Here is a 57,671-nt window from a genome sequence, read left to right as displayed (position 1 = left end):
TCAGTGCTCCGTATTTCTGGACATAACCGATCGCAGCTGTTGAAGCTGGCCGATACGATTTTGAATGAATGGAAGCAATACAGCGATCCGGATCATGATATATTGGCTCACACGGAAAGAGATGGAGTTCGTACACCGCATAATACGATTACCCCTATTGCTCGTAACAATGCAAACGGGGAATACGAGCTGGATCTTGTGCTTCGTAATAACCGGACCAGCATGGAGCATCCGGACGGCATTTTCCATCCTCACCAGCCGCTCCACCATATTAAAAAGGAAAATATAGGTCTCATTGAAGTAATGGGTCTGGCTGTGCTTCCAGGACGACTCAAGGACGAGATGGAGCTTTTGGCCCAGGTGCTTACGGGCTCTCTTCCTTTTGATGCAAGCATACAAGAGCATTCCGATCATCCGCTTCATAAGCATTGCAATTGGATTAGTGAATTGATTGCTGAGCACGGAACGGAACTGTCTATGCAAGCAGCGGAAGAGCTGCTTCGTCAAGCTATCGGGCAAAAATTCGGTAATGTACTCCAGGATGCCGGGGTATTCAAAAGAACCGAAGCAGGTCTGGCTGGCTTTAAAGCATTCATTCGATCGTTCGGATTTCAATAGACCTCATGTCATGTTTAAAGGCCCTTCCTTCAGAGGATGGGCCTTTTTTCCTGCTTTTTCTAGGGGTATGATAACTTTTGTACGGAAAATAGGAAAAAACTCTCACATATCAACCATCTTTGTGTTATAGTAATTAACATAATAATAACACTCGTTTTAGAGATGGGGGAGTACATATGTTTGATTGGTTAGGGTTCAGAAAGGGGCTTCCTCTCTGGTGGTCTTACCGATTAAATCAAGGGTCGAAGGCGGATGTGGAAGACATTTTCGAAGGCATAGCCAGCACTCGCATGGAGCTGCTAAGAAGCTGGACAAACGAGTATTGGTCCCATCTGGACCGGCTGTTGGCGCAGATTGTATCGGAGAAAACCTTACATGACGAATCACAGGACAGACGGACTGCGGCGATGGACAAGCTGTTTGCGTCGGTTCGTAATCGGGCGTCCGATTTTTCAGAGATCTATTTGCTAAACGAACAGTCTGTAGTAATATTCTCCTCCTACCCGAAACATATTGGAGCAAGCTATAGGGGGCAAGGGCTGTTGTCCAAAGGACTTGAATATACTAACAGAGGAAATAAATGCTTGTTCGGCCCCTATGCAGATCCGATGACGCTGGAAATCGGCCCAACGACCTCCGCTTTTCATGATAAAATGACACTTCTCTATATAGCTCCCATCATAATGGATGGCCGTTGGGCGGGGGCGCTGTGCGGTAGAGTTCCGAATGATGTGATCGGTGACTTGATTCAGCGAGAATCAGGGCACGTATATCCGGATTCCGGTGATAATTATATTTTTATGGCGCGAGCGGGGTTAAACACTCAGATTGCTCCTGGTACGGCTTTATCGCGCAGCCGCTTTGAGGACCGCACATTTACCCATGGGGAGAATCTTAAAGATGGCGTCACCACGGATTGGGGTGTTGTTTCAGTACAGGAGCATACAGAGCTAGAGCTGATGTTTACCGATCCGGCGACAGGCAGGCTCCATCCAGGCGTCGCCAATACGATTGCGAATGGAAGCAACCTGTTTGTCGGTTTTCCAGGCTATTCAGATTATCGCCATATTCCTGTCATCGGAAAAGGAGTTACATTCCAGCTGCCGCATTGCCCAGATGTATGGGGAATGATGTGTGAAGGGGACTTGGAGGAGGTATATCGGGTTCGCGGGATCGGTTGGAAGCTTACGAAGCTTCAACTGCCGATGATTGGTGTTTTTGCAGTGGTGAGCGCTCTGCTCGTTTATTTCACATTAAGCAGCAGCTCCATTTCACCGATCATGACTGCGGTTGGAATAGCAGTACTTAATCTCTTATATGGCGGCATCATTGCCTGGATAGTACATAAGCGGGGCTCCAAGCCGGTCGTTGATAGCCTTCATACCATCAATCGATTCATCCGGATTAATGCCGAGGGTAAAGGAGATCTGACACAGCGGTTGGATTATGCACGGTTCGATAAGGATGAGACGCGCGAGCTGGCCAAATGGATCAATAACATGATCGATTCGCTGGAAGGAATTATGCTGCAGGTGAAGCAGGCGGCGACGGATGTGCTCTCAAGCCAGCAGCTGCTGAATGAATCGACGGTCAGTACGGCGGGCTCCACGGAACGGATGAGCGGCAAAATCCACGATATGATCCGAAGTATTCGCAGTCAGCTGAAAGATATCGATGTTGCCAAGGATGCAGTAGGGGATATGCAGGGGACGCTGAGGGTGCTTGAGGATAAGGCCTCGGAGCAGATTGCGGTAGCTCAAACGGAAGTGGAGCGTATTGGGGATAAAATGCGCCAAATATCCGACAAGGTAGCCGAGACGAATCAAACGATTCTTACCTTCATGGAAACGACACAGCAGATTAAGAATGTTCTGCAGGTCATTGAGGAAATATCCAATCAGACCAATTTGCTGTCCTTGAATGCTTCTATAGAAGCGGCAAGAGTGGGAGAGCATGGCAAAGGATTTGCTGTCGTTGCAGGAGAGATTCGCAAGCTGGCCGATTTAACCCGCAAATCGACGGAGGAAATACATGAGACGGTACAGTTGATTTATAAAAATGCCAAAGAAGCTTTTTCCTCAATGGAAGAAGGGAATCAGGTCGTTGCCGAGGGGACTCAGCTGGCTGCTGCGGCGTCAGAGTTGTTAAGTGGAGCCGGAATGGATTCCAAAAAAACGCAGGTCATTAACGAAGTAGTAGGATTGATGGAGAAGATCGCGGATGTCAGCAAAGAGAATCGGCAAATCTCGACTGAGGTCGAAGGTAAGGTGCATGAGCTGATGACCGACATCGTTAACGTCCAGCATACATCCCATCATGTGGAGGCAATCACTGATTTCCTTCAACAACTGGTGAACCAATTCCGGTTAACGGAAACGCGTAGAAGATGATGGACGAACCAAACCTTTGAACATGAATGAGAGTCATCCCAGCCAATCCAAAAACATGAAGAGAAGCTGCACATTCCTGACAAGGATAGTGCAGCTTCTTTTTTATTTGAGCTTATTGCTGATTAGGGGCAGCTCCCCACTTTTCCGCGAAGATCAACGGCTCCAGTGAACGCCGTTTCTCCCAATTTGTCGATTCCAGAATCGGCATGGAAGGGTAATTGTCGGTATAACCGATCGATAAGAGAGCGATTGGATCGATATGAGGCGGGATATCCAAAATATCTCGAACATCGTTCTTCTTATAAAAGCTGACCCATCCCATAGCAAGTCCCTCTGTACAGGCTGCGAGCCACATGTTCTGAATGGCACAAGCAGTCGACATAATATCTGTCTCCGGAATCGAGTTGCGTCCGAGAACGTGGGAGCCGCCCCTCGTAGGATCGCAGGTGACGCAGACCGTCAGGGGAGCCTGCTCGAGTCCTTCGATTTTGAGCGACATGAACTTCGTTTCCTTTTCGCCTTCATAATGGATGGCGAGAGCTCGCCGCTCTTTATCCGCGGCCCAGGCGAGACGTTTTTTCACTTCGTCGGATTGAATGATAATAAAATTCCAAGGCTGGCTGAAGCCGACAGACGGTCCGTGATGTGCCGCATCCAGCAGCTTCATGATGGTGTCCTGAGGAATGGGATCCGGTCGAAATGTTCTAATATCCCTGCGGGTATATATCGCTTTATAGACGGCAGCCTTTTCTTCTTCACGAAAATTCATGCACCTAACATCTCCTTCTATTGTTCTATTAAGTAGCTTATCATATATATCCATCATCCACGAAATGGATGCTGCTATGACCAACAATACAAAAAGACGACCCGTGTTTCAATCTGCTAGATGGAAGCAGATCGGAACGCTGGCCGCCTTGGTTCATTCATGTATTGCAATTACAGCTTTACATGGATAAGTTACATTGTATCCATTCCATTCAGGACTAGATCTCAGTTGGATCCGATTTGCGTTTCAGCTCAACTTGAATCGTGTCCTGTCCGTGCGTAATTTCGTTAACCTCAATCCCTCTTTTTCTTAAGGATGAAGTAATTAAGGCTTCATCCTGTTCGGGGAAAATATACGCCGGCTGGTTATCGGTATGATACAAGAGCTGTTCTGCGACTTGAAGCAGCTTTTCCATCGAAAACGGTTTGCGCAAAAACTTCTCAATATCCTTCTCATGATAATTCAGCGGCGGTTCTAACGCAGTCGATACGATGACAGGAGTTCGGTAGAAGGTCGGATGGTCGTACAGCTCGGCCATGAAATCCCACCCGTTCTTACTGCCCTCCAAATGAATGTCGACGATGCAAAGCCGCGGTGGAGATTTCTTAACACGAGCAAGTGCTGCCATGCCTTCTTCTGCAGAACGCAGATGAACGGTAGGAATATCCAGCTTGCCGAGAGCCACTTGAATCAGCTTAGCCAAATTGTCGTCATCCTCCAGCACGATAATGCTGCCATCCACATTAGGGAATGTGTAGCTTTCCAGCTGTACTGTAAAGGTCGTACCTTCGCCCATAACTGAATCAAACGTAATGACCCCATGGTGCGCATCGACGATTTCCTTTACGATGGCAAGGCCTAGGCCTGTGCCCCCGATTTGGCGACGGTCGGAATTATCGACACGATAAAACTTGGTGAACATCTTGCTCTTAGCCTCTTCCGGTATGCCAAGCCCATAGTCGGAAACATGCAGCTTGACTTGTCTGTCTTGTGATTCAATGAGAATGTTCACTTTATCCGCTTGCGGCGAATATTTGATCGCATTGCTGATCAAGTTATGTGCCACTTGCTTGAGCCGATCGGAGTCCGCACGAACCCATACCTCGGGATTATCCGCCTCGATCTGAATATCATGGCTGAGCTTTTCCTTCCATTGCTCGGCCACTTCATGGATTACGCTGATGAGCTCTACCGGAGCGAAATGATATACTTGCTTGCCGGATTCCATCCGTTGCAAGTCTAGAAAGTCGTTAATCAACGTAGATAAACGGTGAGCTTCTTTATAAATCGTCTGCATATATTTTTGCTGCTTATCCTGCGTTAGCTGACGGTGGAGCAAAATTTCGATAAATCCAAGGACGCTGGCCAGTGGAGTGCGAAGCTCATGGGACACGATACTGATGAATTCATTTTTCATCTCATCGACCTTTTCCTCTTCGGTCCGATCGCGAAATACGAATAAGTAGCCTCGTTCATACTTGTTTTTCTTATCCCCAACCTTGGTAGCATACAGCTCCATGTAACGCTGTTGATCATCCTCGTCCATAAAGGCGAACCGTTCGGTCAGCCTATCCAGTGAACCGTTCAACAGGCCTTCCATGGCAAGACGGACAGGTGAAAAGGAAGGAATGACCTTCTCGATATTGCGTGCGAGCTCGGTCCAATTCTCTCCGCTATGCTCAGCTACCGTAAAGTAGCTCTTCATACGATGATTGGCAAAGAGCAGTTTACCGGATGCGTCGCACAGCATCATTCCTTCATTTGTAGACTCCAGAATGTTCTCGATTAAGTCGCGCTGCTCCTCAATTAATGCTTTCTCATGCTGTAACTGCTCGTTTAGCTGCTCCAAGTTCTGCGACTGAGCATGACGATCCTCGTTCATCTGCTGAGCCAGGAAGGCCAGCCCGAACTGCCGCATCAAGCCTTTGCCCGCTCGGTCCTGCTGTTCAGTTCGCGATGATAAATAGCTGGTGAGCAGTAGAAATCCGATCACTTCCTGCTTGTCGTCGAACAAAGGATGGTACTGATCTATAGCATGGGTCATGCTGTGATGGATCCCGGACTCTTCTGCGGATAGCTCTCGCTTACAATCTATTTGCACTTTCTCCGTGAAGACACGTCGAGCGGGTCCGAAAAGCTCGTGCTCTATTCGTGAAGGGAGCTTCGACGGATAGCCTATCGCAAATAGAATGTCGTAAGCGGTCTGCTGCCCGGACAGAGCTTCGACTCCACGGGCTTGCGATTTCATAACAAGCAGTGCTGCATCCATTTGCAGTGAGCTCAACAGCGCAGGAATGGATGACTCCAGAAATTGGTTCATATTCAATGAGCCAGACAGCTTCTCTTGGTAGGAGCTGATGGTTTCGAGCTCCTGCTCTCTCTGGGACAGCTTCTCGAGCGTCTGTTCCTGCTCTTCCTGCTGGGCAATGATTTCCTCGTTTTGCGCTTCCAAGCTTTCCGCCATATAACGATAGGTTTCTTCGCTTCTTCGCAGTGCGGCTTCCGCCCGGTTGGCCCGATTGAAAATAAAGGCGGAGAAGGCGCCAATCACGACGGCTACGGCACCTCCGGTAGCGATAATGATACGGGCGATATGCCCGGCTTTTTCTGCATCATTGTAGGCATCGGTTCCAATGGTATCAATATCGGTCCGAATTTTCAGATGTAGTTGGCGGAAGCGGTCCATCAGCATTTTTCCATTGATCAGACGGGCGCGTGCTTCATCCAGCTTTCCGGCCCGGACCAGCTCTACTTGCGAGTTGTAATGCTCCTGCAGCTTTTGAATTTGCGGAAGTATGTCGCCTTCCATCAAGCTTTTCAAATTCGGGTATTTTTTCTGATACACAGCCATAAGCTCCAAGTCCTTGGCGAGCTGGGCCTTACCTTGCTCGTAGGGATCCAAATATTTCTCATCGCTAGTCACTTCAAAGCCGCGTACACCGGTCTCTTGATTGACTACATCACCTAAAATATTTTCGGCTAATGCGGATAAGGGAATCGCTTCTTGCACAACGCTATTGAGCTCAGCCTCCATATTCGTCGAGGCGATATAGCTTGATACACTGACAAGAGCGAGCAGGGCGATGATCAGTACAACATAGAGCAATGAGACATTAGAACGGGTTACATTCATGCAAAAACCACCTTAACGGATAATAGGATGAATCAAATCCTGCTTATTTGATGCGATCCAAGCATATATGAACTCTATAGTTGGCATATTCGAGCAGCTGATCCAGGAATTCGTTAAGCTCACTATGCGAGGCTACGAGCAATCGAAGAGAATAGCAGCCTTCTCCGCTTATGCGGTAAGCTTCCTTAACATGAGGATGGTCCCGGACGAAGCTTTGGAATTGAGAGTGGGAGCTGGTCATTTTCATAAAAACGATGATTTGTGCCATGACTGTTAAGCCGAGCTTTTCCTGATTCAACGTAACATGGACCCCTTGAATTATACCGGCATCCTCCAGTTTGCGGATACGGAAGCCAACCGCTTGCCCGGTAAGATGAACGCGCTCGCCGATCTCTTTATGCGGCATGCGGGCATCTGTCAGCAAGCATTCTAATATTTTCAAATCTGTAGCATCCAGCATGGGCATTCATCCTTTCCTGTGTGTATCCGGTATATTTTTTCATGATGAAAATAGATGAGGTGCTTCCCTTTCATCAAGCTCTTCAGCTATCGACGCAAACGATGCATACTAAGCATAGAGGCCAGAAGGGCAATCAGGCCCTATGGTTTAGACACTATTTTAGACTTTGCATAGGAGGAATATAGTATGAAGGTTCAGCTTCTTCGCCACGCAACACTGTTAATAGACATCCAAGGGATCCGGTTTTTGGTCGATCCTATGCTTTGCGATCAAGGCACGTTCCCTCCTGTTATGAATTCGACAAATAATCGACAAAATCCTTTAGTTTCCATTACCGTTTCACCGCAATTATTGCAAACGGTACAAGCCGTGTTAGTTACTCATACCCATTTCGATCATTGGGATGAAGAGGCTATGCGTCTTTTGGATCACCACCTACCGATTTTCTGCCAGCCGTCGGACATAGACAAAATAAAACAGGTTGGATTCACGGATGTTAGGCCTGTGGAGAGTGAGCTAGAGTGGAATGGGATCCGCTTGTCGAGAACGGGAGGGCAGCATGGGACCGGAGAAATCGGAGAGAGGATGGGGAAGGTATCGGGCTTTGTGCTGCAAGCACAGGATGAACCTGTGGTGTATATAGCTGGTGATACCATCTATGTTCCGGAGGTGGAGGATGCATTAGACCGGTATCGCCCTGATGTAACTATTGTTAACGGAGGTGCCGCTCAATTTGCTCAAGGGGATCCGATCACAATGACTAAGGAGGATATCTCCCGCGTCTGCCGTTATGCGCCGGAAACTTGTGTGGTAGCCGTTCATTTGGAGTCGATCAACCACTGTCTGGAGACACGGGAACAGCTTAGAGGTCATTTGCAGTCGGAGCAATTGCAGCATCAAGTCAAGGTGCCTGAGGATGGCGAATGGATCGACTTTGGCTCGAAGGAGTCATAATAACGGCAGCTCTCCTTCAGAAAAATGACAAGTTTCGCAGTAAACAATTGCCAGCGTGTCTATTTGTAACTTACAATAGCGTTAGGATGATATGTTAGCATTAATATCATAGAACTAACACATGAGAGTTACTGGAGGGCGCAATGGGATGTTGAACGAAATACAGGATCTACAGCTCCGATCCTTTTTTCAACCGATTTTATCGCTGCAAACGCAAAAAATTATCGCTTATGAAGCGTTGGGGAGAACGGTGGAAGGAGATCAGGTGAGGAGCTTAGGGCCTTTTTTTCAAAATAAGGAAATAAGCGATGAGCAGCACCTGTATGTAGACCGTATTTTACGCGAGCAAGCTATTGCCGCTATAGCCCAGTCGGATTCCAGCGCGATGCTATTTTTGAATTTAAAGCCCTCGTGGATTTACCGTGTGTATAAAGAGAAGGGCGTACTGCCTACACTGCAATTTATCCAGAAGCATGGTCTCGATCCCGGACGGGTCGTTATTGAGGTGACTGAGGAGGAATTTCATGGGAGGCTGGACGAATTATCGGCGATCATCAACGTTTACCGCGAGCATGGCTGCCTCATAGCTATCGACGATATTGGGAGCGGGTACAGCAATTATGACCGAATTGCTTCGATCCAGCCGCATATATTAAAAATTGATCTGAAGCTATTGAAAAAGAGTGCCATGCATGACGGCTATAAAGCGCTGCTCAATTCCTTCTCCATTCTGTCGTCTCAGATGGGTTCCTCGCTGTTGATCGAAGGTGTCGAAACCAAGCAGGACTTGTATCATTCATTGAAGACGGGAGCAAGGTATGTCCAGGGATTTTTGTTCTCTGAGGCCAAAGCAGAGCTCCAGAATGAACGCGCCTTTGAACCGTTTTTAAAAGAAGAAATCAGGCTGTACACCGAGCAGGAAATGGCACGTTACCGCGCATTGTTCTCCGTTCAGGATAGTCTAGACGAGCTTATAGCATCGGATGTTCATATAGCGAGCGCTTCGGATGCGGATAGGATGATTGAGAGTCTATTTCAAAGTGTAGGTAATAATGTTGTGCGTATTTATATGTGCCGAGAAGATGGCAGCCAGGTTTCTTCCAACTATACGAGGAATAACGAGGGTGAATGGAAAAAGGACGCCCAATACCAAGGTTCTAATTGGATATGGCGTCCTTATTTCATCCCGAATATGATGCGTTTGAACAATCATCGGCAGGGGATGCTTTCGAGCGAGTACACCGACCTCGATACGTCCCGGCTCATGCAGACGTATTCATGCCCTGTCGGCGATGCTCATTATTTATTTTTGGATGTTCAAGTGTAATTGCCCCGAATGGGGCAGCTAGAGCTCAACCCATTCGTTTCGCAAGGCGAACAACTCCTTCAAATCATCGGTGGACATCTCTGTAATCCACTGCTCGCCATTGCCGACAATTTGTTGGCTTAAGCCCTGTTTCTTCTCAATCATCTCATCGATGCGTTCCTCGAGCGTACCCAGTGTGACGAACTTATGCACCTGTACATGACGGGTTTGCCCGATTCGAAAAGCACGGTCAGTCGCTTGATTCTCCACTGCAGGATTCCACCAGCGGTCAAAATGAAACACATGATTGGCCGCAGTCAGATTAAGCCCCGTTCCGCCAGCTTTGAGTGATAGCAGGAAAATGCCCGGCTGCCGGTCGCCTTGTATCGAGTCGTCCTGGAATTCAGTGATCATGCGATCACGGGACGCCTTCGGCGTACCTCCATGAAGAAACAGAACCTGAGAGTCAAGCTCCTGCTCCAAGATACGCTGCAGCAGATGACCTGTTTCCACGAACTGGGTGAAAATGAGGCATTTGTCCCCTTCCTGACGAAGCTCATGGACCATTTCAAGCAGCCGTTCGACTTTATTGGAACGCTCCTGCCAAGGTGCGCCTGCCGGTTCCTTCAGCATGAGTGAAGGATGATTGCAGATTTGCTTCAGCTTGGTCAGAGCGGCCAGAATCAAGCCCCGCCGCTCCATAGCGCTCAGGCTGTCCAGCCGTTCAAACATATCCTTAATGTAATTTTCGTATAAAATGCCTTGCTCTGCCGTCAACGAGACGAACGTTTTGTACTCGTACTTATCCGGCAAGTCGAGCTGAATAGCCGGGTCCTTCTTGACTCTACGCAGCAAGAAAGGGCGGATCAACCGCTGTACCTTGGACACGAGCTCAGGATCGTTCGTCCGCTCAATGGCTCCTACATAGCGATGTGTAAACTCTCTCAGTGTACCGAGGTAGCCCGGATTGAGGAAGTCAAAGATCGACCACAGCTCGGTTAGTCGGTTCTCTATAGGCGTTCCTGTCATAGCGATGCGATGGCGGCTCTTCAGGCTGCGGATCGAGGTCGCTTGCTTCGTATAGGCATTTTTAATATTTTGAGCCTCATCGAGGCAAACCGAGCTCCATTCGAGCTGGGATAGCTCGATTTCATCCAGATGAGACAATGTATAAGTCGTCAGTACCAAGTCGTATCCTTCACAAGCTTGCTTGAATCCATCACCTTTGGCTCGGTTCGGGCCGTAATGCAGATGAATTTTGAGCTCGGGAGCAAACCGCTCGAGCTCCTTTTGCCAGTTGCCGAGCACGGAGGTCGGACAAATGAGGAGCGAAGGGCTCGATTCGGTTCCTTGCTCCGCATGAAGGGCCGCTTCTTGATCTCGTAAATGGAGAAGATACGTAATCATTTGAATGGTTTTGCCGAGACCCATGTCATCGGCCAAGCAGCCTCCAAGACCGGCACGGCGCAGGAACAAGAGCCATGAGATCCCTTCGACCTGGTAGGGCCGCAGCGTCCCGCGGAACGATGCGGGAGGCTCAATCAGCGGCGGCCGCTTGACATGGTTGAGCAGATCCACCATTTCTTGCAGCTGCTCATTGAGCTCCACTTCCATCTGAAGGGAGCGCTGAAAGCCGAATTCTTCCTCTCCATCGGAGGAGCCGAGCAAATGCAGCTCCAGTACATCGCGGAAAGAAAGTCCCTGCTTTTTCTGCACCTGTTTCATGACCTGTTGGAGCTGTAGAAGCTGAGCCGGATCCAATTGAATCCATTGGCCGCGGATTTGGACGAGCTTGCGATTCTCCTCGAGGAGTGCGCGGAATTCCTCTTCTGTCAGCTCGATATCGCCTAGGGCGATCTTCCAGTCGAACTGCATCAACTGCTCGAGACCGAACATCGACTGCGGTCCGGAGCCGACCGATGACTTGATCTTCGCCTTGAGGCGCGGGCGCCAGCGTCGAATGCGCTCCCACCAGGCGGGCAGGAAGACCGAGTAGCCCGCCTCCATCAGGCGCAGGCTGCCCTCGGTCAGCAGCTGCCAAGCCTCATCCTGCGTGAGCTCGCTGCGCAGCGTGCCGGGCTCATCGCTGTTCTCGAGCCATGGCAGGATACGCTGCCACTTGGCGAGATCGCGCGCCGCGCGCTGCAGCTCCGGCTGCCATGCAGCTGGGAGCTCCGCCAGCGCGGCTGGCTCTGGCCCGGGCGCCTGCGCATCTGCATCGCCCGAGCTGGCCGCAGCCAGCACTCGGGCATCCACCTCGCGCAGCAGCGTCTTGTCGGCGCGGTCCTGCAGCACGACGCGCAGAGGCCAGCTGCCGCTGTTCTTGTGCTGCGGCGGCTCGCTTAGCTGCAGGCACGTCCGGAACGGCGTGCCGTCGGTCTGCCAGCCGATGGAGACGAGCCAATCCTCCTCGTCCATCCAAAGGTCGGCCGGCAGCTTGCCGCGCTGAAGCAAAGGATACGTTGCTTCCAGCTGCCGAATGCTTTGGCGCAGCAGGCTGTCTTCCTCTCCCCATTCGGGGATGAGGCGGTCCATCCACTGCTGCGCCAAAGGCGAGAACCCCTCAGCTGCCACGGAATCCGGCAGCTGCAGCTTCCAGCCGAGCTCGCCCGCCTTCCACTTCGCGAAGTCGGGCATGCAGCGTCCCTGCACGAGCGCCTCCTTCACGTGAGGCGCCAGCTGCATCAGCTCGCGCAGCTCGCTGCTCCAGTCCAGCTTCAGATGCTGGACTGCGCTTGGGCTGCATAAGTAGTCCAGCGCCTCCAGCGCGGACAACTGCAGCCCCTCTACCTCCATCGATTCTGTAACATCGATGAACGTGCCGTAAAAAGAGGGCTGATGCCAAGCGAACAGCAGCCCCTTCAAATCATAGGCATCACTCACGCCGCCGTTATACCGGGAGCCCCACCAAAAGAAGCAGCCCGGAGCTATCCATCTGGCATGAACCGTAATTGCAGACGAGTCGATCATGGAATCCACTTCCCTTTCCGAAGCTCCTCTTGAAATGCCCTCAGGCGGGAATATCGTGTAGCCAGCCGATAAATATATTCCTCCCACGTGTTAGGCTTATCGAGCTTTTTATAGTAGGCATGCAGCTTTTTGAGCATCTTCACGGCCATGGAATAGGCGTTCCGGTTCTTCTCTGCAATGCTTCGCTCCACTGCTTGATGATAGAGCGGAAGCAGGAGGGAAGGATCGTGACTTTCCACCGTCTTCAAATCCAGTGCATACAGATTGAGCGGCGAGACGCGATTGGCGATCTGCAGGTCTACCCAAGCCTTGAACCTATGGGCTTTGAGCAAGTAAGCTGTATAAAAATAATATGTGCGCGGCAGCAGGGCAATCATCACGTCTACCCATTCGCCGTCATCAGGCTGTCGGCTGACCGCTTCCATCCAGTACGTGCAAAATGTCCGCAGCTCTTCCTGCTGCGCCCTTTGCATGGAGGGGAGCAGCCACCGCAGCCAGGACAGCATTCGTTCCCACTGCTGGTTCTCATAACAGTGGTGCAAATAGAGGAAATAGTCGCGAGCCTCTCGCTTGGTCAACTCCTCCAACTGCTTGCGGGCTTGCTCGTCCTTGCCTTCCATCACGTCAAAATGAGCCGTCGCCACCAATATGGCGTCCCTGCGGCGAGGCTGGAGCCCTACCTTGGAAGCGAGCAGCTTCAGACGTTTCTTTTCCTTGGCTATTCGCTCCGGTTCTTCCGTCAACCGCCACCAGATGCTGCGGTAGCCTAGCAGCCAATCAAGCGGAGTGTCCTTGCCGCTTAATGCCGCTTCGCCCAGTAGGGTCAGCGTTTCATTCAATGCAGCGACATGCCGTTTGACCAGTGACTGAATGTCCAGCTCAGGAAGCAGCTTCGTAAGCTGATCCATGCATTGCTTGGCTACCGTTTTGCAGCCCGTCTCAATATAGTGAGACATATAGGAGGTTTTGGTATCGGAATAAAACTGCTCAATCTTGCGCATGACGAACAGCAGCACATGCAATTCATAAAGCGTACGAAGTGAGGGCTCCCACGCCTCCGCTATAGGCTTGAGCGAATCTTGAGCCGTCGAATAAAACTGCTCGATCGAATGCTGTTGGGATAGAGAATAGCCGTAAAATTGCTGGTCAAAAAAACGATGCCAATAATCCGGCAGCTGATCGGCTTGAGGCGCCTCCAAGCGCTCCTGTTTTTTCTCCATTTTCGTACTAGTAACCGTTCGCGTCTGCTGTTGGCGATTTTTGACCCGAATGGCCTGCTTAAGGTGCTGCAGCAGCAGTTCCGGGCGTGCGAACGGTGCATATAATGTGAAAATAACAGAAGCCATATGCTTGCAGTAGCCGTCATAGGGACAACTACACTCGCTTTTCTCGAAGCGATCCAGATCGAGGATGACCTCATAGGCATGATTACCGCGAACGAGAGCGCGGATTTCTACACCATGTACCAGCTCTACCTCGGATACGCGGCGTTTATGGAAATACTCCCATCCTTGTTCAAGGACAGTGAGATCGAAATCATGCTGCATCCGTTCGATCAAAAAGTTCATTCGGTTTTTCGGGAGTTGCAGCTTCAACATAGGAAACGTTCCGCCTCCGAACTAGTTTGTATCCTTACAGTGTAACAGATTTTGGATACAAATGCTTTATTTCCGTGCGGTTGCATGAGAAGGATTTTTCAGGTTAAAATGCTTAGTAAGCATTTTCATTCCATTTTTATCCGGAAGGACTGACGTTACATGGGAATTAAATTCGCCCGTGAATATAATGACATTATTGACGACTTTACCCAAGCTTTACACAGTATCGACGAATGTTATGCTTTTTTGGAGATGACACCGGACGACTGGAACGAGTTGGACAGCGAGGAGCAGCAGGAATGTATGAAAACGTTGGCTGACGATCTGTTCTATGGTTTAGGTACGGAGCCTAAAATGCGTGTAGGCAGCTGTATGGTCAACCACGACAGAGAAAAGCATGTCATTGTCATTTACCATGAAGGCAAGCTGATCAGCGTGGTCTATTTGGTCTAATGGATCTGCTTCTTTACGGTCAAGTGACAAGGGAGGGGAGTGTCCCTTATGAATTGGGTTAAGATGACAGAGGAGGAAATCGCTGTTAAGCTGGAACAGGCGGTTGGCTGGAGCAGGGAAGATGGCAAATGGATCGTCAAAACGTTCCGTTTTGCGGCTTATATGGATGGAATTCAATTCGTGCAGGAAATCGCTCGCATATCGGAGCAGGAATTGAATCATCATCCGCTGATTGCCATCGACTACAAGCTCGTTAGGCTGCGCCTGACCTCCTGGCGAGCAGGAGGCTTGACAGACCTGGATTTTGAGGCAGCCTCCCGTTATGATGCTGTTTTTGACCGGAATCAGGATTTATAGTAAAACTGCGGGACTTTTCCAGACCATACAGTGGAACATTTCCATACCGGTGGGAGTCATCCGCTCGTAGGTGTCGGTTTGGACAAACCCGGCTTTTTCATACACGCGGTAAGCGCGTATATTCCATATGAGCACCTCCAAATCAATTTCGTTGGAAGGTGCTTTTCGTTTGGCCTCAGCCACAATCGCTCGAACGAAATCAACCCCGTATCCTTGTCCGCAGAAATCTGGGCGCATCCCGAGTCCAAGGCGTGTGACTCCGACTAAGGGAAATAGTTGAGCAAACCCTGCGAGCAAACCGTCCGAATCGATGACTGCGCGGTACTGCTCCTCCCGGAGTGTAGCATCAGCGAACTCTTCTTGTTCCGCCACCATCTGCTCCCAAGGCCGCCAGTTATAGATATCATAAGGCACAGGGTAGTTCCAGGTACATATTTCCCGACAATGCTCTTCTGTTAAGGGAATGATACGAAAATTGGATGCCGTGTGCAAGGCGCACTCAACTCCTTTTCCAATAATTTTCCATACTCCATTGTACAGAGTAGGGACTCTTTTGTCGACCTGCTGTGATTTTGATTATTTCCACATTTTGTTCATCTGCCATTCCGTTGTATACTAGAAGAAAACATTTATCTTCAGCAAAGGAAGTGAACTTTCGATGCAGCATATTGTAACTCAGGAATGGTTATTTGAGCACGGAACCGATGAACATATCGTTATTGTAGACTGCCGATTCTTATTGGGCATGGGCAACTCCGATGCTGGTCGCAAAGCTTATGAGCAGGATCATATTCCAGGCGCCGTTTATATCGATTTGGAGAAGGATATGTCCGCAACAATTACCGAGCATGGCGGACGTCACCCGCTGCCGGATATGGAGCGTTTTGCCCAAGTAGTTGGAGCAACCGGTATCAGCAAGGAATCAACGGTTATTGCTTACGACGACCAGGGTGGGGCGATGGCCTCGCGTTTTTGGTGGATGCTTCAATATGCAGGGCATACGCAAGTTTTCCTGTTAGACGGAGGGTACGCCAAATGGAAGGCAGCAGGCTATCCGGTAACAGACGAACCTCCTGCGGTGCACGAGGCCGTGTTTGTGCCAAAGCTGCAAAGCTCTATGCTGGTCAGTATGGAGGAAGTGAAGGAGCGTATAGGACGGCCGGGAACCGTATTGATCGATTCTCGCGAAGAGCGCAGATATCTTGGCTTGGAAGAAGCCATTGATCCAGTGGCGGGACATATTCCTTCTGCAAAAAACTACTTCTGGAAGCAAAGTCTGAATGAAGAGGGCAGTTGGAAGGACGCGACAGCGCTGCGCGAGCAGTTCGCGGAGTTGCAAAATGCCGATGAAATTATCGTCTATTGCGGATCTGGTGTAACAGCTTGTCCTAATGTGCTGGCGCTTAAGGAAGCGGGATTAGGAAATGTGAAGCTTTATTCGGGCAGTTGGAGCGATTGGGTGTCATACGAGGATAATCCGGTGGCGACAGGAAAAGAGGATTAGGTTTTTTTAATATGAGTTTAAGGGCTGCACCAGGTTGAGGAAAGACCTGGTGCAGCCCTCTTTAGGTTATTTCTGCAAAGTGCTTGCTAGTGTCAGTTCTTGGCATATTGATTCATTTTAACACTGGATTCCCTAACAATGAGCCGAGGCTCGAATTCCACACGTTCATACCCGGATGTGTTTGGATATTGAATACGTTTAAGCAGCAGCTCCGCTGCAAGTCTTCCTACTTCGCTGCCCATAATGGAAACCGAGGTAATCTGAGGTGTCGTGACCGTCGCCCACAGATTGTTATCGATACCTGCAATCGCTACATCCTCCGGCACTCGCACTCCAAGCTCCTTGAGCCGATTCACGATGCCAATGGCAACCATGTCGTTCACGGCGTAGATGGCATCTGGCATATGCTTTAAGCTGTAAAAATAGTTTGCTGCCTGACGGCCCGTTTCGAATGAAAAATCTTCCCCAAAATAGACAAGGGACGGGTCCACGTGGCTGAGCGACTGTTCATAAGCGAAATAACGCTCTTCAATCTTTTGCTTTGGTGCCCCTGCATAAGCGATTCTACTGCGTCCAATCTGCAGTAGATGCTCCATTACAAGCTTGCCCTCCTGGCGAGCCATGCCGACAATATCTGCATTGAGCTCCTCACTCATTTTTTTACCGTAGTTAATGACAGATACAGGGATGCCTGCTTGATTAATCATAGGCTCCAATTGCTTAGGGTATGCCAAAGGCATTATAACAAGCCCGTCCACATGTAGCTGATCCAGCTCCCGCAGCGTCTCCAACTCAAGCATTGCATTCCCCAGTGTGTTAATTTGTACAACTCTATATCCGTGCTGCTTGGCAGCCTGCTCGACCGACCAGGCAATGTCCGGAATAATCGCATTCCGAATATCTGGAACAGCCAGCGCAATCTGGCGGGTTTGGCGAATTTTCAGGCTTTGGGCCGAAGTATTAGGGGTAAATCCCATCTCTTCAACGACCTGCAGTATCTTAGCCTTCGTCTTGGCGCTGATGCCTTTGCTATTGTTAAGTGCGCGGGAAACGGTTGCTATCCCGACACCGGCTTGTTTCGCCACATCCTCAATCGTCAGCTTTTTATTGTTCACCATAAGTGAATGGTCCTTTCGTTACGGAATCGTTTCCACACTTATTCCGCTAACTCCTATTTATATTCTTATTATAACATAGCACGTCTCCCGCATAACGAGATGTCGCATAAAAACGAGAAAGAACCCAGTTTTCCGGCAAAAAAGCCCGCTGAAGCAACTACTTGTCAATTGACAGTTTGACGATATTGTGACATGATAGGTACCGGAAACGTTTCCTATTATTATTATTAATATGGGAAATCATATCAATTATTATCTTAATTCCTACAGGGAGATGACTAATATGCAAGCGTTAAGATGGCATGGTGTGAAGGACTTGCGTGTAGAAACGATTGAGGAGCCGACCCCCAAAAAAGGGCAGGTAAAAATAAGAATCGAAGCATGCGGCATTTGTGGAAGCGATCTGCATGAATATGCTGCAGGTCCTATTTTCATTCCTGAGGGAACACCCCATCCGCTGACGAATGAAAAAGCACCTATCGTAATGGGGCATGAATTTTCCGGTCAGATCGTAGAGGTTGGTCAAGAAGTAACCCGATTCCAGGTCGGCGACCGCGTCGTGGTTGAGCCTGTATTTTCATGCGGAACATGTGAATCTTGTAAGCATGGCAAATACAACCTTTGCGATAAAATGGGCTTCCTGGGCCTTGCCGGGGGAGGCGGAGGTTTCTCGGAGTATGTAGCGGCAGATGAGCATATGGTTCACAAAATTCCGGACAGCCTCTCCTATGAGCAGGGTGCATTGGTCGAGCCGTCAGCTGTTGTGCTGTACGCCGTTCGTTCGAGCCAGCTGAAAGTAGGCGATCGTGCGGTTGTTTTCGGTACAGGTCCTATTGGCCTGCTTCTCATTGAAGCTTTGAAAGCTTCCGGAGCATCCAAAATCTATGCTGTTGAGCTGTCAGAAGAGCGTCGAAATAAAGCTGTAGAGCTGGGTGCTATTGGTCTGAATCCAGCCGATACGGATGTTGTAGCAGAAATCCAACGCCTCACTAATGGCGGAGCTGACGTATGCTATGAAGTGACCGGCGTACCTGCCGTATTGAACCAAGCTATTGCTTCGACTAAAATGAGCGGTCAAATTATGATTGTCAGCATTTTTGAGCGAGAGGCATCCATCCACCCTAACCAAATTGTATTGAAAGAACGCAATATTGCCGGCATCATCGGCTACCGCGATGTTTTCCCTGCGGTCATCAGCCTGATGCAGCAAGGCTATTTCCCGGCAGACAAGCTGGTGACTAAGCGGATTGAGCTTTCCAATATTGTAGAGGAAGGCTTCGAGACACTTATCAAAGAGAAAAGCCAGATCAAAATTATTGTTACTCCAAAGAGCAAATAATACACTTGGATAGCAATATGAACTCATTCATGGAGTAGGACAAGAAGCCGTTTAATAAGCGGTTTAAGGGCTGTGACAGGCTGCCGGGAGGCACTTATCACAGCCTTTTTTGGCATTGTGTTTTATAATCAATATAAAACTTATAATAATGTTGGGAGCAAAAACTAACCTAAGGGAGGAATAAGAATAAGTATGAACTCAATAAAGGAAGATCAAGGAGAGAGCCAGTCTAGAAAGGTTGTGGCAGGACTTTTTCTCTCGTTGGATGGCGTAGTGGACTCCCCTGAAAGCTCGCCCCATAAATGGACGAATCAAGAAATAATGGAGCGGATAGCGGTTGGTGTAGCTCAAGCAGACACGGTATTGGTTGGTTCGCACACCTACTCACTTTTGGCTCAGTATTGGCAGCTTCAAAGCAACGATATCCCGATGGCTAACTTCTTGAATAACTCTCCCAAATATGTGGTGTCCCATACTTTGGATAGGCTCGAGTGGCAGCCTGCTATCTTGATTAAGGGAGGTCTATTTGAGGAGCTTGCGAAGCTTAAGCTGAGTCCCGGCAAAAACATTCAGATCCCTGGCAGCCCAACCTTGGTACGTTCGCTGCTGCGTGAGGGGCTGTTGGATGAGCTCACCCTTAATATTTGTCCGGTCGTAGTGGGCTCAGGTACAAGGCTATTTGACGATTTGAAGCAAGTAAATCTCAAGCTAGTGGACTCGAAGGCTTACAGTAATGGAGTAGTTGGCGTAACCTATCGGCCAGTGTGATCTTTGGGTGACAGGGAGGGAGGTGAAGAGTCCAGAGGTGAAGTCGGGTGTAAGGTTGGAGGCTTGTGCTCAAGATTTGCGGGACAGTCGATTCGAAAGGCTGGAGATAGGTATGTTCAATACTAGAGAGAATCGTATGAGCTTATAGAGCACTTAATAAAAGCGAGCTGTAAGCTCATACGGTTCCTTCTCTTATTCACTAATTTCTGAAACCGTTAGAATCACCGGGCAATGATCACTGCCGATTATTTCCGTATCAATTTGTGCATCGGCTAGAAAGGGACTCAGTCTGGACGAAGCAAGGAAATAATCAATTCGCCACCCCACGTTCCGTTCCCTCACCTTAGGCATGTAGGACCACCAGCTATACATATCCGTCCGCTCAGGATAGAAATGTCGGAAAGTATCAACAAATCCAGCGCCCAGCAGCTGAGTCATTTTGTCCCGTTCTTCCGGAGTGAAGCCGGAGTTGTTCTGATTCGATTTTGGATTCTTTAAGTCAATTTCTTGATGGGCAACGTTCAGATCCCCGCAAACAATGACAGGCTTATTAGAGTCCAACTGTTGAAGGTAAGTGCGAAATCTTTCCTCCCACTCCAGCCTGTACTCCAATCTGGACAGGTCACGCCGAGCATTAGGAGTATATACATTGACGAGATAAAAAGCTTCGAACTCCAGCGTAATGATCCTTCCTTCGTACTCTTGATCCTCTTCAATGCCATATCGTACGGAAAGCGGCTTTATTTTGGTGAAGACGGCCGTCCCGGAATAACCTTTTTTAATAGCATGATTCCAGTATTGATGGTACGAGCCTTCCAACTCCAAGCTGATTTGCCCTTCCTGAAGCTTTGTTTCCTGTACACAAAAAATATCTGCTTCGCATTGCTTGAAGTAGTCATAAAATCCTTTGTTCACACAAGCCCGTAGGCCATTGACGTTCCAGGATACCAGTTTCATCATCTATCTCCTTACAGCTTTCTAGTCATCTTTTTCAGTGTATCATAGATTCCTAGTTCTTAGGACGGTTTGTAAAGATTGTCATGTAGGGAGAAAAAGATGGTTTAAACCAAATAATCGATGATGAATGATTTGTTGCTCGAAGAAGAGTATAGTAATGATTCACGAATCTTTATAACATCCTGATAACTTCCGAGGTGGCTCAACATGAAAGCATTAATATTTGAACAGTTTGGCGGACCAGAGGTTCTCCGCTATACGGAGGTGCCGGCGCCGCAGTTAATACCTTCAACGATTCTGGTAAGGATGAAAGCAGTAGGATTGAATTTTGCGGATATTTACCGTAGACGGGGCAACTATCATTTAGCGGGGGAGCCGCCGTACATCCTTGGTTATGAAGGTGCAGGGGTTGTAGAACAGGTAGCACCGGGTGTAACGCAGCTCAAACCGGGGGATCGTATTGCCTTTGCCGATGTGCCTTATGCGAATGCAGAGCTAGTGCAGGTGCCAATCGAGAAAGCCATTCCTTTGCCGGAAGACATAAGCTTTGAAACGGCCGCTTCCGTCCTGCTGCAGGGGATGACGGCACATTATTTAACCCGGGACAGCTACAGACTGCAGCCTGGCGACGAAGTATTGGTCCATGCCGCCGCTGGAGGTGTAGGCCAGCTTCTCATTCAGCTTGCCAAGCTGAATGGCTCGAGAGTGCTCGGGCTCACCTCATCGCCGGCCAAACGCGAGATTGCCCTAGAGGCAGGAGCCGATGAGGTGCTGCTCTACGACAGCAACTGGGTGCAGACGGCCAAGCGCTGGTCTTCCGAAGGAAGAGGACTTACGGTCGCCTATGATTCGATCGGCTCTACGCTAATGGACAGCTTTGAATCGGTTAGGACGAAAGGTACTGTTGTTTTCTTCGGTATGGCAGGGGGGATCCAGCTTTTGTCGACCCTCGGATGCTAATGGATACCTCCAAAACGCTAACAGGCGGAGATTTGTGGAATCATGTAACGACGCTGGCGGACAGGGTACGCCGAGCCAATGATTTATTTGCCTGGATTCGTGAAGGGCGCATCAGACTGGAGCCATCTAAGATCTTTCCGTTAAGTGAAGGGGCAGATGCGCACAGGCTGCTGGAGAGCCGGCAAAGCACCGGAAAGATCATTTTGATTCCGTAGAGCTCGAGCTGATGGGCTAATGGATCGACTTAATAAATAGTAAAACTTAAGCCATCCCCTAAGGATGGTTTAAGTCTGTTGAGAAACCTGTTTTCCGGGGAATACGCTATATAGGCAAGTAGGGTATGCCTCCCTCAGAGCTGATTATAGTTAAGGGATAAGCACCATTCGACCGGAATTCATACGCTGATCAAAACGAGCGTGTGCCTGAGCGGCTTCCGCCATCGAGTAGACTTCCGTAGGGATCCTCATTTTTCCTTCTTTAATCCATTCTGTCAGGAGCTGCATGAATTCAGGCCAAAATTGACGATATGGCATTCCATTGGTCCGGGTAATGAATAAGGAGCCTTTTTCCTGAAGAGTCATCAGATCAACTGGAGGGATGAAGCCGCTAGCTTGACCGTAAATAATCAAATAGCCGCCAAGCCCGAGGCTGTCGAGGTTGGCTTCGAATGTATCTTTTCCGACTCCGTCGTAAACGACATGAACTCCACGCCCTTCTGTGATCTTTCTTGCTTCTTGTGCAATATCTGCTTTGCTTGAAATAATCACTTCATCCGCTCCATACTGACGGGCAATGTCGCCTTTTTCTTCTGTTGAGGTTACTCCTATAACACGCCCGCCCCGCAGTTTAGCCATCTGAACCAATAGAACCCCTAAGCCTCCAGCGGCGGCTTGAATCAGGCACCAGTCGCCCGGATGAATGGGGTAAGCCTTGTGAGTGAAAACATAGGCCAGAAACCCTTGCGTGATGCCGGCAGCCGATTGATTCCAATCGAGCTCGTCTGGAATCCGCATGACTCGGTCAGCCTTGGTCACCGTATGAGTCGCATAGGTACCGGTTCCACCGAAGCACAATACCCGGTCTCCCGTTTTTAGATGAGTTGGACAGCCGGGTCCAAGCATCTCCACTTCGCCTACCCCTTGACTACCAAGTGTTAATGGAAGCTCGGATACTAGCCCGCCTTGATTCTTATAAAAGGGTTGGTTGACCAGCTCGCCGCGGCGATGTTGAACATCAAGAAAATTAATCGAGGCAGCGTGAATACGAACAAGCACTTCATCAGGCCCTGGAGTCAAAGGGGAAATATCTTCAAATTGCATGAGTTCTGGACCGCCATAGGTATGAATTCGGACGGCTTTCATAGGAATCACTCCTCAAGTACATATATTGTTTCTTGGAAACAATAATAACAAAGGAATGGAATGGATGTCAATATTGTTTCGAGGAAACTTTATTTTAATGTTAGTTGCTGTTATACTGAAGAAAAAATTGCAGTCCAAGGGTGACTTTATGGGAAACAGCCGTTATTTTACAGAGGAAGCCAACAAGGGGAAGTTGATTACACAAGTTATGGAGCTAGTCGAGCAAATCGGCAAGCGTATACAAGCGGAGGATGACGAGGAGCATCGCTGGCTTCTTCAGCATTGCACCAATTTGGCATTACAAAAGCTTTTGAAGGATATGACCGTGATGGAGCTTCATGTCGTCGATGCGGTTGGACGTTTGGAGCCTGTAAATGGGATTACCATCTCCAAGACCTTCGGTATTCCTAAAGGAAGTGTGTCCAAAATCACGCGCAGGCTGATGGGAAGGAAGCTAATTCAATCCGAGTTTTTGCCTAATAATAAAAAAGAAATTTTGTTTGTTACAACTCCTCTCGGAAAAGAGCTTTTCGAGCTGCATCATGCGATGCACCAACAAATAGAACGCAACGCGATACAGTTTCTTCAAAAATATGAAAGTGAAGAATTAGCGCTTGTCAGTCGCATTCTTAAAGATTCTCTTGAAACGTCCTGGGTGAATTCGGAACCGCGTGTGCATGATGACAGGGAGGAAGCAGAATAACAGAATACAGCTGATGATGGGAATAACGATTCTTTCAGAGACCAAGAGTCCCGCCTCATGAGATGGAGACGGGACTTCATTTGTAGAGAAACCTATGTTTATAGCTTATAGCGGCGTTGTCTTGAAGCTATCGGAAGACGGTTTACGTCCCCAAGGTGTTCCGAGAAATGGCAGTGCCCAACGATCCAGCCCGTACCAGCCTGCATTTTTCCAAGCAAGCACCAGCCATGTGGCCAGAATAAACAGGATCGGATTCGTGCTCAACGTTCCCGCGAATAAGAAGCTGGCGTTCATGATGCCGCCGAAGAAGGCGGCAATTCCTGTTAACAATCCTAAGATTAGACCAAGGCCTACCAGCAGCTCGCCAAAAGCGACGAAGAACCCGAAAACTTTAGCATTGGGCAATACGATATTTTCCAGAAAGCCCGCGTACCAGCTCGTTACGTCCTTACCTGCCTCCGCTTTAGCCAAGGCTCCCTTAATGAACCCTTGCAGAGCGGTTCCTGCTTTATCCCCGGTCCATGCAGGGTTAGTCACTTTACCCCAACCCGATGTAACCCATGTGTAGCCAACATATAGCCGGATGATTAACCATATCCAACCTGCTCTTGTACTGCTGAATAAAAAGTGGGATACGGGATTTTCGGGTATCATGATTTCATTTTTACTCATAGAACCAACCTCCTTAATAGGTGAAAAGCAATTTCAAACTGTGGAATATATTGGATGGCCTTATTGTAACGTGTGCTCGTAGTTTTATATGTGATTATAATCACAATATTCCTTATCTGGAGTTATTTTCACAAAAATAGATCTAAAGAGTAAGAAGCCGGATGTGGTTTGGGAGTGTTAAGGATTTCATTCCACTGTCGTTGTATAATGGTAGTTATTTAAGATAAGGAAGGGTGAAGCGGGATGAGAATCGCAGCGGTATCTGGCAGCTTACGCAAGGTTTCCTCCAATACGAAATTGCTGCAGGCAGCTGCAGCTTTGGCAGCAGAGGGAATGGAGATACAGCTATTCGAAGGGATAGGGGAGCTTCCGCATTTTAATCCTGATCTGGATGGGGACGAGCCGCCAGCTTCGGTTATCGAGTGGCGGAAGTCGCTTCAGGAGGCCGATGGAGTGATTCTTTGTACCCCTGAATATGCGAACGGTGTTCCAGGGGTTTTGAAGAACGCTTTAGATTGGATTGTGTCCTCAGGGGAGTTTCTGGATAAACCGACGGCTATTATTAGCGCCTCGCCATTGGCTACAGGTGGGAAGGTTGCACATGCATCATTGGTATTGACCCTTCAGATGATGACGGCAAAATTGTTTGATGGTGGGCAGCTAAGCATTCCGTTGATATACAAAAAACTGAACGAGCAGGGGGAATTTACGGACGAGGCAACGGTGGAGGAAATAAAGGCGCTGCTGCAAGCGCTGGCTAAGGCTGTAAAGAGTCGGGGATAACATTCATCGAGGGAGTGCGGCGCTCAATAGATTAAGAGCAGCCTGGTGGCCGCTCTATTCGTTCTTCAATATCGTTCGGTAGACGTCGATGGCCTGCGCCCTCGACGTTTTTAAATCTACGATGGCATGGGGCTGAGGAAGGTGGATCGCTTGATTGGACAAAGAGGCCAGCTCGGGCAGCCATCTTCGGATATAGTTACCTTCCGGATCATGCGTTTGCGACTGCGTCACGGGATTCATAATACGGAAGTAAGGAGCCGCGTCGAAGCCGAGCGAGGCGCACCAAAGCCAACCTCCGCGATTCAATGTATTATCGTAGTCGGCCAGCTTACAGCGGAAATAATGCTCTCCATAAGTAAAGGGGCAGAGCAAATTTTTGGTGAGAAACATGGCGGTGATCATCCTCAGACGATTAGGCATCCAGCCTGTCGCATTCAGCTCAGTCATAGCTGCGTCCACAATGGGGATACCGGTCCGCGCCTCACACCATGCTTGAAAATGATGGCTATCCAGCTTAGAAAGATCGTAACGCATCTCGTATCGGAAAAAGTCGGCGTCGAACCGTGCTTGGTAAATATAAAAATCGCGCCAAGCAAGCTGGCGCAGCCAGGCCTCGCGTTGCGGGTACTCAAGCAGCGCTTCGTATACGGCGCGCACAGACAAGGCGCCGACGTTCAAGTGGCGGCTGAGCCGACTTGTCGCTTCGTCCGCGTAGCGGTCGCGCCCGTCGGCGTAGCCGCCGAGTCGCTCCGCGAGGAAGCCGCCCAGCACGCGGTACGGATCGATCGCTGCCGCGCCCGATCCGCCTCCGTGCGCGGCTTCCACGTCGTCGGCAAGGCACGCCGCGAGCTCGGGCGGCAGCGCATAGGCGTCGGCTGCGCCCTCAGCGAGCTCCGCTTGGGCGAGCTCCCGCACATGCGCGGCGAACGCCGGCCGGTAGAAGTGGAGCAAGTACTCGCTCCACTTCCGGTAAAACGGCGTGAACATCTTGTACGGCTCGCTGCGGCCGCTCCAGCGCTGGAAGTCGCGCGGGTCCGCAAGCGACTGCTCGCCGAACGCGGTGACGGCCACGCCTGCCTCATGAGCGGCTTCGCGCAGCTCACGGTCCCGATGCGTCGCATAAGGCGTGTAGTCCTCGTGGAACACGAGCTCCTCCACCGAATGCGACGACAGCAGCCCGCTCACCACCTTGGTGGGCTCGCCGTACAGCACGTGCAGCCTTCGGCCCGCTGCACGGTATAGCCGCTGCAGCCGCGCTACATGCTGCAGGAAGTTCTTGCCGCTGTGCTCGCGGTATCGTTCATGCTTCAGTATGAACGGGTCGAGGATCAGCACATGCAAGCTCGGCTTGCGCCGTTCGCTTATATAATCAAATGCGGGGAGGTCGTCCACCCGCAGATCCTTGCGGTGCACAAACAGAATCATGGGTTACATCCCCCTCCATCTGGATACAATTGGAACCTTAATGAAAACGTTTCATTTGCAACCTTTTAGGTTAAACATTCGTATAGAAGAAAGAGAGCCCTGCAGGTTGGTCCGAACGCTGGAGACGTTGCGGATCAAACGCTGAGGGCTTCAAAAAGAAAGTTCAAATAAAATGTTTCTATTTGTTGTCGGTCATCAGTTGTTGGAACTGGTCGTCCGACAGAATGCGTTTCGCAGTGACAAAGCGTTTCGTATAGTACGAGTCGCTAAGCTTAGTCACTGTCACACCTTGGTTCGTGGCGGAGTGGTAGAACTTTCCGTCACCAACAAAAATACCTACATGCGAGATTCCTTTGCCATCCGTGTTATAGAACACGAGATCGCCTGGGCGAAGCTCATCTTGGGACACTGTTGTACCGATTCCTGCTTGTCCTTTAGACGTATGAGGCAAATCGATATCGAATTTTGCGAAGACGAAGGAAGTGTAGCCAGAGCAATCGAAGCCTTTGGCAGTAGTGCCTGCCCATTTGTAAGGAGCTCCCAGCTCTTCGTTCACGGCTTGACTTAGCGGCGTTTCCGCAAAAGCGCTTCCTACTTGAATGCTGCAAAACAGTGCCACAGAAACGGCAAAACCTAAAAACTTTTTCAAAGGAAATTTTCCCCTTCCGGTGCCTACGAGGTTAGCTTAAGGGTTCGGTTGAAGGCTCCCTATGATCACTCTGTTGCGAGATCAATTCACCCGGGTTTTGGATCCCCCGTTTTCCATTGCGTGGAAATTCGGCAATATGTACGTTTTTTTGTTACGACTACAAGAATTCGATCAAAAATGCCTTTTTCCTCCTGCTGTCAAAAAAAATTCACAATTATAAAGGTTATTTTGATATTTTTTTTATTTTTTCACGAAAATTAGAAAATGCAAAGGTTTTCATTGATGCATTTTGACCTCTATGTAGTTTGTGATCGTTAATATAAATACATAATTCGACAAATTCATGATTCGTTTGACATTTGTTTTTGCTTTGAAATCCAGCATTACTTTCTGTAGTGGATCCGCTCTCGGATGAGTGCTATTGACTTTATGGAAAAAATCTGTTATCTGACATGGGATGGAAAGATATAAAGCAGAAATATAATCAATCACGCAAAGAAAACCGTCGCAGCTTCCAATGGAAGTGGACGGTTTTCTTTGTAATGGATGGCATGAAGATGTGGGCAATCTAGTAAGGTTACTCGCTTTTGGCGCTCCATAAGGCGTATTGGGTTGTAATCTCCCACATTTTGCAGAACATATGAACGAAGCGGTAGGCTTGGAAGCCGAGAAGAGCGAGGAACCCGGCCCAGATCATGGTGGAAGTCATAACCGCAGCTGTAATGAGCAGGCCGATCAGCATGACAATGATAGCGAGCAGGAGCACCGGCAGAACGTTCCGCAGCAATATCGAAACTGAGAAAAATGGAGATTTGCCGGATACTTTCCCGAATTGCAGGTACATGAATAAGGTTTGCAGGATGAACATATAGGCGAGATAGGCGCCCAATAACGGCAGTATGTCCTGTGCAGCCCCGTAGAGGGTAACCTGCTTTCCGTATAGTTGGGTCGCTTTGGGGACCAGCCAATACAGTGGTCCAAGCTGTAGAGCCATCTGTGCAAGGTAGTAGCCGAAGAAGGGCAGTGCCAGCTTCCGCATACCTTGAACGAAGCGATAGCCTGCATTTAATTCGGTATGCTTGAGAGAATAGTACACGCCTGCATTCAGCAGTGGAGTGAGCAGCATGCGCGCGAGCAGCAGCCCGATCCCCCAGCCGATGTAGGAATGAAGCAGATCGGTCTTCGTGATTTGGAAGTGTCCCTCCACCCAGAACAGCTGCACCGCTTCACGGGACAGCTCTTTGCCTGGATAGCGGCGGAGCAGGGGAAAGACTATGGAATGAATCATATCGAATAGTGCCAATCCCCATAGCAAATTGTAAATAAATAGCGTACATACCGTAAAAGGTTGGTTCCAGGCTAGGGTCCAGCCGTTTTTTATTATTTTCAACATTGGAGCTTATTCACCTCACCACGCGACCCAGCCGAACAAGGTCTCGATTAATTTGACGACACCCACATTCCAACGAATCGACAGCTTGCTGTCCACGTCGGTTTTCATAAAGCTGTTGATTCGTTTGTTTTCCAGCACGATGGAATGTTGTGGATCAATAGAGGCATAATCCAAAGGTGCTGTATGGTTCAGCTTGAACTGGACGTCGGAATCGATTCCATCCCAAGTTTTATCGATTTGTGAGCCGTCAGCGAAGTGGAAGCGAATAGGAACCGTTGGATAGGTGCCGCCAAGCTTTTGGATTCGCACCAAATTTTCATACAAGGGCTGTCCGTCCTGGACAATGCTTTTGGTTTGAATGCCGGTAACGGAATAGTCGACCATCAGTCCGTTATAAATATATTGATCGAAGAAACCCGCCCAGCTGGTTTTGGTCACATCCTCCAGTACCTTTTGGAAATCGGAAGTTGTTGGGTGCTTGAATTTCCACCGCTGGAAATACGTCTTCATCACACGGTCCATCGTATCGCGGCCTATTTGCTGTTCAATCGATTTAAGCACCAGCTTGGCCCGAATATAAACATTTTCCGCATATTCACTATGGCCCCGGTAGCTCCACGAATCCTGCTTGAGCGCTTCGGGAGAGGTCATATAGCTGGATTCAACGAGCAGATTCGGTTTGACGCCGTATTCTAGCTCCATCAGCTTATCTTCAGCGTAGGAGGTAAAGCCTTCGTCCAGCCAAGCTTCCTCGAACTCGTTGTTAGCGACCATGCCATACCAGAATTGATGCCCGATCTCGTGAACGATGACTCGTTCTAGCTCCAAGTCCGGCTGATCGTCAGCTGCACCCCATCCAGTAACAAGGGTCGGATATTCCATCCCGCCTGCTCCGTTTCCATTTTCCGGAGGAATGACGATCGACAGGGTGGAGTAAGGATAGGTGCCATACCATTGGGAGAACCTTGCTAAAGCCTTTTTCGCCGCAGTCATATAACGGCTCTTGAGTGCTTCGTGTTTAGGATCGAGATACAGCTTGATGCGGACTCCTGGTATTTGTTGTGTCGCGTAGGGTTCTTCATAATAAATGAAGTTAGGGGAAGCCGCCCAGGCGAAATCATGCACATCATCTGAATAGAAGGAGTACGTTTTTGTTTTCCCGTCATCGGCCGGCGGTTTCGTAGGAAAGCCAGTAGCTGCTACAGTGTAGCTTGTAGGCACCTTAATGCGAACATCGAAAATACCGAAATCCGCATAAAATTCCGAGTTGCCATGGTATTGGTGCAAATTCCAGCCCTCGGCTTTACGGCCTCTTGTACCGGCGGGTTCATAAACGGCGATTTTGGGGAACCACTGTCCGGCCATAACGAAGTCGTCGGCATACCCCATTCTGGCGAATACAGCGGGGAGTTGGACAGAGAATAGGGTCTTCAGCGTGATTCGTTCTCCCGGATGGATCGCTTTGGGCAGCGTGATTTTCATTAAGGTGCGATCGTCCTTGTTTCCGTCATCCGGCTGAACATATTCCATTTTGGAGACGAGCTCCTCGCCTTCCATGGTTTTGATGCTGCTAATGTCCATGCTGCCGGTATTGTTGTCTTTGCTTTTGTCTTCACGCAGCTTGCCGCCGGATTCTTTCATGAACGTTGTTTTTTTGGAGTTGAATGCGTTGGGATACAAATGGAAGTAAAGCTCTTGTACCGGCTGATTGCCCGGATTTTGCCAGGTCATTGTTTGCGTGCCGGCAATCTGCTTCTTCTGAGCATCGAGCTCCACATTCATATGGTACTCAACAATGCGAGAGCTGAGCGGCTGTGGAGCTGGCTTCTCGATAGGCTTGGCCGGCAGACTGGGAGGCGCTGGAGTCGTCGGCTCGTTCATTCGTGCGGACACAGGCTTGGCCAGCGGCTGCAGCTGAAGTCCCAGCGAGGAACCGTCTGCTTGAGACAGATCAAATTGATACGACTGAAAGTCGGGCTCTCCCTTCAAGGATGAGGAGGTCATGGGGACGGGATTCGGTGCCAGCGAGCCCAATAGTTCCGCACCCTCTCGCAGGTCGGCTAGAGAGAAAGGAATTTGCGCCGGAAGGCTGCCAACCGGCAGGGCTTGGCTTGCAAATGTTGCTCCGCTGGTAAGGACAACTAGAAGACACCATTGCGCGAGTCGGTTGCCGATAATATTTTTCATCTATTTTCACCCCGTTGACAAGCATCTACAGCATGTATATGTTTGTGGGACGAGGATTATTTCTGCTGTTTGCAAAAGAAATTTTTACGGCTTTCCTAGGCTTGTAAACTGTCATTTCAATATTTTTTCGTTTTTAGTGGAAATGGGAGGGTCATTTTAGCTAAAATAAGAAAGAACGAGTAACGATATCTTATAAAAATGGATGGTGCCATTAATGGATATAAATAAAGACCAAGCGGCGGAAAAGCCGAAGAAGTTAAATTCTCTTAATATCGTAAGCGGCAAAGTGGAGCATCGCGGCTTCGGCGCAGGATCCATCGATCTTAGTCAACTATCCAGCGTCATTATTGATGGCGACGAGGCTTATCTGGATATGGGTGCCTTGCATGCGAAGAGCAAGGTGGAGAAGGGGATCAAATTCTCTACGAATAAAGAAGATGTACCAAACGGACGTACGTGCTGGATCGTGTGGGTTGCGGCAGACCGTAGAGAAACCGGCTCCTATTATGCCGGCGTTACGTCCTGCGAAATGTCGGTTGATCCTGAGGCGAGACGTGGGTGGAAAATATTAGCCGAGCATGTCAATCGGATGGATTCTGCTTTAAAACGCCGTATTTTGCTGGAAAACTTAGGCGATCGGGAGAAAGCTGCTTTAAGAAAATTGCTGATGGAGCACAACCCTGAAATGTGGGAAAACTCCGACGATACGCTGAAGGAAGCGCTGGCATAAAAATATGTACATTATGTGACTTCCATTGAATAAGTCCGTGAGAACGATGTATACTAATGCTCAGTATATGCAACATATACTAGGACAGCAAAAAGGCAGACCTCGGTCTGCCTTTTTGTGTTGGAAAAAATGGATGCAATTAATCCTTCAAGCCTCGGTATCGTCCCGTGCGAAGCTCGCGGCTGTAAGGTTCAAGAAGTGGTATGTTTTCTTGCTCCGCCAACCGAACGGCAAGCTCAATATCGTAAGGAACACGCACAAGCTGGATGGAAAAGGCTGCAGGAACAGGACTGTCAAGATGCCCTTCCAATATGGCATAGGAGGCTTGCGGTATATCGAGAGGATTGCCTACGCTGCCTGTGTTGAACAGCGTTCTTCCACGCAGATTTTGAGAATAGGCGTTGTGTATGTCCCCATAACCAACGACATCAGGCAGGTCAGAGCCGTTCGGCTCCCCCGTCTTATCGGTATTTTGGAACATGGTGAGTCTGCTCTCCAACGAATCCCACGGCTGAATTCGCGTATATACACTGAAGGGTGAAGCGTGAAATAACCTAATCTTTTTGCCGCTCATTATAAAATCGTATGAAAACGGGAGGTTCTCGAGCCACTGGAGACGCTGTTCTCCAAGCCGACGCTGATGCCACAGAAGGACCTCATCCTGACTTGGTTTGGTCAAAAGATGGTCCCAGTTGCCCATGACAACGACAGGACACAGTTCCTTGATTTTATCGACAGCTTCGGCTGGTTGAGGGCCTGTGCCGACCAAATCTCCCAAACAGTAAATGGCCGTAACTCCTCGTTGCCGTATGTCCTCAAGCACTGCATCGAGAGCCGGAATATTGCCGTGAATATCGGATATGACAGCTATTTTTTGCACTATGCAGCCCTCCTGGCTACCTGAAATTAAGGAAGATAATGATGCCGTTCCTCACAGGTGATTGCATAAATATTATGATCCTCCCATACACCATGAATATGCAGGTAGTTTCGTGCTAAGCCCTCGTAACGGAACCCGGCTTTCTCCAGAACGCGGATGGAAGGAAGATTACGGGGCATTACTGCTCCTTGTACGCGATGCAGCTTCAAGTGAGTGAATGCACACTGTACAGCAAGCTGTACTGCTTCTGTTGTATAGCCTTTGCCTGTATGCCCTTTATCTAAATAATACCCAATATTGGCGTTTTGCCATGGTCCCCGAAATACTGAGGAGAGGTTGACGCGACCGATCATCTGCTCGCTTTCATTAATAAAGATCCCGAAGCTGTAGCTTGTATCGTTTTGTGCGCTAACAAGGCTCGTACGAATTTGTTCCTCCTGGAATGCGAGTGTGAAATGGTCGTCAGGCCGGATCGGCTCGAAGGGGCGGTGGTATTCCCGATTCTCTACCCGAAGCCGGAGCATGGCTTCTGCATCGGATAAAGCCAGAGGGCGAATATGAACTTCTGTTGCATGTAGTTTCATAGGTTTACCTTTCCTGCTGCTTTGGCTATGGTTTGCCGTCCGAAGTCAACCTTCCGTCAGAGGAATTCACCGGGATGGACTCGCCCAAATACGTCGGCTTTGGTTTCAATAAATGAACGTAAACAAAGTCTTTATTCCTCGCGAGCACCTCGCGCATCTCATAGCGGGGCATGCCCGCGTATTGCTGCTTATCCGAGGCAACGCCGTAAGCGTCTAACCCCATTTGGCGTGCGGTATAGACCGCGCGCATCAAGTGATACTGCTGAGTGACGATAACGATTTTATGTGCTTTGAAAATATCTTTAGCTCTGTACAAGCTTTCATACGTACTGAATCCGGCATGATCCATAAATATGTTTTGGGGCGCTACATTCCGCTGTTCCAAGTAACGCCGCATCGTATTCACTTCGTCGTAGTCTGTCTGCCCATGATCGCCACTGACAATGAACCGATCCGATTTTCCTGCAGCTCTCAGCTCTAAGCCAACATCCAGCCGATCTCCGAGCATGCTGGACACCGAGTCGTTCGGATACACTCTCGCGCCCAGAACGAGAATAGCCTCAGCCTGAGGAGCGTCTGCGACGCTGACGATGTAAGGGGATGCTGCGGATTTTACAATACTGTTAATAAGGAATAAGCAGAGCAGTGGGGCTGTGATCAGAAGGATGACCCCGAGAAGCATCCGTTTTAGCTTCATCATTTCCCAACCTTATCTATGGCAAATAAGTTCTCATATAACCCCATTGGAAAGTTTAACTTGTTTATCATATAACGCAAAAGCATGTGCAAAAGTTTCTGACTTCAGACTAACATATACCGTATCATTCAGAGGAGGGTAATAAAGTTAGGAGCTTGCTTTGTAGCGGCTTCGGCAGCGGCTCTTGCAAAAGCTGATGAATTCGCTCGTGATTGGCGCCATGTGCTTGAAGGTAGGCGAATAATTTAAACGCCTTGTCTTGGCGATTCATCAATGAATAAGCGACGGCCCATATTTCAGGGCTTCCCATGGGGATTTGCTCCCATACTGCGGCGGAGTGAGATGGGAGCCGGCATAATCCGGCCTCCGAATAAATAGCGAAGCTGCCGATCAGATCGATAGGCAGCGTATTATGAAGAATTGAAATTCGATAGCTGCTTGCAAAAGGATAATCCCCGCTAAGAGCTTGGGTCCAGTGAATTCCTTGCAGAGCGTTAACCACAGCCTCAATGGGTGCGTCGGTTGTTATGTCCCAATCCCGAACTTGCTCTGTGAGGCCCAGACTGTATAAAAGACCGCTTCCGCCAGAAGCATAATGAATATTTGCGTCCTTCAGGCGATTTGTAACGGTGCTTACTGCGGTGAGGGAGAACGGATGGTTCATGCGTGACCTCCTATGAAGATTTCAGATTGCATCACATGGATGAACTTTGATTCGTTCGATAACTTCTTTGTAATCGTCGCAGGATGTCTACACAGTATAGCATAATTACCGTGTAATTATATGGAAAACGCACTGTGGAAAACATCAAAAGCCGCACCGTATTGATGCGGCTTACTTTGATTAATCGTTCCACCAACGTTTCAAATCTTCCCACCACGTGCCGTTGCCCTTCGGTTTGATTGGTTTCGTAGGTTCCTTCTTCTGTTCCGTGCAGTAGCTGGTGGGTTCTGTTCCTTGGACGAAGGCCTCCATCCTCGAGTTCGGACAATCGTCGTTAGCCAGTTTCCCTGTCACCGGATCAATATATACGTTCGCCACTCCTTCGGGTATCGCAAACAGCTTCGGCGGTACCGATTCGAGCGCACGCTCTGTGAACTCTGCAAAGATAGGGGCGGCCAGATGCGATTCAACTGCATTGATGTTCCGGTCCTTATCATAGCCGACCCAGACGGCTGTAGACAGCTCCGGCGTATAGCCGACCAGCCAGGCGTCCGTATTGGTTGTACCCGTTTTGCCGGCAACAGGCCGCTTCAGCACGGAGGAGACGCGGTTACCGGTACCGCCCGTCTCGAACACGCCCTCCATGAGCTGTGTCATCACGTAGGTGTAAGCCGGAGGGATAACGGTTTCCTTAGCCGGATTAGCTTGATACATAATCCTGCCGTAGCTGTCCTCAATTCGAGTAATTACGGTAGGCTCCACCCTAACGCCTTGATTGGCAAAAATACCGAACGCGGACGCCATCTCATACGGACTGACCGGAAACGTGCCTAGCGCTAGCGAGGGAAGAGGCTTCATAGGGCTGTTGATGCCCATTTTCCGTGCCATGGCAATGACGTTCTCTGGACCTACATCAAGAATGGTATGGACGGCAAAAATATTGTCTGACTTCGCGATCGCCTGCCTGAGATCGATCCAGTCGAAATATTTATTATTGAAGTTGCTTGGCGTGTAAGTCTGTTTTCCGCTGTCGTAGCTGAACGTCGTAGGCTCGCTCTTAAAACGGGTTATCGCAGTATACTGCTTCTGCTGAAGCGCGGTTACATACATAATCGGTTTGAAGGATGACCCTGGCTGCCGAGTGTTGGATAATGCCCGGTTATATTGATTTTCACTGTAATTGCGGCCGCCGACCATAGCCTTAACGTAGCCGTTACGAGGATCTATGGCTACCAGGGCAGCCTGCATCTCAACATAGGGCTCCAATTGGGAGGTTACAGCTTCTTCAGCCACTCTTTGTGTATTCATATCGAGCGTTGTATAGATTTTCAAGCCTCCGTCATCGAATTGATCCTCGGTGATGCCAAGCTGCTCTGTAGCCACGCTGCGTACATAATCACGGAAGTAACCTGCAATCGCCGGTTTACGTGGCATAAGCGGCAGTATCGTCAACTGTTCCTTGGCCGCTTGATCGGCCTGTCCTTGATTGATGATGCCTGCTGTCACCATCGTTTGGAGCACGGTCTCCTGCCGATCCCTTGCGCTCTTCATATCGTAGTAGGGCGAATAATAACGCGGGCCTTTCGGAATGCCGGCCAGCATCGCGCTTTCCCCAAGCGTCAAATCTTTGGCGTCTTTGCCAAAAAACAGCTTGGATGCCGCTTGAATGCCATAAGTGGAATGCCCGTAATAAATTTGATTCAAATATTCATCCAGTATTTCATCTTTGGTCATGTGAAGCTCCATTTGTACGGCATAGTACGTTTCCTTCAGCTTTCTTGACCATGTGCGCTCGTGGGACAAATACAAGTTCCGGGCCAATTGCTGCGTAATCGTACCGGCCCCTTGCACCTTGGCCATATGTTGAAGGTTAACGACAGCTGCGCGAGCGATTCCTCGGATATCAAAGCCGTAGTGATTGTAGAAATTACGGTCCTCGATGGCCAGAGTCGCTTCTACCAAATAAGGCGAAATATCCTCAATAGCAACCTCCTGCCTGTTTTTTCCGCCGTTCAAGGTTTCCAACACTTCACCATGCATATCGTACATTTCGGTCGACGGTCCCATTTTCGAAACGGGCAAGGCTTGCGAACGCATATATAAGAGCAGGATGAAGATGACGGCCGTACTCAAAAGAAGTGTGGAGAAAACGAGTGAAGTAGCCGATTTAAGCTTCCGGAACCAACGGAATTCGTCTTGGTCTGCCGGGTTGTTTTTTTGCGCGTCGGACACGATCATCCATCCTTTCGTTATCATGTTTAGAGTGTCTCTACATTCCATTATGGAAAAACATAGAAACCCCTATTCAAAGAATGAACGATCTACGTTAATTTTTTTAAACATTGTGAATTTAGCCCTGTTCGTATTTGCATTTTTGGGTGGATACACTATAATACAATTTGACGCAAAACAAGCAGTAGTTGGCGCAGTAAATCGGCCCGTTTTCATTTGGGAATAATGCTCAGTAATATGTGTAAATATCCGTTATGATTATGAAAGAAGGGTGAATTGATAATGGAATTATGGTACACAGAGAAACAAACCGAAAGCTTTGGGATTACAGCAAAAATTCGTGAGACACTTGTAACGGAGAAAACCGATTTTCAAGATCTCGCTATGATCGATACAGAAGAGTTCGGACGCATGCTTGTATTGGACGGCATGGTTATGACAACCGTGAAGGACGAGTTTGTCTATCACGAAATGGTGGCGCATCCTGCGCTGTATACGCACCCGAATCCAAAGCATGTACTTGTTGTGGGTGGCGGCGACGGTGGCGTTATTCGCGAAGTGCTGAAGCACCCTGAAGTTGAGAAAGCAGTTCTCGTTGAGATCGACGGCAAAGTCATCGAGTATTCCAAAAAATATTTGCCGGAAATTGCAGGCCAGCTGGACAACCCTCGTGTAGAGGTTATCGTGAACGACGGCTACATGCACATTCATGACCATAAAAATACATACGATGTTATTATGGTTGATTCCACTGAACCGGTGGGACCAGCGGTTGAGCTGTTCTCCCGCGGTTTTTATCAAGGGATCTTTGAAGCTCTGAAAGAAGACGGTATTTTCGTCGCACAAACGGACAACCCTTGGTTCAAGGCTGACCTTATCCAAACGGTAAACCGCGATGTAAAAGAAATCTTCCCTATCGTACGCGTATACTGCGCGAATATCCCGACTTACCCAAGCGGCTTGTGGACATTCACTTTAGGCAGCAAAAAGTACGATCCGCTCGAAGTTGATGAGACCAAAATTCCGGAAATCGAGACAAAGTACTACACGCCTCGACTGCATAAAGCGGCTTTTGCATTGCCGAAGTTCGTTGAAGATCTTACAAAGTAATTATTACCCATATCTTAAGTAAGGAAGTGTCATGCATGCGTTTGGATCAAGCTTATTCAGGCAACGTATTTATTTTAAGCTCCGATAATTATGAGGCATCCCGTGCAGTTATTTATGGAATGCCGATGGACTATACGGTCAGCTTCCGTCCAGGGTCCCGTTTTGGCCCTCCGCGTATTCGCGAGGTATCGATCGGCCTTGAAGAGTACAGTCCTTACCTGGACAAAAGTTTAGAAGACATTACTTACTTTGATGCAGGCGATCTGCTGCTGCCTTTCGGTAACCCGGCGCGCAGTCTGGATATCATTGGGGAGTACGTTCGCGGACTGTTGAACGACGGTAAATTCCCGTTGGGTCTTGGCGGGGAGCATCTTTGCTCCTGGCCTGTATTCCGCGAGGTGTACGCGAAGTACCCGGATCTGGCTATCGTTCACTTTGACGCTCATGCAGATTTGCGCGAGCAGTACGAGGGCGAGCCGTTGTCGCACTCCACACCGCTTCGCAAAGCGGCGGAATTAATGGGCGGACGCAACATTTACCAGTTCGGTATTCGTTCTGGCTCCCGCGAGGAATTCCGTTATGCTCGTGAGAATATTAATTTCCATCCATTCGAAGTGCTGGAGCCTTTGAAAAAGGTGCTTCCAGAATTGGCGGGACGTCCGATCTACTTGACGATCGACATCGACGTGCTCGACCCGTCCTGCGCACCGGGTACCGGTACGGCAGAAGCGGGTGGTATTACTTCGAAGGAGCTTCTTGCGGCGATTCATGCTATGGCTGCGGCTAACTTGAATGTCGTTGGTGCTGATGTAGTGGAGGTAGCTCCTGCATACGACCCGACAGAGCAAACGCAAATCGTAGCAGCTAAGCTCATCAGAGAGATTTTGCTCGGACTTGTGAAATAATTGACGTTTTGTATAGAAAGGCAGCTCCTGTCGCTTTGGCGCAGAAAGCTGCCTTTTTTGTTTTGTATGAGTTCACCAATAATGCCTACCCTGAGTTCAGGGTGATGACCGTCAGTTCCGGACGACAGTAAAAGCGGACGGGGTACTGGGATACGCCTATGCCCCGGTTGGTGTATACCTGCAGCTTGCCGTCGCCCAATATATACAAGCCGTCGACGTATTTTTTGGCGTACTGAGGCGTAACGATGTGGCCGTAGAAGGGCAGGCGGACTTGACCGCCGTGACTATGTCCGGACAGCTGCAAATCGATCGGGTAGTCCAGGGCAATGTCTGCAAAATCGGGGCAGTGGGACAGCAGCAGCACGCAATCGTTAGGAGGAACGGATTTCAGCGCTTTCTTAATGTCCGGCTGACCGTTCCACATATCTTCTACGCCGCTCAGCCATACATAGTCTTTGCCTCGATTAAGGGCGATGGACTGGTTGTTAAGGACTTGAAAGCCGCCGTCGGACAAAATTTTTGTGATTTTTTTTGGCTCCTTGCCGTAATAATCGTGATTCCCCAGCACAGCCCCTTTGCCAAGCGGCGCCTTTAACCGGGAGAGGGCTTGTATGACGGCGGGAGAGTCTTCTAAGACGACATAGTCATACAGGTCGCCGGTAAAGCAGATCAGATCGGGGTCATGGGATTGGATTATGTCCACTAAGTGAGCCAGCTGTTCGGCTGAATAATGGAATCCAAGGTGCACGTCGCTGAATTGGACGATCCGCATACCGGAAAATGCAGGCGGAAGTCTTTTTAACGTTAAGGTTAGATGGGTCGTTTGCAGCCAGCGGGGTTCGGCGTAGCGAGCGTAACTATATCCTCCCACGGACAGAACGGCAAGCTGGGCGAAACCTGAAATCGTTTTTTTAAGAAAAGATCTTCTGCTCAGCTTGGAGGTCATATGGCGTCCTCCATGGACAGATGTAGGGAATGAGAGTCAGACCGGCTATGAATAAGGACCGCATGGACATGTATCCAATAAGGGAACCTGTTATCGTTGCTTGTAGATTGATGATATTCAAAAACTAACCGCATACTGCACACCGCTCCTTATTTTGGAAAAACATGAATATATGGTATTTACGCTTTTCAAAGCGGAAAGGTTGCTGTTTTATACTAGGCGGTGAATTTTGCGAAAGCTGCTTGGGGTAATACCTTCCTGCTTTTTAAACAGCTTGATGAAATAGCTGCTATCCTCATAGCCAACGCTTCGAGCGATATCGCGAACCTCTGTATTCGGTTGCTCCAGCAGCAGCTCCTTCGCTTTACGCAGCCGGAAGCGGGTCAGATAAGCAAAGGGGCGGATGCCGAGTGTCTGTTGGAATAAGAGACAGGTGTGCTGGGGCGTGACGCCAAGCTGGTCAGCCAACTGCTGCAAGCTAATGGTCTCGTGGTAGTGGGCCTCCATGTATAGAAATGCCGGAGCGAGCTGCTCCGCGTGCTGCCTTTTGGTACGGACTTCCGAACGGGAGGCATATAGAAATAGATCAAGCAGAAGCTGATAGCTCAGAGAAGAGCATTCTGCACCTCGTAATGGATCATCCGATTGCAGAATGGAGACGATGGAGTTGATTTTATTTAAGGTCATATCCGGATTGCTTAAATACAGGATGGTGGAAGTGTCGAAATGCATCGAAGACAAGAGCTCTGGCATATGGGCACCGTTGAAGGTAATCCATTTTACGGTCCAGGGCTCCCGAATCGGAGCGTAACCATGCTTTTCATTAGGGAGCAAGAACATGCCTTGGCCCTCGCTTACCGTATATTGCTTACCGCCTACCTCCAATTGTCCCGCGCCGCTCACTGTCTGGATCCATTGATAGTCCGGGAAGCCTTTCTCCCGGTGCATGGGCTCCTGATTGCGCCACCCGCCCGCATTCGTAATATAGATCGGATATTGCAAATCCATCTCCGTCATCACGCCGAATATGTTGTAATCCAAGAGTAGGAACACCGCCTTATGCTTCCAGTAGAGTCTGATATGAATATACTCATATTAACAAGAAAATGATCCGATTGAAATAGTGCCTTGAGAGGACGTATCCTATGCATATGATCCTATTTTAGAGGAGGTTTCTTGTTATGCCCGTTTCTAAAAATGTTAAGCTGCCTCATTTGTTTTACGGTGGGGACTACAATCCAGAGCAGTGGCCTGAAGAAGTATGGAAGGATGATATGCGTCTGATGAACAAAGCAGGCGTTAATATGGTCAGTGTCGGCATTTTCAGCTGGGCTGCACTGCAGCCGGGCCCGGATACGTATGACTTTGCTTGGCTGGATCGTCTGATGGATTTAATGGCAGAGCACGGCATAATGGCTGACCTGGCTACGGCTACCGCTTCCCCGCCTGCATGGATGGCCAAGCTTCATCCGGAGTCATTGCCAGTGGATGAGAACGGGGCTCGTTATGCGCAAGGCTCGCGCCAACATTACTGCCCTAACAGCAAGGCCTTCCGGTTGTATGGCCAACGCTTGGTCCGCAAGCTGGCTGAGCGGTACAAGGAGCATCCTGCGCTTGCCATGTGGCACATTAACAATGAATATGCATGCCATATATCGCAATGCTTCTGCGACGAGTGCTCTCGGGAATTCCGAGTATGGCTGGAGAAACGCTACGGTACGATTGACGAGCTGAATGCCCGTTGGGGAACGAATTTCTGGAGCCAAAAATATTATGAATGGGATGAAATCGGCTTGCCCGGCAAAACGCCCACCTATGCCAACCCAGGGCAGCAGCTTGATTACAAGCGGTTCATGTCCGACAGCTTGTTGGATGCTTATTTGGGTGAGCAGCGCATCTTGAAGGAGATCACTCCGAATTTGCCGATCATGACGAACTTCATGGGGGCTTTCAAACCGCTTGATCAGTTTGAATGGGCCAAGCATATCGACGTCATTACATGGGATAGCTATCCGGAGCCGACGGCCGGGATCCCCGTGTTTGCTGCCATGCAGCATGATTTGATGCGCAGCATGAAGGGTGGCCAGCCTTTTATTCTCATGGAGCAGGTTACAAGCCAAGTGAACTGGCGCCAGCACAATCCCCTGAAGCGTCCTGGCGTTATGCGTTTGTGGAGCTATCAGACGATTGCACACGGCGGGGATGGTGTCATGTTCTTCCAATGGCGCCAATCTGGCGCCGGTGCTGAGAAGTTCCATGGCGCTATGGTGACGCACACGGGAGACGAGAACAGCCGCATTTACCGCGAGGTGGAGCAGCTTGGTCAAGAGCTGAAGCAGCTGGATGCGCTTGTAGATTCCCGTGTGGAGGCTAAGGTAGCGATCGTCTTTGATTGGCATAACTGGTGGGCGCTGGAGCTTGACTCCAAGCCAAGCCGTGATGTTCTTTATCTTGAGCAAATCAAGCAGTATTATCAGGCGTTATTTGAGCATAACGTGGGTGTGGATTTTGTGCAGCCTAATGCCGATTTAAGCGGTTATAAGCTTGTTCTGGCCCCAGCACTCTACATGGTTGGACCGGGTGTTGCTGCCAACTTGGAATCGTATGTAACTAATGGCGGTACGCTGCTTACGACCTTCTTCAGCGGAATGGTTGACGAGAATGATCGTATCCATTTGGGCGGTTACCCGGCACCTCTGCGCAAGCTGCTTGGCATTTGCGTCGAAGAATTCGACCCTATGATACCGGGCCAAACTAACGGCATCGCCGTATCCGGCAGCGGGGAGTACAGCTGCAGCCTTTGGGCAGATCTCATTCGTTTGGAAGGCGCGAATGATCGTGCAACTTTTACAACGGATTTCTTTGCAGGCTCTCCGGCTATAACGGAGCATTCGTTCGGAGAAGGGAAGGCTTATTATGTAGGTACACAGCCTGAGGCTGGCTTCATTAAGCAGTTCATCGGCGGCCTCTTGACCGATTTGGAGCTGCAGGCTCCTTTGATGGCTCCTGCCGGAGTTGAGTTGAGTGTACGCACAGCGGCAAGTGGAGAGCGCTATATCTTTGCGCTGAACCATAATTCTCAGGCGGCCAACATTGGGCTTTCCGAAGGTGTCTTCGTTGAACTTATAAGCGGCCAATCCGCAAGTACTTCGTTGGAGCTGGCTCCAAATGGGGTTGCCATCCTTCAATTACAACAATAACCTGTCCTTGAAAAGTTCCCCCTGTTTCGTTACACTGTTGCGTGTGGCAGGAGGTGCGGAAATATGAAGACGGCGGTATCGGTAAATATCGAAAGCTATTCAGAGGGCGAGCGCGTTCAGCAGAGGGTCGATGGTGATTTATACCAGAAGAGCAATCATTATTATTTGCGTTACGAGGAGTCGGACCCGGAAATGTCGGGGACGATGACGACAATCAAGCTGGAGCAGGACCGAATAAGATTATTGCGCAACGGGAACGTGCGCTCGGAACTTACATTTGTTCAAGGTCAAACCTGCCGGGGTGTTTATGAGATGCCTCAGGGTACGCTTGAGCTGCATACGACAACGAATTCCTTGAGCATGGAGCTGGCCGATGGCCTTGGTACAGTCGATTGGAGCTATGATTTGTATGTAGCCGGGGAGAAGTCGGGTTCCTTTCGGCTGAAGGCTACCATTGCCCTACGACAGTAAGCTTAACTCATAAAGCATTTAAAAACGGTTACGGTGCGGCATAATTAATTGCCACCCGTAACCGTTTTTGTTACCGCACCTACTGCCCTGAGCGCGTTGATTTCTTTAATGCCGGCCCCTGTTTTGTGGGCCTTTAAAATGAGCTTGGCGTTTTTCTTGATGATCGATTTCACTTGCATCGGCTTTAAACCAGGCTTTCGCGCAAGCATAAGCGCAATCACTCCAGTGACATGGGAAGTGGCCATTGAGGTGCCGCTTAGTTCATGATACTTGCCTCTCAGCCACGTCGAATATACTTTTTCGCCCGGCGCGTAAATATCGATTTTTTTGCTTATGTTGCTGAAGGGTGCAATTTGACCGCGCCGGGTTGTCGCTCCTACAGCTATGACTTGGCGAAGACGGGCGGGATAGTCGATTCCCGCTTTCTTGCCCTCGTTCCCAGAGGAGGCAACGACTATAACTCCCGAATCGTACGCGTTGCGTACGGCGGATTCCAGTGCCTTGCTGTATGTTTTCATCCCGAAGCTCATATTGATAATTTGAATTTGGTTTTTTACGCACCAATCGATTCCGCTAATGATATCGGATACGAACGCGCTTCCTTGGTGGTCGAACGCCTTTACCGGATGGATTAAGGCTTGTGGTGCAACGCCTGTAATACCACGCTGGCGGCTGGATGCGGCAATCGTTCCTGCGATATGCGTGCCGTGACCGTTGTCATCATTAGGAAGTAAATATCGGTTCAATAAGTTGACTCCGTGCGACAGGCAGTAACGTAAGTCCGGATGCGTGTAATCGGCCCCGGTATCGATGACCCCGATGTGAATGCGGTCCCCCTTGGACTTGCTCCAAGCTTGAGGAGCCCGAATATGTCTTATACCCCAAGGGATATTCTGGAACTCATCTGTTGATTTTCCGTTAGCATGGGCCGACTTTGTTGCTTTTGCTGCATGAACCCTCATAAGGGTGTCCGGTTCAATGGATTGGATAAAAGGGAACTCAGCCAACATTTCAGGAGAGTGTAAGCTGCACGAAAGTGCGTGGATGATTTTTAACGGTTGAACTTCTTGCAACCGGGTCATTTTTTTCTTGAGGCGCTTTATTTGACGTAGGCATGCGGAATAATGTGAGACATCGTTGAACCGAATAATGTGTCTGCAATCGCTGCTGTCCGCGCCTTCCATGGCTCCATTCAGCCATTCAACAAACGTGGATGGTTTCACAATTGATCTTCCCCCCATGCATCGGCCTCTGGAATCATACGCTATTCGATATCGTATGTGGGAGGAAGTCCGGCGGCATGTGCACATAACCTTTATATAAATAATTGGGTGGCACCCCGTGTCAGAAGGGAAACTTGCACATACGATAAATAGAGAGAGTCAATCGATTCTCTCCGGCGTTTATGAGGGTTGGGGCAGAGCTAAACTCGGCCCTCGCGGATACAGTCAAAGCGAAGGAGGTCCTCCTTCGCTTCTTCCTTTTTTCCAAAGATAGAGGGGGAAGAAAACAAACGGACATGCCAGGGGTTTCAACAGAGAAGGCCAAGACCCTCCGTCTGTAAAAAAAGCGATGTGTTGGACAGACTTCTAGTTGCTTTTTTACATAAAATAAGGTTTACTAAATGAGTATAATGGATATTATGAGTTAGGACTCTTGTAAAATGTTCGAAGGGATGTGCTTGGATGAGTGGACAGTACACTCTAAAGGTCGGTGCTGAGCAAGCAAAAGAAATGCCGATGGTCGATCTAGCATTTGAATTGCTGAAATCAGCGAATACGCCTTTTTATTACCGTGACTTAATGGCTGAAATTGCCAAAATTAAAGGCCTCTCTGAAGAAGATGTCATGCAGGTTATCGCTCAACTATATACGGAGATCAATATAGACGGCCGGTTTGCTTGTGTCGGCACGAATTTGTGGGGACTGAAGCGCTGGTATCCGGTTGAGAAATCCGAGGATGCCGTAGGCAGCGGCAAACGTCCGCGCATTATTAACGATGAAGATGACGATCTGGACGATGAAGATCTGTTTGCCGAAGAAGAAGACAATTTTGCCGAAGAAGAAGATTACGACAACTTCGACAAAGTGCGTGATGAGGACGACTTTGAAGCCGAAGAAGAGGCGGAAGAGGAGACTGAATTCTTCGAAGAGGAAGAGATCGAGGAAGAAGAGATCGAAGATAGTGATCTGGGCGACGATTCTGAAGAAGATGATGACTCGGAAGAGGAAGATTTTGAAGATGAAGATGAGGACGCAGAAAAGAAATAAACCAATTCTCTCCTCCTCCTTGACAGCGATGATCGATCAGAGTAAACTATTTTCTGGGCTTTGGAAAAGATCGAATCATGACGAATGTCTTGACTATAAAGTGCCCCGCGCAAGTCGGGGCATTTTTTCTTTTTTTATGGGGGATTTTTTTGGACGTTCCACGCTGCTGAACGTGAAATGATTTTGGCGTGGAAGTAGTTGCTTTCCTTCCGTTTATGAGAACTGATTTCGCGCAATACTATCAATATTGGAGGGTTACATACATGACCAAGTATATTTTCGTCACGGGGGGCGTTGTTTCCTCATTGGGCAAGGGGATTACAGCGGCATCGCTCGGAAGGCTCTTGAAAAACCGGGGCCTGAAAGTTACCATTCAAAAATTTGACCCTTATATTAACGTAGACCCGGGAACGATGAGTCCATATCAGCACGGGGAAGTTTTCGTAACCGATGATGGCGCGGAGACCGATTTGGACTTGGGTCACTACGAACGTTTTATCGATATTAACTTATCCAAGAACAGCAACGTCACGACAGGTAAAATCTATTCTTCCGTTATTACGAAAGAGCGTCGCGGTGAGTATTTGGGCGGTACGGTACAAGTCATTCCGCATATTACGAATGAAATCAAAGACCGTGTATTCCGCGCTGGACGCGAAGCGCAATCGGATGTTGTTATTACCGAGATCGGCGGTACTGTTGGCGATATCGAGAGCTTGCCGTTTATCGAAGCTATTCGCCAAATCAAAAGCGACATCGGCCGCGAAAATGTTATGTACATTCACGTTACGCTGATTCCTTACCTGAAAGCGGCTGGAGAGGTTAAAACCAAACCGACCCAACACAGCGTGAAGGAGCTTCGCAGTATCGGTATTCAGCCTCATGTTGTCGTTTGCCGTACGGAGCATCCGCTTGCTGAGGACTTGAAGCGTAAGCTGGCCTTGTTCTGCGATATTGACGAAAGTGCTGTTGTCGAGTGCCTGGATGCAGACACATTGTATGAAGTCCCTATGATGCTTCGCGAGCAAGGGCTTGACGATATCGTCGTCAATCATTTGAAGCTGACTACGAACGAACCGGATATGACCGAGTGGGAGAACCTCGTACATCGCGTCAAATCCTTGAAGCATACGACAGAAATCGCTATCGTCGGTAAATATGTCGCTTTGCATGATGCTTATTTAAGTATTGTAGAAGCGCTTGGACATGCCGGAATCGATAGCAATACAGAAATCAAAATTCGTTGGGTCAACGCCGAAGAGGTGAATGACAACAACGTTCAGGAACTGCTGGGCGGCGTACAAGGAATTCTCGTACCAGGTGGCTTCGGCGATCGCGGTATCGAGGGTAAAGTGTCGGCTATCCGCTACGCGCGTGAGAATAACGTTCCATTCTTCGGTATTTGCCTGGGTATGCAAGTTGCCGTTGTGGAGTATGCTCGTTCCGTCCTGAAACTTGAAGGAGCGAATAGCTCCGAGATCAATCCGACTACGCCTTATCCGGTTATCGACCTGCTGCCTGAGCAGAAGGATATTGAAGACCTTGGCGGTACGATGCGTCTTGGATTGTATCCGTGCAAATTGGTTGAAGGCTCGCTCGCTATGCGCTGCTACGATGATGAGCTTGTCTATGAGAGACATCGCCATCGTTATGAATTCAATAATCAATACCGCGACATGCTGGAAGCGGCAGGGTTGAAAATTACCGGTACTTCACCGGACGGCCGTTTGGTCGAAATCATTGAATGCCCTGAACACCCTTGGTTCTTGGCGGTGCAGTTCCATCCGGAATTCACTTCGCGTCCGAACCGTCCGCAAGCCTTGTTCAAACATTTTGTGCAAGCTGCATTCCAAATGAAAAATTAGTCATAGATCGTCAAACAACAGCATATTCATATCAGCGAGATTTCGCGATGATTCTTCAGAATCTCCTTTAATTGTAAAAGTTTTCAACTTTCCGCAGAAACAAGAAGGAAAATCGTGGTTGGCATCGAATCTATCTTGTGAGGATGTTAGACAGGACGGAATTCCGACACACAAACGAAAGCGGAATGAGGAGGTTGCCGTATTGAAGAAGAAGTTGCTAATTGTTGATGATCAGAACGGTATTCGCATCTTATTAATGGAAGTGTTCAGCAGCGAGGGATATGAAACCTACCAGGCTTCCAATGGGAAACTGGCTCTTGAGATTGTGAGAACGGCATCTCCTGACCTTGTGCTCTTGGATATGAAAATTCCTGGCATGGACGGCTTGGACATATTAAAGCATATCAAAGCTATTGATTCTTCAATTAAAGTCATCATGATGACGGCGTACGGTGAGCTGGACATGATCAAAGAGGCTACAGATTTAGGTGCGATTATGCACTTTACGAAGCCTTTTGATATCGATGAGCTGCGCCATGCGGTCAACAATCAGCTGCGACTTACGGGTAACAATTCATATGCGGTGGGATCCTGATTTACAGGATCTCTTTTTTTTGCCCATAATTGGCAGGTTAATGAGTCCGCTTACATGAAAAAAGGGCAGCCAAAACGGCTCCTTTTTGACCTGCTTGTCCTGAAAAAAGCTGTAGGCTTGGTTATCATTTTAAGCTTTCTATGATATAATAGCCCAGTATGACACAAGAGCGGTCTTCGTACTTAACTCGGTCAATAAACACTAGGAGGAAGAGTCACATGCCATTGGTTTCAATGAACGAATTTTTGCCTAAGGCAAAAGCGAACAAGTATGCGGTGGGTCAGTTCAACATGAACAACCTTGAATTTGCCCAAGCAATCGTAGAAGCAGCTGAGGAATTGAAGTCACCTTTCATTTACGGCGTTAGTGAAGGGGCTTTGAAGTATATGGGTATCGAATTTACAGTTGCTATTGCTGAAGCGGCTGCTAAAAAATCCGGCTTGCCGATCGCATTGCATCTGGATCACGGTAGCAGCTTTGAAGTAGCTATGAAATGTATCCGCGCTGGTTTTAGCTCGGTTATGTTCGACGGTTCCCACTATTCTTTCGAGGAAAACATCCGTTTGACTAAAGAAGTCGTTAAAGCGGCTCACGCGATGGGCGTTTCCGTTGAAGGCGAGCTTGGAACTATCGGCGGCGTAGAAGACGATCTTAGCGTTGACGAAGAAAATGCAAGCTTGGCTAAGCCAGAAGAAGCTATTCGTTTCTATGAAGAAACCGGCGTTGACTGTCTGGCAATCGCTGTAGGTACCGCTCATGGTATGTACGCTGGCGAGCCTAACATCCACTTTGATATTATCGAGAAAGTTTCCAAAGCTATTCCAGTTCCTGTCGTACTTCACGGAGGATCCGGCGTACCTGACGAAATGATCATTAAATCCATCGCAGCAGGGGTCGGCAAAATCAACGTTAACACGGAGAACCAAGTATCATGCACAGAAGCTATTCGCGAAGTGCTGAACAAAGATGCTAAAGTGTACGATCCTCGTAAATACCTCACTCCTGCCCGCAAAGCCATGATTGATGTGGTTAAATCCAAAATTCAATTGTTCGGAAGCTCCAACCAAGCTTAAGTTATATATGGGAAATGCATCGTTAACGGTGTGTTTCCCTTCTATTCTTTCATTATAACCCCGATTATCGGTTAATTTCGTTTTTTAGTGCTTTAAAGCAGTCATGTGGGAGGAAGAGGGACGAATGGAAAAGTTGATGGTCTCCGGCGGTCGTCCGCTGAGGGGGACGGTCCAGATAAGCGGCGCTAAGAACAGTGCTATTGCTTTAATTCCGGCCGCTATTTTATCGGAGACAACGGTAACACTGGACAATTTGCCAATTTTAAGCGATGTTGCCATTTATACAGAACTTTTAGAAGAGCTTGGTGCAACGGTGGAGTGGAAGGAAGATCGAATGATCATTGATCCGAGCCGTCTGCAATCCAAACCGATGCCTAACGGCAATGTGAAGAAATTAAGAGCGTCTTACTATTTAATGGGGGCATTACTAGGACGTTTTGGAGAAGCTACTATCGGATTACCGGGGGGATGCAATTTTGAACCTAGGCCGATCGATCAGCACATAAAAGGTTTTGAAGCATTGGGAGCACGTGTAAGCACTGAGAATGGTGCACTACATATTCATGCCAGAGAGCTTCGTGGAGCAAAAATTTATTTAGATGTAGTTAGCGTAGGAGCAACGATCAACATTATGTTGGCAGCTTCACGCGCCAAAGGTGTCACTTTGATTGAAAATGCGGCCAAAGAGCCTGAAATTATAGATGTTGCTACTTTACTAAATGCCATGGGTGCCAGAATTAAAGGGGCAGGAACAGAAACCATCCGCATTGAAGGTGTAGATTCGTTACATGGTTGCCAACATTCCATTATTCCCGATCGGATCCAGGCAGGAACTTATATGATTGCTGCTGCTGCGACTCGCGGGGATGTTATCGTAGATAATGTCATTCCGAAGCATATGGAGGCTTTGACAGCCAAATTGCAAGAAATGGGCGTTCATATCTATGAGATGGACGAATCCATCCGCGTCGTAGGACAACCGATTTATGAAAGTGTGGATGTTAAAGCGCTGGTTTATCCTGGCTTTGCTACCGATCTGCAGTCTCCTATGGCCAGCTTGCTCACCCAAACCAAAGGCGTCAGCATACTGACTGACTATGTTTACAGCAATCGGTTCAAGCACGTTCCGGAGCTAGCGCGAATGGGTGCCAAAATCAAGGTTGAAGGCCGCTCAGCTGTTATTGAAGGATGCCAATTAAGCGCAGCCAAAGTAAAGGCGACAGATCTTCGCGCCGGTGCTGCACTGGTCATCGCAGGTCTTACCGTACCAGATGGTGTTACGGAAATAACCGGTGTCGAGTATATCGACAGAGGCTATGACCATTTGGTTGCAAATCTATCAAATCTAGGTGCAGAGGTTTGGCGCAAGAACGAGTAATTTCGTATAGACTCCAACTTTTTGGGTAATGCTAGACAGTGTCAATGACACAAGGGAAAATTTCGAAATTGTTAGTTATAGAGCACCATAAACGGTTAAGTATGAATATGAAGCAGCTTTCTTACGAAAAGCTATCTTGTATAAGATTTGTTACGGGTGGCACTAGGCCCCGGACTTATCTGAGATGTTTTTCGCAAGAAAGACCTGCTGCTCCTTTCTTTAATTCCCCGACAGCTTCCTTAGTGGGTTTTCTCCGAGAACTTGTTTTTTCCGGCATTGAAAAAGGACTTTTAACTCACACTTAAATGCTAGAGTCATTACGGTACGCTAAGCCTTGAAAATTTAATAGTTTGGTGGTTAGAAATTATGGATATGCATCTAGCACAACTAGAGGCACTTAAATTGACAGAGCTTTATCAATTGGCCAAAAAGCATCAAATTCCTTATTACGGTCAGCTGAAGAAAAAAGAACTTATTTTTGCCATTTTACGAGCACAGGCTGAAAAAGGCGGATTGATGTTTATGCAGGGCGTGCTGGAGATTCTTCAGGACGGCTTTGGCTTCCTTAGACCTATCAACTACTTGCCAAGCTCGGAGGATATTTACATCTCCGCTTCCCAGATTCGCAAGTTTGATTTGCGGTCCGGCGATCTTGTATCCGGCAAATGCCGTCCTCCAAAAGAAAATGAACGGTATTTCGGATTGCTGCATGTGGAAGCTGTAAACGGAGAAGACCCTGTTACGGCAGCGGAACGGCTTCATTTTCCTGCATTGACTCCTCTGTATCCGCAAAAGAAACTAGTATTGGAAACCTCCCCTACGCATTATTCCACTCGTCTAATGGATTTATTGGCTCCCGTAGGATTAGGACAACGCGGCTTGATCGTAGCACCGCCCAAAGCTGGTAAAACTTTATTGCTCAAGGAAATCGCTAACAGTATCTCGACCAATCATCCGGATATTGAGCTGTTTGTCCTGCTGATTGACGAACGTCCGGAAGAGGTAACGGATATGCAGCGTTCAGTTAAAGGTGAGGTCGTCGCATCGACATTTGATGAGCTGCCTGAAAACCATATCAAAGTAGCGGAGCTCGTCTTGGAGCGCGCTCAACGTTTGGTGGAGCACAAGAAGGATGTTGTCATACTGATGGATAGTATTACGCGTCTGGCGCGGGCTTACAACCTGGTTGTGCCACCTACAGGACGCACGTTATCTGGGGGTATTGATCCGGGTGCATTCCATCGTCCCAAAAGATTTTTTGGTGCTGCCCGTAACATCGAAGAGGGCGGCAGCTTAACGATATTGGCAACGGCGCTGATTGAAACCGGTTCGCGTATGGATGACGTTATCTATGAAGAATTCAAAGGAACGGGTAACCTGGAGCTACACTTGGACCGCAAGCTGGCAGAACGCCGTATATTCCCAGCTATCGACATTCGTCGTTCTGGTACGCGTCGTGAAGAAATGCTCCTAACCAAAGAAGAGCTCGATAAAGTATGGGCTATTCGTAAGAGTATGAACGATTCGCATGAATATTTGGAAGCCTTCTTGAAAAAGCTGGCTGATTCCAAAACAAATCAAGAGTTTTTGGATATGCTCGAAAAAAACGGCGGGGCTAATTCGGGCAGCGGAAGCGGTGGATCATCGTCCTCTACTGCTACTTCCAAACGAGTGAAAAACTCCTCTGCGTCGTAATTCAACAAGATAGGAGCATTAGCCATGAACTTGCTATATGCCGACCGTGATGGGAATGTGTTTGATCATCCCGATTATGTAGCGCTCGGTCGCAACGGAGATATGATAACGGACATTATGGAAGACGAGCTAATTCCTCTTCCCGAGGGAGCTACATTGGTTAGTTTGCCGGATACACGCCCGATTGGATTGAATGCAGCAACCGGAGAAATGGAAGTAGTTCCCGGAGAAGTAACGGCAGTCGGAGCACTTCTTCCACAGGGCTTCACTCGTCTTCTGATTCCAGGCTATGTCAAATCGGACAAAAGCAAATTGCTTCCGCTTTTCGGCTACACAGCCGCAATCTGGAAGGATGGACGGTTTTATGTAGCTGCTCACCAAAGCGATGATCCGGAGCGGTGGAATCCTCGCAACTGTGACCCGGATGAGTTGGAGGTACAGGTTCAACGATATCTGGAAAAGTATAGTGACAATAGGCTGTACAAACATTTATCCAACTGTGCATTGGGATATGAATGCCTTACGGCATCTAATACGTTTTTGAATCGTTGGGAAGGCGCAGTACCTGTGTCGTTCTCCTGTAACGCCGGTTGCTTCGGCTGTATTTCCGAGCAGCCTGATGATAGCGGATTTCCGGCACCTCAGACGCGGATGAATTTTAAGCCGACGGTAGAAGAGCTTGTTCAAGTGATGCTGGAACACTTGAAGACGCCGGACAGCATTATAAGCTTCGGGCAAGGCTGCGAAGGCGAGCCTTCTACGCAAGCGCCCATCATTATTCAAGCAATGCGTCAGGTTCGGGAACAAACGAGCATGGGGTACATTAACATTAACACGAACGCAGGGTTAACCGATCATATTCGTGGTATTGTAGATGCTGGCCTTAACTTGATGCGAGTCAGTACGATCAGTGCATTGGACGACCATTATAACGCTTATTACAAGCCGCGCGGCTATACGTTGAAAAACGTCGAGAAGTCGCTGCGCTATGCAGCGGATAAAGGTGTCTACACCTCAATCAACTATTTGATCTTTCCTGGTGTAACGGATAGAGAAGAAGAAATTGAGGCCATGATCGAGTTTGTAAGACGTACCGACTTGAAGCTGATTCAATTGCGCAATTTAAATATTGATCCAGAAAGCTATCTTGGTTTAATTCCTAAACCGCAAGGCGAACAGCTTGGAATGAAGCAGATGCTGGAGATTTTCCGCGAAGAATTGCCTAATGTTGTGCTGGGTTCCTATACCCATATTCCTCCAAGGCTGTAATTCGTACAAACCACTTGCATCTAATATAATGAGCGTGATATACTACACTCATGTGTATAATTGATAACTCTGATTCACATGGTGTTTCAGGGCAAAAGAGGTGAAAGCAATGAAAGAAGCAATCCATCCTACGTACCATAACACAACGGTTACGTGCGCTTGCGGCAATACCTTTGAAACAGGTTCGATCAAACAAAATCTTCGTGTAGAGATTTGTTCCGCTTGCCATCCGTTCTTCACCGGTAAACAGAAATTCCTTGATGCCGGCGGTCGTGTTGATAAATTTAAAAAGAAATACGGTATCTAATTTTAGGCCGTTTTCCAGATGTCTTACAGCATAATCATGCCTCCTGTGGCTATCCTAAGAACAAAGCAGCAGCTGTTCGATGACTTCGGTCATCCCGGCTGTTAACCTAGCTCTTAGTATGGTTGCAGGAGGTGTTTTTGTTTTGAGATCGAGAACTTTGTCTTTTACATTATGTACTTTGCTGGCCGCTGCATTAATGGGAAGTGCATGTCAAAAGCAGGATGGAACTACCAGGGTGAAGTCGTACTCTCAAGATGGAGCGCTCGGAATAACGGAAGTGAACCCGAATATGCCGATGAGTCCTACGTACCATACGTATAAGGAAGACACCCGTTTAATGAAGGAAACGATAAAACAAGTGCCTCAGGTCACGGGTTCCAACATCACGATGAATGGACCTATAGCTACAGTGAGACTGAGTGTGCCTGCGAACCTATCTGCTGAGGAAGCGGCGCGAGTGGAAAGAGACGCCTATGACAAATTATCGAAGGCCATGCCGCGTTATACGGTGAAAGTTTCCGTTTCTCGTAAATAATGCACACAGGTTGCTATTTCCCGAGGAATCGTCTATACTTATCTTTGCCGTGCTAGACGGGGAGGTAGCGGTGCCCTGTAACCCGCAATCCGCTGTAGCGGGGTCGAACGCCTATTCGCGGTATTGCGATGTAAGGTTTGGGTTTTAGAATCGGTGTTGAGAGTTGGGTCCTCCGCAATGGATGCTTGTGAATCCGGTCAGGTCCGGAAGGAAGCAGCCGTAAGCAAGATGTTCCATGTGCCGGAGGGTCGCCTGACTTGAGCTGAGACTAAAAATTCCGCTTGGATCGTAATATCAAGGTAGGTGCACGGTATTATTTTTTACCATACGATATACATAAAACATCATTTTTCGGTCATGGACTGAGGAATGGTGTTTTTTTATGCCGACAGAAGGAAAATGAAAAATTTAGGAGAATTGTATACTAAAGTTAACTAGGAATGTTTAAAGGGGTATAGCTTAGGAGGTGGCACGTTGCAGCGGGGGTTGAATTTGCTACAGCAATTCGCCGGAACATTTATGAAGGATGTCAATCTGGGAGTCATGCTTATTGACACCAGCTTTAAATTGATTGATATCAGTGATATGGCGTGCCGTGTGCTTGGCTTAGTTAGAGAGAATGTGCTTGGACGGCCAGTGGATCATATATTTGCGACGCTTCCGCCCGAGCACCAATTGGTACAGCGAAATATTTTAGAGGGAATGGTGGTCCGCAATCATGCGCTTTCATGGACGAACAACCGGGAGCGATATGAACTACTGCTGGACTCCAATGTTCTGCGTGACGAAAGTAATCAGATAGCCGGCGCTTATATTATTTTTAAAGATGTGACGAATCTTCGTTCTTTGGAAGAACAGGTTCAACGCAGCGACCGGCTGGCGATGATCGGACAGATTGCGGCAGGAACGGCTCACGAAATTCGCAATCCGTTGACCTCGATTAAAGGCTTCCTGCAGGTGCTGCGCAAAACACTTCAAGAGCAAGGAATGGAACGGGAAAGCGGTTATACTGAAGTCATGCTTACTGAAATGAATCGGATTAACGAGTTGGTCAATGAATTTTTACTGCTGGGTAAGCCTAAAAACGTTACTTATTCATCTGTTGATCTGTCGCAGGTAGTGAAGGATATTTTACCGATCATTAATAACGAAGCGATTCTTCACGGTGTTATAGTCCAGTGCGACATGAAAGAGGAACTCCCACAGGTCATTGCGGATAAGGAGTTGTTGAAACAAGTCTTCTTGAACATTTGCAAAAATGGCATTGAGGCCATGGGCGATGGAGGGCATTTAACGATTACGGAGAGGGTGGACAATGAGGAGCGAAGAGTGAACATTGAAATTCACGACACAGGTCCCGGCATACCGCTTTTTGTTATTGATAAGATTTTTGATCCGTTTTTCACCACCAAGCAAGAGGGTACAGGACTTGGACTGTCCATCTGCCAACGCATCATTCATGATATCGGAGGTCATATCCGTGTTTCCTCGAAAGGCTTCGGAACTACTTTCACACTGAGCATTCCTTTCCCCTGAGCCACTTCATTCAGCCGTAGATGTGTAGTATAATAGACGGGATAAACAATTGTTGGAGAGGAAGCTATGGCACATATCGCATTATACCGAACGTGGAGACCGCAGGCTTTCCGGGAAATTGTAGGTCAGAAGCACATAGTTCAAACCTTGCAAAATTCGCTGCGCGAAGGACGTTATACGCACGCTTACTTGTTTAACGGCCCACGGGGAACGGGGAAGACGAGTGCTGCCAAAATTTTGGCTAAAGCCGTCAATTGTTTGAAAGGTCCTGCCGAGGAGCCGTGTAACGAGTGTGCTAACTGCATCCGTATTACCGAGGGCGCAGTCATGGACGTTGTCGAGATTGATGCTGCCTCCAATCGGGGTGTCGAAGAAATCCGTGACATTCGTGATAAAGTGAAATATGCACCGACGGAAGTGCGGCAAAAAGTGTACATCATTGACGAAGTGCATATGCTGACAACGGAAGCCTTCAACGCTCTGTTAAAAACATTGGAGGAGCCTCCCGCGCATGTTATGTTCATTCTGGCTACCACGGAACCGCATAAGCTGCCGGCAACCATCATTTCTCGCTGTCAGCGGTTCGATTTCAGACGTGTCTCGTTGGATGAACAAGTGGAGCGGCTTCATGAGGTGTGCAGGGAAGAGCATATTGATGCCGATGACGAAGCCATTCGGTTCATAGCCAGATTGTCTGATGGAGGCATGCGCGATGCGTTAAGCCTGCTGGACCAAATCATGGCGTTCTCAGGCACAAACATCACGTATGACGACGTTGTCTCAATTACAGGAGGCATGGCGGGTGACCAATTTGAAAAATTGGTGCTTGCTGTGAAACGACGGGACGTCGGCGCCGTACTAAAGTTAGTCGATGACTTTATGCAAGAGGGCAAAAGTGCAGACAAATGCATGGAGAGCCTTCTGTATTATTTTCGCGATTTGCTCATGGTTAAGATGGTACCTGGTTCTCAAGCGGTCACAGACCGTATTATAGATGTGAAGCAATTTGCTGAAGTGGCGGAGTCGTTCACAACCCAGGAACTTATCTCCATGATGGACACATTGAACCACTACCAGACGGAGATGAAATATTCCGTACAGCCCCAAACGCTTCTAGAAGTGGCGTTAATGAAGCTTTGCAGCTCTGCCGGTTCTGATCAACCTGTGACCGCTGTGCATGCGGCTGCTTCGACTCAAGCTTCGGACGGATTGGTCGCTCAATTGTCAGGTCGAATTCAGAAGTTGGAGGAGCAGATCACACAGATGCTTAAGCAGGGTGTGGCTCCAGCGGCTTCTGGCTCCAGTCATTCGGGCGGAACCTCTGCTTCCGGTTCGAGGGCGGCTTCGGTGCCTGTAGCCATGAAGAAGGTTGAGAAGCTGGAAGGATACCTGCAGGCGAAGGACGCTGACGATACCAGAGCGGTTATGCAGCGGTGGAGCCAGGTGCTTGGCCGCGTAAAGGAACAAAAAATTACGATCCATGCATGGTTGGTGGACGGCGAGCCTGTTGCTGTGTTCGATGGTGCTTTATTGGTAGCTTTTAAAAGCTCCATGCACAGGGAAACCACAGAAAAGCCTGCAAACAAGCAGTTAATCGAGCAAGTGATGAGTGAAATTCTAGGCCATCCCCTTCGGCTCGTGACCATCATGATGAAGGATTGGAAGACAGCGGCTGAACAATCGAAACCTGTCGACAATCCGAGCGAAGAGTTAAAGCTGGTGCATGAGGATGAACCTGCTGGTACAAAGGAAGAATGGATTCATGAGGCCATCCAAATGTTTGGCGAGGATCTGGTAAAAATAAAAGAAGACTGATGACGAGGAGTGGATTTGAATGAACAACATGAATCAAATGATGAAGCAAGTGAAGAAAATGCAGGAACAAATGCTGAAAACGCAAGA

Annotated in this window: 50 protein-coding genes, 1 other RNA gene, 1 pseudogene and 1 riboswitch (2 of these 53 running past the window's edge); of the genes and pseudogenes, 30 read left to right on the top strand and 22 right to left on the bottom strand. The window is 48.6% G+C overall.

The features are described from left to right. Both QMA13_RS34860 and QMA13_RS34855 read left to right on the top strand, forming a co-directional pair. Positions 1-618, top strand: partial view of a UDP-glucose--hexose-1-phosphate uridylyltransferase gene (locus tag QMA13_RS34860; RefSeq protein WP_282938299.1) — the 3' portion only. It extends 960 nt beyond the left edge of the window; the window shows 618 of its 1,578 coding nt (coding positions 961-1,578); its start codon lies off the left edge, out of view; it ends in the stop codon at positions 616-618. Positions 619-794: 176 nt separating this feature from the next. Then, positions 795-3,008 carry a methyl-accepting chemotaxis protein gene (locus tag QMA13_RS34855; RefSeq protein WP_282938297.1) on the top strand — a complete coding sequence of 738 codons (2,214 nt, stop codon included), beginning with the start codon at positions 795-797 and terminating at the stop codon, positions 3,006-3,008. A gap of 112 nt (positions 3,009-3,120) precedes the next feature. Here the strand turns inward: QMA13_RS34855 and bluB are convergent, their stop codons facing one another. The 3 genes from bluB to QMA13_RS34840 form a co-directional block, all read right to left on the bottom strand. Continuing rightward, the gene (gene bluB / locus QMA13_RS34850) at positions 3,121-3,777 is read right to left on the bottom strand and encodes a 5,6-dimethylbenzimidazole synthase (RefSeq protein ID WP_282938296.1); all 657 of its coding nucleotides are present in this window, start codon (positions 3,775-3,777) and stop codon (positions 3,121-3,123) included. 217 nt (positions 3,778-3,994) lie between these two features. Continuing rightward, complete coding sequence (locus QMA13_RS34845; RefSeq protein WP_282938295.1) at positions 3,995-6,910, bottom strand: ATP-binding protein; 2,916 nt, start codon at positions 6,908-6,910, stop codon at positions 3,995-3,997. A 43-nt stretch (positions 6,911-6,953) separates the two neighbouring features. Next, complete coding sequence (locus tag QMA13_RS34840) at positions 6,954-7,370, bottom strand: Lrp/AsnC family transcriptional regulator (RefSeq protein ID WP_349254189.1); 417 nt, start codon at positions 7,368-7,370, stop codon at positions 6,954-6,956. Positions 7,371-7,556: 186 nt separating this feature from the next. On the opposite strand from QMA13_RS34840, the gene QMA13_RS34835 reads away from it, so the two are divergent. Both QMA13_RS34835 and QMA13_RS34830 read left to right on the top strand, forming a co-directional pair. Then, on the top strand, positions 7,557-8,324 hold the full coding sequence (locus QMA13_RS34835; RefSeq protein ID WP_282938291.1) for an MBL fold metallo-hydrolase: 768 nt from the start codon (positions 7,557-7,559) through the stop codon (positions 8,322-8,324). A 148-nt stretch (positions 8,325-8,472) separates the two neighbouring features. After that, positions 8,473-9,651, top strand: coding sequence for an EAL domain-containing protein (locus QMA13_RS34830; RefSeq protein ID WP_282938289.1), 1,179 nt, complete (start codon positions 8,473-8,475; stop codon positions 9,649-9,651). 18 nt (positions 9,652-9,669) lie between these two features. Here the strand turns inward: QMA13_RS34830 and QMA13_RS34825 are convergent, their stop codons facing one another. Together QMA13_RS34825 and QMA13_RS34820 are read right to left on the bottom strand one after the other, a co-directional pair. Beyond that, entirely contained in the window at positions 9,670-12,600 is a 2,931-nt protein-coding gene (locus QMA13_RS34825) for a DEAD/DEAH box helicase (RefSeq protein WP_481858265.1), read from the bottom strand. Beyond that, the gene (locus QMA13_RS34820; protein WP_282938285.1) at positions 12,597-14,198 is read right to left on the bottom strand and encodes an SWIM zinc finger family protein; all 1,602 of its coding nucleotides are present in this window, start codon (positions 14,196-14,198) and stop codon (positions 12,597-12,599) included. Before QMA13_RS34820 ends, QMA13_RS34825 begins: the two co-directional genes overlap by 4 nt. A 159-nt stretch (positions 14,199-14,357) precedes the next feature. Here QMA13_RS34820 and QMA13_RS34815 point away from each other — a divergent pair, with 159 nt between their 5' ends. Next, the gene (locus QMA13_RS34815; RefSeq protein WP_282938284.1) at positions 14,358-14,651 is read left to right on the top strand and encodes a hypothetical protein; all 294 of its coding nucleotides are present in this window, start codon (positions 14,358-14,360) and stop codon (positions 14,649-14,651) included. 48 nt (positions 14,652-14,699) lie between these two features. After that, a complete protein-coding gene (locus tag QMA13_RS34810) occupies positions 14,700-15,008 on the top strand; it encodes a 4a-hydroxytetrahydrobiopterin dehydratase (RefSeq protein ID WP_282938282.1) in 309 nt (102 codons plus the stop codon). On the opposite strand, the gene QMA13_RS34805 is transcribed toward QMA13_RS34810, so the two are convergent. Next, on the bottom strand, positions 15,003-15,500 hold the full coding sequence (locus tag QMA13_RS34805; protein WP_282938281.1) for a GNAT family N-acetyltransferase: 498 nt from the start codon (positions 15,498-15,500) through the stop codon (positions 15,003-15,005). The genes QMA13_RS34810 and QMA13_RS34805 overlap by 6 nt on opposite strands. Before the next feature lie 166 nt (positions 15,501-15,666). On the opposite strand from QMA13_RS34805, the gene QMA13_RS34800 reads away from it, so the two are divergent. After that, complete coding sequence (locus QMA13_RS34800) at positions 15,667-16,512, top strand: sulfurtransferase (RefSeq protein WP_282938279.1); 846 nt, start codon at positions 15,667-15,669, stop codon at positions 16,510-16,512. 92 nt (positions 16,513-16,604) lie between these two features. Here the strand turns inward: QMA13_RS34800 and QMA13_RS34795 are convergent, their stop codons facing one another. Beyond that, positions 16,605-17,630: a LacI family DNA-binding transcriptional regulator gene (locus tag QMA13_RS34795; protein WP_282938277.1), complete on the bottom strand. Its 1,026-nt coding sequence runs from the start codon at positions 17,628-17,630 to the stop codon at positions 16,605-16,607. A 283-nt stretch (positions 17,631-17,913) separates the two neighbouring features. On the opposite strand from QMA13_RS34795, the gene QMA13_RS34790 reads away from it, so the two are divergent. Together QMA13_RS34790 and QMA13_RS34785 are read left to right on the top strand one after the other, a co-directional pair. Continuing rightward, positions 17,914-18,969, top strand: coding sequence for a 2,3-butanediol dehydrogenase (locus QMA13_RS34790; RefSeq protein ID WP_282938276.1), 1,056 nt, complete (start codon positions 17,914-17,916; stop codon positions 18,967-18,969). 192 nt (positions 18,970-19,161) lie between these two features. Beyond that, complete coding sequence (locus QMA13_RS34785; RefSeq protein ID WP_282938274.1) at positions 19,162-19,737, top strand: dihydrofolate reductase family protein; 576 nt, start codon at positions 19,162-19,164, stop codon at positions 19,735-19,737. 192 nt (positions 19,738-19,929) lie between these two features. Here the strand turns inward: QMA13_RS34785 and QMA13_RS34780 are convergent, their stop codons facing one another. Continuing rightward, complete coding sequence (locus tag QMA13_RS34780; protein ID WP_282943686.1) at positions 19,930-20,694, bottom strand: exodeoxyribonuclease III; 765 nt, start codon at positions 20,692-20,694, stop codon at positions 19,930-19,932. A gap of 207 nt (positions 20,695-20,901) precedes the next feature. Between QMA13_RS34780 and QMA13_RS34775 the strand changes: the two are divergent. Then, positions 20,902-21,869, top strand: a pseudogene (locus QMA13_RS34775) (quinone oxidoreductase family protein). A 150-nt stretch (positions 21,870-22,019) separates the two neighbouring features. On the opposite strand, the gene QMA13_RS34770 reads toward QMA13_RS34775, so the two are convergent. Continuing rightward, complete coding sequence (locus tag QMA13_RS34770; RefSeq protein ID WP_282938272.1) at positions 22,020-23,015, bottom strand: quinone oxidoreductase family protein; 996 nt, start codon at positions 23,013-23,015, stop codon at positions 22,020-22,022. 97 nt (positions 23,016-23,112) lie between these two features. Between QMA13_RS34770 and QMA13_RS34765 the strand changes: the two genes are divergently transcribed. Beyond that, positions 23,113-23,718: a helix-turn-helix domain-containing protein gene (locus QMA13_RS34765; protein ID WP_282938270.1), complete on the top strand. Its 606-nt coding sequence runs from the start codon at positions 23,113-23,115 to the stop codon at positions 23,716-23,718. A gap of 105 nt (positions 23,719-23,823) precedes the next feature. Here the strand turns inward: QMA13_RS34765 and QMA13_RS34760 are convergent, their stop codons facing one another. Then, entirely contained in the window at positions 23,824-24,390 is a 567-nt protein-coding gene (locus QMA13_RS34760; RefSeq protein WP_282938268.1) for a DoxX family membrane protein, read from the bottom strand. Positions 24,391-24,633: 243 nt separating this feature from the next. Between QMA13_RS34760 and QMA13_RS34755 the strand changes: the two genes are divergently transcribed. Continuing rightward, complete coding sequence (locus QMA13_RS34755) at positions 24,634-25,173, top strand: NADPH-dependent FMN reductase (RefSeq protein ID WP_282938266.1); 540 nt, start codon at positions 24,634-24,636, stop codon at positions 25,171-25,173. A gap of 54 nt (positions 25,174-25,227) precedes the next feature. On the opposite strand, the gene QMA13_RS34750 is transcribed toward QMA13_RS34755, so the two are convergent. The 4 genes from QMA13_RS34750 to QMA13_RS34735 form a co-directional block, all read right to left on the bottom strand. Beyond that, the gene (locus QMA13_RS34750; protein WP_282938264.1) at positions 25,228-26,598 is read right to left on the bottom strand and encodes a cryptochrome/photolyase family protein; all 1,371 of its coding nucleotides are present in this window, start codon (positions 26,596-26,598) and stop codon (positions 25,228-25,230) included. Between the two features lie 178 nt (positions 26,599-26,776). Next, complete coding sequence (locus QMA13_RS34745; protein ID WP_282938262.1) at positions 26,777-27,247, bottom strand: C40 family peptidase; 471 nt, start codon at positions 27,245-27,247, stop codon at positions 26,777-26,779. Positions 27,248-27,252: 5 nt separating this feature from the next. Then, positions 27,253-27,391: riboswitch (cyclic di-AMP (ydaO/yuaA leader) on the bottom strand. Positions 27,392-27,824: 433 nt separating this feature from the next. Then, complete coding sequence (locus tag QMA13_RS34740) at positions 27,825-28,640, bottom strand: hypothetical protein (RefSeq protein ID WP_282938261.1); 816 nt, start codon at positions 28,638-28,640, stop codon at positions 27,825-27,827. Between the two features lie 15 nt (positions 28,641-28,655). Next, a complete protein-coding gene (locus QMA13_RS34735; RefSeq protein WP_282938260.1) occupies positions 28,656-30,827 on the bottom strand; it encodes a M1 family metallopeptidase in 2,172 nt (723 codons plus the stop codon). A gap of 214 nt (positions 30,828-31,041) precedes the next feature. Here QMA13_RS34735 and QMA13_RS34730 point away from each other — a divergent pair, with 214 nt between their 5' ends. Next, complete coding sequence (locus tag QMA13_RS34730) at positions 31,042-31,557, top strand: YwhD family protein (protein WP_282938259.1); 516 nt, start codon at positions 31,042-31,044, stop codon at positions 31,555-31,557. Positions 31,558-31,696: 139 nt separating this feature from the next. Here QMA13_RS34730 and QMA13_RS34725 read toward each other — a convergent pair whose 3' ends face one another. From QMA13_RS34725 to QMA13_RS34705, 5 genes are all read right to left on the bottom strand, one after another. Then, complete coding sequence (locus QMA13_RS34725) at positions 31,697-32,437, bottom strand: metallophosphoesterase family protein (RefSeq protein ID WP_282938257.1); 741 nt, start codon at positions 32,435-32,437, stop codon at positions 31,697-31,699. Between the two features lie 26 nt (positions 32,438-32,463). Continuing rightward, a complete protein-coding gene (locus QMA13_RS34720; RefSeq protein ID WP_282938255.1) occupies positions 32,464-33,021 on the bottom strand; it encodes a GNAT family N-acetyltransferase in 558 nt (185 codons plus the stop codon). 25 nt (positions 33,022-33,046) lie between these two features. After that, positions 33,047-33,721, bottom strand: coding sequence for a SanA/YdcF family protein (locus QMA13_RS34715; RefSeq protein WP_282938254.1), 675 nt, complete (start codon positions 33,719-33,721; stop codon positions 33,047-33,049). A gap of 121 nt (positions 33,722-33,842) precedes the next feature. After that, the gene (locus QMA13_RS34710; protein WP_282938252.1) at positions 33,843-34,382 is read right to left on the bottom strand and encodes a hypothetical protein; all 540 of its coding nucleotides are present in this window, start codon (positions 34,380-34,382) and stop codon (positions 33,843-33,845) included. Positions 34,383-34,562: 180 nt separating this feature from the next. Beyond that, positions 34,563-36,638, bottom strand: a complete 2,076-nt coding sequence (locus QMA13_RS34705) for a transglycosylase domain-containing protein (RefSeq protein WP_481858074.1) — start codon at positions 36,636-36,638, stop codon at positions 34,563-34,565. Between the two features lie 258 nt (positions 36,639-36,896). Between QMA13_RS34705 and speE the strand changes: the two genes are divergently transcribed. Further along, a complete protein-coding gene (speE, locus tag QMA13_RS34700; protein ID WP_282938251.1) occupies positions 36,897-37,724 on the top strand; it encodes a polyamine aminopropyltransferase in 828 nt (275 codons plus the stop codon). Positions 37,725-37,759: 35 nt separating this feature from the next. After that, positions 37,760-38,629 carry an agmatinase gene (speB, locus tag QMA13_RS34695; RefSeq protein ID WP_282938250.1) on the top strand — a complete coding sequence of 290 codons (870 nt, stop codon included), beginning with the start codon at positions 37,760-37,762 and terminating at the stop codon, positions 38,627-38,629. Between the two features lie 85 nt (positions 38,630-38,714). On the opposite strand, the gene QMA13_RS34690 is transcribed toward speB, so the two are convergent. Both QMA13_RS34690 and QMA13_RS34685 read right to left on the bottom strand, forming a co-directional pair. Further along, positions 38,715-39,401, bottom strand: a complete 687-nt coding sequence (locus QMA13_RS34690; protein WP_282938248.1) for a metallophosphoesterase — start codon at positions 39,399-39,401, stop codon at positions 38,715-38,717. A gap of 384 nt (positions 39,402-39,785) precedes the next feature. Next, positions 39,786-40,616, bottom strand: coding sequence for an AraC family transcriptional regulator (locus QMA13_RS34685; RefSeq protein ID WP_282938247.1), 831 nt, complete (start codon positions 40,614-40,616; stop codon positions 39,786-39,788). Between the two features lie 140 nt (positions 40,617-40,756). Here QMA13_RS34685 and QMA13_RS34680 point away from each other — a divergent pair, with 140 nt between their 5' ends. Both QMA13_RS34680 and QMA13_RS34675 read left to right on the top strand, forming a co-directional pair. Then, positions 40,757-42,775 carry a beta-galactosidase gene (locus QMA13_RS34680; RefSeq protein WP_282938246.1) on the top strand — a complete coding sequence of 673 codons (2,019 nt, stop codon included), beginning with the start codon at positions 40,757-40,759 and terminating at the stop codon, positions 42,773-42,775. Positions 42,776-42,838: 63 nt separating this feature from the next. Then, on the top strand, positions 42,839-43,246 hold the full coding sequence (locus tag QMA13_RS34675) for a YwiB family protein (protein ID WP_282938245.1): 408 nt from the start codon (positions 42,839-42,841) through the stop codon (positions 43,244-43,246). A gap of 44 nt (positions 43,247-43,290) precedes the next feature. On the opposite strand, the gene QMA13_RS34670 is transcribed toward QMA13_RS34675, so the two are convergent. After that, positions 43,291-44,487 carry a S8 family peptidase gene (locus QMA13_RS34670; RefSeq protein WP_282938244.1) on the bottom strand — a complete coding sequence of 399 codons (1,197 nt, stop codon included), beginning with the start codon at positions 44,485-44,487 and terminating at the stop codon, positions 43,291-43,293. 444 nt (positions 44,488-44,931) lie between these two features. Here QMA13_RS34670 and rpoE point away from each other — a divergent pair, with 444 nt between their 5' ends. The 13 genes from rpoE to QMA13_RS34605 all read left to right on the top strand — a co-directional run. Continuing rightward, a complete protein-coding gene (gene rpoE / locus QMA13_RS34665) occupies positions 44,932-45,516 on the top strand; it encodes a DNA-directed RNA polymerase subunit delta (protein ID WP_282938243.1) in 585 nt (194 codons plus the stop codon). A gap of 263 nt (positions 45,517-45,779) precedes the next feature. Beyond that, a complete protein-coding gene (locus tag QMA13_RS34660; protein WP_282938242.1) occupies positions 45,780-47,381 on the top strand; it encodes a CTP synthase in 1,602 nt (533 codons plus the stop codon). Between the two features lie 202 nt (positions 47,382-47,583). After that, entirely contained in the window at positions 47,584-47,976 is a 393-nt protein-coding gene (locus tag QMA13_RS34655; RefSeq protein ID WP_028552279.1) for a response regulator, read from the top strand. Between the two features lie 218 nt (positions 47,977-48,194). Next, positions 48,195-49,049 carry a class II fructose-1,6-bisphosphate aldolase gene (gene fba, locus QMA13_RS34650; RefSeq protein WP_282938241.1) on the top strand — a complete coding sequence of 285 codons (855 nt, stop codon included), beginning with the start codon at positions 48,195-48,197 and terminating at the stop codon, positions 49,047-49,049. A 124-nt stretch (positions 49,050-49,173) separates the two neighbouring features. Beyond that, entirely contained in the window at positions 49,174-50,427 is a 1,254-nt protein-coding gene (locus QMA13_RS34645) for a UDP-N-acetylglucosamine 1-carboxyvinyltransferase (RefSeq protein ID WP_282938239.1), read from the top strand. Between the two features lie 366 nt (positions 50,428-50,793). Further along, positions 50,794-52,122 (top strand): transcription termination factor Rho, encoded by a 1,329-nt coding sequence (gene rho, locus QMA13_RS34640; RefSeq protein WP_282938237.1) that lies wholly within the window; start codon positions 50,794-50,796, stop codon positions 52,120-52,122. A 24-nt stretch (positions 52,123-52,146) separates the two neighbouring features. Continuing rightward, a complete protein-coding gene (locus tag QMA13_RS34635; protein ID WP_282938235.1) occupies positions 52,147-53,391 on the top strand; it encodes a radical SAM family protein in 1,245 nt (414 codons plus the stop codon). 109 nt (positions 53,392-53,500) lie between these two features. Beyond that, entirely contained in the window at positions 53,501-53,698 is a 198-nt protein-coding gene (gene rpmE, locus QMA13_RS34630; RefSeq protein WP_282938234.1) for a 50S ribosomal protein L31, read from the top strand. A gap of 142 nt (positions 53,699-53,840) precedes the next feature. Further along, positions 53,841-54,233 (top strand): hypothetical protein, encoded by a 393-nt coding sequence (locus QMA13_RS34625; RefSeq protein WP_282938232.1) that lies wholly within the window; start codon positions 53,841-53,843, stop codon positions 54,231-54,233. Positions 54,234-54,280: 47 nt separating this feature from the next. Then, positions 54,281-54,544, top strand: an RNA gene (ffs, locus tag QMA13_RS34620) — signal recognition particle sRNA large type. 208 nt (positions 54,545-54,752) lie between these two features. After that, positions 54,753-55,769 carry an ATP-binding protein gene (locus QMA13_RS34615; protein WP_481858264.1) on the top strand — a complete coding sequence of 339 codons (1,017 nt, stop codon included), beginning with the start codon at positions 54,753-54,755 and terminating at the stop codon, positions 55,767-55,769. Positions 55,770-55,835: 66 nt separating this feature from the next. Next, the gene (dnaX, locus tag QMA13_RS34610) at positions 55,836-57,584 is read left to right on the top strand and encodes a DNA polymerase III subunit gamma/tau (RefSeq protein ID WP_282938228.1); all 1,749 of its coding nucleotides are present in this window, start codon (positions 55,836-55,838) and stop codon (positions 57,582-57,584) included. Positions 57,585-57,603: 19 nt separating this feature from the next. After that, positions 57,604-57,671: the beginning of a YbaB/EbfC family nucleoid-associated protein gene (locus QMA13_RS34605; RefSeq protein WP_282938226.1), read on the top strand. The gene runs 244 nt beyond the window's last position; only the first 68 of its 312 coding nucleotides appear in the window; the start codon lies at positions 57,604-57,606; its stop codon lies off the right edge, out of view.

This window comes from Paenibacillus sp. RC67, assembly GCF_030020805.1.
GTDB lineage: Bacteria > Bacillota > Bacilli > Paenibacillales > NBRC-103111 > Paenibacillus_S.
The sequence above is the reverse complement of the archived record's forward strand: the minus strand, read 5'-3'. Positions and strand labels throughout refer to the sequence as shown.

What these genes read in the sequence shown, in the direction of transcription:
- QMA13_RS34615 (WP_481858264.1), top strand. Translation starts at nt 54,753, where the DNA reads ATGAAGGATGTCAATCTGGGAGTCATGCTTATTGACACCAGCTTTAAA.
- QMA13_RS34830 (WP_282938289.1), top strand. Translation starts at nt 8,473, where the DNA reads ATGTTGAACGAAATACAGGATCTACAGCTCCGATCCTTTTTTCAACCG.
- QMA13_RS34815 (WP_282938284.1), top strand. Translation starts at nt 14,358, where the DNA reads ATGGGAATTAAATTCGCCCGTGAATATAATGACATTATTGACGACTTT.
- QMA13_RS34760 (WP_282938268.1), bottom strand. Translation starts at nt 24,390, where the DNA reads ATGAGTAAAAATGAAATCATGATACCCGAAAATCCCGTATCCCACTTT.
- QMA13_RS34645 (WP_282938239.1), top strand. Translation starts at nt 49,174, where the DNA reads ATGGAAAAGTTGATGGTCTCCGGCGGTCGTCCGCTGAGGGGGACGGTC.
- QMA13_RS34670 (WP_282938244.1), bottom strand. Translation starts at nt 44,487, where the DNA reads ATGGGGGGAAGATCAATTGTGAAACCATCCACGTTTGTTGAATGGCTG.
- QMA13_RS34755 (WP_282938266.1), top strand. Translation starts at nt 24,634, where the DNA reads ATGAGAATCGCAGCGGTATCTGGCAGCTTACGCAAGGTTTCCTCCAAT.
- QMA13_RS34735 (WP_282938260.1), bottom strand. Translation starts at nt 30,827, where the DNA reads ATGAAAAATATTATCGGCAACCGACTCGCGCAATGGTGTCTTCTAGTT.
- QMA13_RS34715 (WP_282938254.1), bottom strand. Translation starts at nt 33,721, where the DNA reads ATGATGAAGCTAAAACGGATGCTTCTCGGGGTCATCCTTCTGATCACA.
- QMA13_RS34780 (WP_282943686.1), bottom strand. Translation starts at nt 20,694, where the DNA reads ATGAAACTGGTATCCTGGAACGTCAATGGCCTACGGGCTTGTGTGAAC.
- QMA13_RS34635 (WP_282938235.1), top strand. Translation starts at nt 52,147, where the DNA reads ATGAACTTGCTATATGCCGACCGTGATGGGAATGTGTTTGATCATCCC.
- bluB (WP_282938296.1), bottom strand. Translation starts at nt 3,777, where the DNA reads ATGAATTTTCGTGAAGAAGAAAAGGCTGCCGTCTATAAAGCGATATAT.
- QMA13_RS34785 (WP_282938274.1), top strand. Translation starts at nt 19,162, where the DNA reads ATGAACTCAATAAAGGAAGATCAAGGAGAGAGCCAGTCTAGAAAGGTT.
- QMA13_RS34710 (WP_282938252.1), bottom strand. Translation starts at nt 34,382, where the DNA reads ATGAACCATCCGTTCTCCCTCACCGCAGTAAGCACCGTTACAAATCGC.
- QMA13_RS34800 (WP_282938279.1), top strand. Translation starts at nt 15,667, where the DNA reads ATGCAGCATATTGTAACTCAGGAATGGTTATTTGAGCACGGAACCGAT.
- QMA13_RS34770 (WP_282938272.1), bottom strand. Translation starts at nt 23,015, where the DNA reads ATGAAAGCCGTCCGAATTCATACCTATGGCGGTCCAGAACTCATGCAA.
- QMA13_RS34820 (WP_282938285.1), bottom strand. Translation starts at nt 14,198, where the DNA reads ATGTTGAAGCTGCAACTCCCGAAAAACCGAATGAACTTTTTGATCGAA.
- QMA13_RS34840 (WP_349254189.1), bottom strand. Translation starts at nt 7,370, where the DNA reads ATGCTGGATGCTACAGATTTGAAAATATTAGAATGCTTGCTGACAGAT.
- QMA13_RS34845 (WP_282938295.1), bottom strand. Translation starts at nt 6,910, where the DNA reads ATGAATGTAACCCGTTCTAATGTCTCATTGCTCTATGTTGTACTGATC.
- speB (WP_282938250.1), top strand. Translation starts at nt 37,760, where the DNA reads ATGCGTTTGGATCAAGCTTATTCAGGCAACGTATTTATTTTAAGCTCC.
- QMA13_RS34750 (WP_282938264.1), bottom strand. Translation starts at nt 26,598, where the DNA reads ATGATTCTGTTTGTGCACCGCAAGGATCTGCGGGTGGACGACCTCCCC.
- fba (WP_282938241.1), top strand. Translation starts at nt 48,195, where the DNA reads ATGCCATTGGTTTCAATGAACGAATTTTTGCCTAAGGCAAAAGCGAAC.
- QMA13_RS34765 (WP_282938270.1), top strand. Translation starts at nt 23,113, where the DNA reads ATGTTAGTTGCTGTTATACTGAAGAAAAAATTGCAGTCCAAGGGTGAC.
- QMA13_RS34790 (WP_282938276.1), top strand. Translation starts at nt 17,914, where the DNA reads ATGCAAGCGTTAAGATGGCATGGTGTGAAGGACTTGCGTGTAGAAACG.
- dnaX (WP_282938228.1), top strand. Translation starts at nt 55,836, where the DNA reads ATGGCACATATCGCATTATACCGAACGTGGAGACCGCAGGCTTTCCGG.
- rho (WP_282938237.1), top strand. Translation starts at nt 50,794, where the DNA reads ATGGATATGCATCTAGCACAACTAGAGGCACTTAAATTGACAGAGCTT.
- QMA13_RS34720 (WP_282938255.1), bottom strand. Translation starts at nt 33,021, where the DNA reads ATGAAACTACATGCAACAGAAGTTCATATTCGCCCTCTGGCTTTATCC.
- QMA13_RS34675 (WP_282938245.1), top strand. Translation starts at nt 42,839, where the DNA reads ATGAAGACGGCGGTATCGGTAAATATCGAAAGCTATTCAGAGGGCGAG.
- QMA13_RS34810 (WP_282938282.1), top strand. Translation starts at nt 14,700, where the DNA reads ATGAATTGGGTTAAGATGACAGAGGAGGAAATCGCTGTTAAGCTGGAA.
- QMA13_RS34835 (WP_282938291.1), top strand. Translation starts at nt 7,557, where the DNA reads ATGAAGGTTCAGCTTCTTCGCCACGCAACACTGTTAATAGACATCCAA.
- QMA13_RS34680 (WP_282938246.1), top strand. Translation starts at nt 40,757, where the DNA reads ATGCCCGTTTCTAAAAATGTTAAGCTGCCTCATTTGTTTTACGGTGGG.
- QMA13_RS34660 (WP_282938242.1), top strand. Translation starts at nt 45,780, where the DNA reads ATGACCAAGTATATTTTCGTCACGGGGGGCGTTGTTTCCTCATTGGGC.
- QMA13_RS34690 (WP_282938248.1), bottom strand. Translation starts at nt 39,401, where the DNA reads ATGCGGATCGTCCAATTCAGCGACGTGCACCTTGGATTCCATTATTCA.
- QMA13_RS34730 (WP_282938259.1), top strand. Translation starts at nt 31,042, where the DNA reads ATGGATATAAATAAAGACCAAGCGGCGGAAAAGCCGAAGAAGTTAAAT.
- QMA13_RS34825 (WP_481858265.1), bottom strand. Translation starts at nt 12,600, where the DNA reads ATGATCGACTCGTCTGCAATTACGGTTCATGCCAGATGGATAGCTCCG.
- QMA13_RS34855 (WP_282938297.1), top strand. Translation starts at nt 795, where the DNA reads ATGTTTGATTGGTTAGGGTTCAGAAAGGGGCTTCCTCTCTGGTGGTCT.
- rpmE (WP_282938234.1), top strand. Translation starts at nt 53,501, where the DNA reads ATGAAAGAAGCAATCCATCCTACGTACCATAACACAACGGTTACGTGC.
- QMA13_RS34705 (WP_481858074.1), bottom strand. Translation starts at nt 36,638, where the DNA reads ATGATAACGAAAGGATGGATGATCGTGTCCGACGCGCAAAAAAACAAC.
- QMA13_RS34795 (WP_282938277.1), bottom strand. Translation starts at nt 17,630, where the DNA reads ATGGTGAACAATAAAAAGCTGACGATTGAGGATGTGGCGAAACAAGCC.
- rpoE (WP_282938243.1), top strand. Translation starts at nt 44,932, where the DNA reads ATGAGTGGACAGTACACTCTAAAGGTCGGTGCTGAGCAAGCAAAAGAA.
- QMA13_RS34740 (WP_282938261.1), bottom strand. Translation starts at nt 28,640, where the DNA reads ATGTTGAAAATAATAAAAAACGGCTGGACCCTAGCCTGGAACCAACCT.
- speE (WP_282938251.1), top strand. Translation starts at nt 36,897, where the DNA reads ATGGAATTATGGTACACAGAGAAACAAACCGAAAGCTTTGGGATTACA.